The sequence below is a fragment of the Streptomyces sp. NPDC085944 genome, from assembly GCF_040686295.1.
In the GTDB taxonomy this organism is placed as follows: Bacteria; Actinomycetota; Actinomycetes; order Streptomycetales; family Streptomycetaceae; genus Streptomyces; species Streptomyces salinarius.
Genome location: NZ_JBFBJX010000013.1, coordinates 54,815 through 110,299 on the forward strand (window position 1 = coordinate 54,815; position 55,485 = coordinate 110,299).

The 55,485-nt window shown below is 72.3% G+C and carries 49 protein-coding genes and 8 pseudogenes (2 of these 57 only partly in view); 35 read left to right on the plus strand and 22 right to left on the minus strand.

The features are described 5' to 3' along the window. Nucleotides 1–256 carry the 5' portion of a DUF2809 domain-containing protein gene (locus tag AB0P07_RS24745; RefSeq protein WP_365554080.1) on the minus strand. It extends 143 nt beyond the left edge of the window, so only the first 256 of its 399 coding nucleotides appear in the window; its start codon is at nucleotides 254–256; its stop codon lies off the left edge, out of view. A 148-nt stretch (nucleotides 257–404) separates the two neighbouring features. Between AB0P07_RS24745 and AB0P07_RS24750 the strand changes: the two genes are divergently transcribed. Then, on the plus strand, nucleotides 405–1,460 hold the full coding sequence (locus tag AB0P07_RS24750) for a helix-turn-helix domain-containing protein (RefSeq protein ID WP_365554083.1): 1,056 nt from the start codon (nucleotides 405–407) through the stop codon (nucleotides 1,458–1,460). Here the strand turns inward: AB0P07_RS24750 and AB0P07_RS24755 are convergent. After that, nucleotides 1,397–2,722, minus strand: a complete 1,326-nt coding sequence (locus tag AB0P07_RS24755) for a hypothetical protein (protein WP_365554086.1) — start codon at nucleotides 2,720–2,722, stop codon at nucleotides 1,397–1,399. The genes AB0P07_RS24750 and AB0P07_RS24755 overlap by 64 nt on opposite strands. Next, entirely contained in the window at nucleotides 2,716–3,225 is a 510-nt protein-coding gene (locus AB0P07_RS24760) for a hypothetical protein (protein ID WP_365554089.1), read from the minus strand. The genes AB0P07_RS24755 and AB0P07_RS24760 overlap by 7 nt, the downstream gene beginning before the upstream one ends. A 301-nt stretch (nucleotides 3,226–3,526) precedes the next feature. Between AB0P07_RS24760 and AB0P07_RS24765 the strand changes: the two genes are divergently transcribed. From AB0P07_RS24765 to rhaS, 3 genes and pseudogenes are all read left to right on the plus strand, one after another. After that, entirely contained in the window at nucleotides 3,527–3,973 is a 447-nt protein-coding gene (locus AB0P07_RS24765; protein ID WP_365554092.1) for a MarR family transcriptional regulator, read from the plus strand. A 64-nt stretch (nucleotides 3,974–4,037) separates the two neighbouring features. Next, a pseudogene (locus AB0P07_RS24770) lies at nucleotides 4,038–4,241 on the plus strand (MFS transporter); the annotation flags it as partial. Nucleotides 4,242–4,389: 148 nt separating this feature from the next. Further along, nucleotides 4,390–5,478 (plus strand): rhamnose ABC transporter substrate-binding protein, encoded by a 1,089-nt coding sequence (rhaS, locus tag AB0P07_RS24775; RefSeq protein WP_365554096.1) that lies wholly within the window; start codon nucleotides 4,390–4,392, stop codon nucleotides 5,476–5,478. Between the two features lie 34 nt (nucleotides 5,479–5,512). Here the strand turns inward: rhaS and AB0P07_RS24780 are convergent, their stop codons facing one another. Together AB0P07_RS24780 and AB0P07_RS24785 are read right to left on the minus strand one after the other, a co-directional pair. After that, on the minus strand, nucleotides 5,513–6,502 hold the full coding sequence (locus AB0P07_RS24780; protein WP_365554100.1) for an MASE1 domain-containing protein: 990 nt from the start codon (nucleotides 6,500–6,502) through the stop codon (nucleotides 5,513–5,515). Nucleotides 6,503–6,541: 39 nt separating this feature from the next. Continuing rightward, nucleotides 6,542–7,372, minus strand: coding sequence for a PP2C family protein-serine/threonine phosphatase (locus AB0P07_RS24785; protein ID WP_365554103.1), 831 nt, complete (start codon nucleotides 7,370–7,372; stop codon nucleotides 6,542–6,544). A 425-nt stretch (nucleotides 7,373–7,797) separates the two neighbouring features. Here AB0P07_RS24785 and AB0P07_RS24790 point away from each other — a divergent pair, with 425 nt between their 5' ends. From AB0P07_RS24790 to AB0P07_RS24825, 8 genes are all read left to right on the plus strand, one after another. Then, nucleotides 7,798–8,697: an NAD-dependent protein deacetylase gene (locus tag AB0P07_RS24790; RefSeq protein WP_365554106.1), complete on the plus strand. Its 900-nt coding sequence runs from the start codon at nucleotides 7,798–7,800 to the stop codon at nucleotides 8,695–8,697. Nucleotides 8,698–8,839: 142 nt separating this feature from the next. Further along, a complete protein-coding gene (locus AB0P07_RS24795) occupies nucleotides 8,840–10,129 on the plus strand; it encodes an ABC transporter substrate-binding protein (RefSeq protein WP_365554572.1) in 1,290 nt (429 codons plus the stop codon). Between the two features lie 73 nt (nucleotides 10,130–10,202). Next, nucleotides 10,203–11,144: a sugar ABC transporter permease gene (locus tag AB0P07_RS24800; protein ID WP_365554109.1), complete on the plus strand. Its 942-nt coding sequence runs from the start codon at nucleotides 10,203–10,205 to the stop codon at nucleotides 11,142–11,144. Between the two features lie 14 nt (nucleotides 11,145–11,158). After that, entirely contained in the window at nucleotides 11,159–11,986 is an 828-nt protein-coding gene (locus tag AB0P07_RS24805; RefSeq protein ID WP_365554112.1) for a carbohydrate ABC transporter permease, read from the plus strand. After that, nucleotides 11,983–13,026: a LacI family DNA-binding transcriptional regulator gene (locus AB0P07_RS24810; RefSeq protein WP_365554115.1), complete on the plus strand. Its 1,044-nt coding sequence runs from the start codon at nucleotides 11,983–11,985 to the stop codon at nucleotides 13,024–13,026. Before AB0P07_RS24805 ends, AB0P07_RS24810 begins: the two co-directional genes overlap by 4 nt. A gap of 67 nt (nucleotides 13,027–13,093) precedes the next feature. Further along, complete coding sequence (locus AB0P07_RS24815) at nucleotides 13,094–15,028, plus strand: cellulase family glycosylhydrolase (RefSeq protein ID WP_365554118.1); 1,935 nt, start codon at nucleotides 13,094–13,096, stop codon at nucleotides 15,026–15,028. Then, nucleotides 15,025–17,298, plus strand: coding sequence for a glycoside hydrolase family 3 N-terminal domain-containing protein (locus tag AB0P07_RS24820; RefSeq protein WP_365554121.1), 2,274 nt, complete (start codon nucleotides 15,025–15,027; stop codon nucleotides 17,296–17,298). Before AB0P07_RS24815 ends, AB0P07_RS24820 begins: the two co-directional genes overlap by 4 nt. A 59-nt stretch (nucleotides 17,299–17,357) precedes the next feature. Further along, entirely contained in the window at nucleotides 17,358–18,176 is an 819-nt protein-coding gene (locus AB0P07_RS24825; RefSeq protein ID WP_365554124.1) for a siderophore-interacting protein, read from the plus strand. 15 nt (nucleotides 18,177–18,191) lie between these two features. Here the strand turns inward: AB0P07_RS24825 and AB0P07_RS24830 are convergent, their stop codons facing one another. Further along, a complete protein-coding gene (locus tag AB0P07_RS24830; protein ID WP_365554127.1) occupies nucleotides 18,192–19,124 on the minus strand; it encodes a 2-dehydropantoate 2-reductase in 933 nt (310 codons plus the stop codon). Between the two features lie 52 nt (nucleotides 19,125–19,176). Beyond that, nucleotides 19,177–20,007: an alpha/beta hydrolase gene (locus tag AB0P07_RS24835; RefSeq protein WP_365554130.1), complete on the minus strand. Its 831-nt coding sequence runs from the start codon at nucleotides 20,005–20,007 to the stop codon at nucleotides 19,177–19,179. A gap of 320 nt (nucleotides 20,008–20,327) precedes the next feature. Between AB0P07_RS24835 and AB0P07_RS24840 the strand changes: the two genes are divergently transcribed. Next, on the plus strand, nucleotides 20,328–20,720 hold the full coding sequence (locus AB0P07_RS24840) for a VOC family protein (RefSeq protein WP_365554132.1): 393 nt from the start codon (nucleotides 20,328–20,330) through the stop codon (nucleotides 20,718–20,720). A 66-nt stretch (nucleotides 20,721–20,786) separates the two neighbouring features. Here the strand turns inward: AB0P07_RS24840 and AB0P07_RS24845 are convergent, their stop codons facing one another. Beyond that, nucleotides 20,787–21,194: a MerR family transcriptional regulator gene (locus tag AB0P07_RS24845; RefSeq protein WP_186779130.1), complete on the minus strand. Its 408-nt coding sequence runs from the start codon at nucleotides 21,192–21,194 to the stop codon at nucleotides 20,787–20,789. Nucleotides 21,195–21,589: 395 nt separating this feature from the next. Here AB0P07_RS24845 and AB0P07_RS24850 point away from each other — a divergent pair, with 395 nt between their 5' ends. After that, a complete protein-coding gene (locus tag AB0P07_RS24850; RefSeq protein WP_365554137.1) occupies nucleotides 21,590–23,095 on the plus strand; it encodes a SulP family inorganic anion transporter in 1,506 nt (501 codons plus the stop codon). Between the two features lie 48 nt (nucleotides 23,096–23,143). On the opposite strand, the gene AB0P07_RS24855 is transcribed toward AB0P07_RS24850, so the two are convergent. Further along, on the minus strand, nucleotides 23,144–24,235 hold the full coding sequence (locus tag AB0P07_RS24855; protein ID WP_365554140.1) for a ferritin-like protein: 1,092 nt from the start codon (nucleotides 24,233–24,235) through the stop codon (nucleotides 23,144–23,146). 195 nt (nucleotides 24,236–24,430) lie between these two features. Then, nucleotides 24,431–24,805, minus strand: a pseudogene (locus AB0P07_RS24860) (inositol monophosphatase family protein); the annotation flags it as partial. 219 nt (nucleotides 24,806–25,024) lie between these two features. Here AB0P07_RS24860 and AB0P07_RS24865 point away from each other — a divergent pair. Then, nucleotides 25,025–25,543, plus strand: coding sequence for a lytic polysaccharide monooxygenase auxiliary activity family 9 protein (locus AB0P07_RS24865; protein WP_365554143.1), 519 nt, complete (start codon nucleotides 25,025–25,027; stop codon nucleotides 25,541–25,543). A gap of 116 nt (nucleotides 25,544–25,659) precedes the next feature. Here the strand turns inward: AB0P07_RS24865 and AB0P07_RS24870 are convergent. The 5 genes and pseudogenes from AB0P07_RS24870 to AB0P07_RS24890 all read right to left on the minus strand — a co-directional run. Continuing rightward, nucleotides 25,660–26,617 (minus strand): annotated as a pseudogene (locus tag AB0P07_RS24870) (FAD-dependent monooxygenase); the annotation flags it as partial. Nucleotides 26,618–26,636: 19 nt separating this feature from the next. Continuing rightward, the gene (locus AB0P07_RS24875; protein ID WP_365554146.1) at nucleotides 26,637–27,167 is read right to left on the minus strand and encodes an ATP-binding protein; all 531 of its coding nucleotides are present in this window, start codon (nucleotides 27,165–27,167) and stop codon (nucleotides 26,637–26,639) included. A 44-nt stretch (nucleotides 27,168–27,211) separates the two neighbouring features. Continuing rightward, the gene (locus AB0P07_RS24880) at nucleotides 27,212–28,207 is read right to left on the minus strand and encodes a hypothetical protein (protein ID WP_365554149.1); all 996 of its coding nucleotides are present in this window, start codon (nucleotides 28,205–28,207) and stop codon (nucleotides 27,212–27,214) included. Nucleotides 28,208–28,365: 158 nt separating this feature from the next. After that, nucleotides 28,366–29,568, minus strand: a complete 1,203-nt coding sequence (locus AB0P07_RS24885) for a S1 family peptidase (RefSeq protein WP_365554152.1) — start codon at nucleotides 29,566–29,568, stop codon at nucleotides 28,366–28,368. A 92-nt stretch (nucleotides 29,569–29,660) separates the two neighbouring features. Next, nucleotides 29,661–29,972, minus strand: coding sequence for a hypothetical protein (locus tag AB0P07_RS24890; protein WP_365554154.1), 312 nt, complete (start codon nucleotides 29,970–29,972; stop codon nucleotides 29,661–29,663). On the opposite strand from AB0P07_RS24890, the pseudogene AB0P07_RS24895 reads away from it, so the two are divergent. Continuing rightward, nucleotides 29,866–30,838: pseudogene (locus tag AB0P07_RS24895) on the plus strand (alpha/beta hydrolase-fold protein). The gene AB0P07_RS24890 and the pseudogene AB0P07_RS24895 sit on opposite strands and share 107 nt — an antisense overlap. Nucleotides 30,839–31,101: 263 nt before the next feature. On the opposite strand, the gene AB0P07_RS24900 reads toward AB0P07_RS24895, so the two are convergent. Continuing rightward, nucleotides 31,102–31,377 (minus strand): hypothetical protein, encoded by a 276-nt coding sequence (locus AB0P07_RS24900; protein ID WP_365554596.1) that lies wholly within the window; start codon nucleotides 31,375–31,377, stop codon nucleotides 31,102–31,104. A 37-nt stretch (nucleotides 31,378–31,414) separates the two neighbouring features. Between AB0P07_RS24900 and AB0P07_RS24905 the strand changes: the two are divergent. Beyond that, nucleotides 31,415–31,654, plus strand: a pseudogene (locus AB0P07_RS24905) (methionyl-tRNA formyltransferase); the annotation flags it as partial. A gap of 89 nt (nucleotides 31,655–31,743) precedes the next feature. Here AB0P07_RS24905 and AB0P07_RS24910 read toward each other — a convergent pair. Continuing rightward, on the minus strand, nucleotides 31,744–31,983 hold the full coding sequence (locus AB0P07_RS24910) for a DUF5302 domain-containing protein (protein ID WP_102930446.1): 240 nt from the start codon (nucleotides 31,981–31,983) through the stop codon (nucleotides 31,744–31,746). Nucleotides 31,984–32,021: 38 nt separating this feature from the next. Next, on the minus strand, nucleotides 32,022–33,887 hold the full coding sequence (locus AB0P07_RS24915) for a CocE/NonD family hydrolase (RefSeq protein WP_365554157.1): 1,866 nt from the start codon (nucleotides 33,885–33,887) through the stop codon (nucleotides 32,022–32,024). A 263-nt stretch (nucleotides 33,888–34,150) separates the two neighbouring features. On the opposite strand from AB0P07_RS24915, the gene AB0P07_RS24920 reads away from it, so the two are divergent. The 10 genes and pseudogenes from AB0P07_RS24920 to AB0P07_RS24965 all read left to right on the plus strand — a co-directional run bounded on the left by AB0P07_RS24920 (nucleotide 34,151) and on the right by AB0P07_RS24965 (nucleotide 45,404). Beyond that, the gene (locus AB0P07_RS24920; RefSeq protein ID WP_365554160.1) at nucleotides 34,151–34,585 is read left to right on the plus strand and encodes a PGPGW domain-containing protein; all 435 of its coding nucleotides are present in this window, start codon (nucleotides 34,151–34,153) and stop codon (nucleotides 34,583–34,585) included. 174 nt (nucleotides 34,586–34,759) lie between these two features. Then, complete coding sequence (locus AB0P07_RS24925; RefSeq protein ID WP_365554163.1) at nucleotides 34,760–36,079, plus strand: DEAD/DEAH box helicase; 1,320 nt, start codon at nucleotides 34,760–34,762, stop codon at nucleotides 36,077–36,079. A 143-nt stretch (nucleotides 36,080–36,222) separates the two neighbouring features. After that, on the plus strand, nucleotides 36,223–39,240 hold the full coding sequence (locus AB0P07_RS24930) for a family 16 glycoside hydrolase (RefSeq protein WP_365554166.1): 3,018 nt from the start codon (nucleotides 36,223–36,225) through the stop codon (nucleotides 39,238–39,240). Nucleotides 39,241–39,376: 136 nt separating this feature from the next. Next, complete coding sequence (gene nadE, locus AB0P07_RS24935) at nucleotides 39,377–40,207, plus strand: ammonia-dependent NAD(+) synthetase (protein ID WP_365554169.1); 831 nt, start codon at nucleotides 39,377–39,379, stop codon at nucleotides 40,205–40,207. A 143-nt stretch (nucleotides 40,208–40,350) separates the two neighbouring features. Beyond that, the gene (gene glpK / locus AB0P07_RS24940; RefSeq protein ID WP_365554171.1) at nucleotides 40,351–41,874 is read left to right on the plus strand and encodes a glycerol kinase GlpK; all 1,524 of its coding nucleotides are present in this window, start codon (nucleotides 40,351–40,353) and stop codon (nucleotides 41,872–41,874) included. Nucleotides 41,875–41,983: 109 nt separating this feature from the next. Then, nucleotides 41,984–42,637, plus strand: coding sequence for a maleylpyruvate isomerase N-terminal domain-containing protein (locus AB0P07_RS24945; protein WP_365554174.1), 654 nt, complete (start codon nucleotides 41,984–41,986; stop codon nucleotides 42,635–42,637). 75 nt (nucleotides 42,638–42,712) lie between these two features. Beyond that, nucleotides 42,713–43,012, plus strand: a pseudogene (locus AB0P07_RS24950) (hypothetical protein); the annotation flags it as partial. 30 nt (nucleotides 43,013–43,042) lie between these two features. Next, nucleotides 43,043–43,615, plus strand: a complete 573-nt coding sequence (locus AB0P07_RS24955; RefSeq protein ID WP_365554176.1) for a helix-turn-helix domain-containing protein — start codon at nucleotides 43,043–43,045, stop codon at nucleotides 43,613–43,615. Between the two features lie 95 nt (nucleotides 43,616–43,710). Then, entirely contained in the window at nucleotides 43,711–44,523 is an 813-nt protein-coding gene (locus AB0P07_RS24960) for an SAM-dependent methyltransferase (protein ID WP_365554179.1), read from the plus strand. Between the two features lie 47 nt (nucleotides 44,524–44,570). After that, a complete protein-coding gene (locus AB0P07_RS24965; RefSeq protein ID WP_365554181.1) occupies nucleotides 44,571–45,404 on the plus strand; it encodes an alpha/beta fold hydrolase in 834 nt (277 codons plus the stop codon). A gap of 97 nt (nucleotides 45,405–45,501) precedes the next feature. Here the strand turns inward: AB0P07_RS24965 and AB0P07_RS24970 are convergent, their stop codons facing one another. After that, nucleotides 45,502–45,705: a cold-shock protein gene (locus AB0P07_RS24970; protein ID WP_019330262.1), complete on the minus strand. Its 204-nt coding sequence runs from the start codon at nucleotides 45,703–45,705 to the stop codon at nucleotides 45,502–45,504. Between the two features lie 331 nt (nucleotides 45,706–46,036). Here AB0P07_RS24970 and AB0P07_RS24975 point away from each other — a divergent pair, with 331 nt between their 5' ends. Further along, on the plus strand, nucleotides 46,037–46,789 hold the full coding sequence (locus AB0P07_RS24975) for a hypothetical protein (protein ID WP_365554184.1): 753 nt from the start codon (nucleotides 46,037–46,039) through the stop codon (nucleotides 46,787–46,789). Between the two features lie 36 nt (nucleotides 46,790–46,825). Here the strand turns inward: AB0P07_RS24975 and AB0P07_RS24980 are convergent, their stop codons facing one another. Continuing rightward, nucleotides 46,826–48,247 carry a Gfo/Idh/MocA family oxidoreductase gene (locus AB0P07_RS24980; protein WP_365554187.1) on the minus strand — a complete coding sequence of 474 codons (1,422 nt, stop codon included), beginning with the start codon at nucleotides 48,245–48,247 and terminating at the stop codon, nucleotides 46,826–46,828. A gap of 200 nt (nucleotides 48,248–48,447) precedes the next feature. Beyond that, nucleotides 48,448–48,786: pseudogene (locus tag AB0P07_RS24985) on the minus strand (UTRA domain-containing protein); the annotation flags it as partial. Between the two features lie 26 nt (nucleotides 48,787–48,812). Between AB0P07_RS24985 and AB0P07_RS24990 the strand changes: the two are divergent. Next, nucleotides 48,813–49,441, plus strand: a pseudogene (locus AB0P07_RS24990) (glycoside hydrolase family 16 protein); the annotation flags it as partial. 34 nt (nucleotides 49,442–49,475) lie between these two features. Here AB0P07_RS24990 and AB0P07_RS24995 read toward each other — a convergent pair. Continuing rightward, nucleotides 49,476–49,697 (minus strand): hypothetical protein, encoded by a 222-nt coding sequence (locus tag AB0P07_RS24995; protein WP_365554190.1) that lies wholly within the window; start codon nucleotides 49,695–49,697, stop codon nucleotides 49,476–49,478. A 373-nt stretch (nucleotides 49,698–50,070) separates the two neighbouring features. Here AB0P07_RS24995 and AB0P07_RS25000 point away from each other — a divergent pair, with 373 nt between their 5' ends. The 6 genes in view from AB0P07_RS25000 to AB0P07_RS25025 are tightly spaced (at most 46 nt apart) and all read left to right on the plus strand, a layout consistent with a single transcriptional unit that may run on beyond the window. Continuing rightward, entirely contained in the window at nucleotides 50,071–50,898 is an 828-nt protein-coding gene (locus tag AB0P07_RS25000) for an endo alpha-1,4 polygalactosaminidase (protein WP_365554193.1), read from the plus strand. A 37-nt stretch (nucleotides 50,899–50,935) separates the two neighbouring features. Then, complete coding sequence (locus tag AB0P07_RS25005; RefSeq protein ID WP_365554196.1) at nucleotides 50,936–52,264, plus strand: extracellular solute-binding protein; 1,329 nt, start codon at nucleotides 50,936–50,938, stop codon at nucleotides 52,262–52,264. Nucleotides 52,265–52,278: 14 nt separating this feature from the next. Next, the gene (locus tag AB0P07_RS25010) at nucleotides 52,279–53,229 is read left to right on the plus strand and encodes a sugar ABC transporter permease (protein ID WP_365554200.1); all 951 of its coding nucleotides are present in this window, start codon (nucleotides 52,279–52,281) and stop codon (nucleotides 53,227–53,229) included. Next, on the plus strand, nucleotides 53,226–54,116 hold the full coding sequence (locus AB0P07_RS25015; protein WP_365554202.1) for a carbohydrate ABC transporter permease: 891 nt from the start codon (nucleotides 53,226–53,228) through the stop codon (nucleotides 54,114–54,116). The genes AB0P07_RS25010 and AB0P07_RS25015 overlap by 4 nt, the downstream gene beginning before the upstream one ends. Nucleotides 54,117–54,162: 46 nt before the next feature. After that, complete coding sequence (locus tag AB0P07_RS25020; protein WP_365554205.1) at nucleotides 54,163–55,119, plus strand: carbohydrate kinase family protein; 957 nt, start codon at nucleotides 54,163–54,165, stop codon at nucleotides 55,117–55,119. Then, on the plus strand, nucleotides 55,116–55,485 hold the 5' portion of the coding sequence (locus tag AB0P07_RS25025; protein WP_365554208.1) for an alpha-glucosidase/alpha-galactosidase. It continues 956 nt past the right edge of the window; the window shows 370 of its 1,326 coding nt (coding positions 1–370); it begins with the start codon at nucleotides 55,116–55,118; its stop codon lies off the right edge, out of view. Before AB0P07_RS25020 ends, AB0P07_RS25025 begins: the two co-directional genes overlap by 4 nt.

The window sequence follows — 55,485 nt, forward strand, 5'->3', positions numbered from 1 at the left end:
GGAACTCCACGCCCCAGCTCACCGCCAGGGCGAGTGCGGCGGCCCTGATCGGTGCCGTCCCCGGCGCCACGACGAGGACGAGGGCGAACAGCAGCAGGGTGTACAGCGCGTCGCCGCCGTACTTGGCCACCTCTCCCGTCGCCACGGCCCTGAGCGTCAGTCCGGCACCGACGATCACGGCTGCGGCCCCGGCCGCCGCGAGACGCGTCCGCTTCGGGTCGTCCCGCGCGGCGGCCCGGGTGGAGGAGGCAGTCATGTGCCCATTGTGCGGTCGGTTCCGTCACCGGCTCTCCGCGGGCTCTGGCGGACGCGCGTAGACCTCGGGCACCATCGTCTCGCACCGCACGACTGCGTGGTCAGCTTCTTCCGCGAGAACCCGCCGGGATGCGAGTGGAGTGGGGTCAGTGCTTCAAGTCGATTTCGACCGGGGTGCGTTGGCCCGGTTACGGGTGGCCCGCGGCACCGACGCCCTCTGGGAGACGGTGCTGAGCCTCCAACTGCTGCAGAACGGCCAGGAGTCCCTGACCTACGGCCCCTGGCGGCGCGAGGTGCGCCGGGCCCTCCGCCGGTCCCAACTGGCCGACGACGTCAGGGCGTTGATGCCCCTGTGTCCGGCCGTCGGTTACTTCCCCGACTTCCTGACGCCCGGTCACGGCGACCTCGGTCTCGAGGACGCCGTCGACCGGGTGCAGTCGACGCCTCGGCGCCGTCTCGTCGCAGAACTGACCCGGTTGGGTGCTCAGTCGCACCGCCCCGTGCCGCGCAGCGTACGGTGGGTCGCCACCGGGGAGTCGGCGGCACTGCGGTGGCTCGGCGGCACGCTGCGGCGATACCACGCGCTCGCCGTGGCGCCGTACCTGTCCGTGATCCACGCCCGGGCCGGCGAGGACCGTGCCCGCCGGGCCGAGGCGGCGCTCGCCGGCGGGGCGGAGGCGCTGCTGGGGAGCTACGCGGAACTGCCGGGCTGGCGGCGGCCGGACGGCACCCGGCTCACCGCCCCCTACCCCGAGTCCCGGGTGCTGCGGCTGGGCGGGCGCCCGCTGACGCTGGTGCCCGCCTTCTTCTGCGTACGCACCCCACTGGCCCTGGTGGACGAGTCACTGCCGCACGTGCTGGTGCATCCGCTGGACCCGGAGCCGGGCTGGCTCCCGCGGTCGCGGGCCGGGGCGGCCGGGCCGTCCGTCGCACAGCTGATCGGCACCTCCCGGGCCTGGATGCTGGAGTCCCTGGAGGCGCCGATGACGACGACGGCTCTGGCCGGTGCGCTGCGCCTGGCCCCCTCCACGGCGAGCCGGCACGCCGCCGTGCTGCGCGAGGCGGGACTGGTGAGCACCCGGCGCGAGGGCAACCGGGTGCTGCACCGCCGCACCGCGCTCGGGTCCGCCCTGCTGGAGGCTCAGCAGGTGGGCACGCCCGGGAGCCAGGCGTCGGCCACGTCGATGAAGATGTTGGAGACGTAACCGCCGTAGTCGGGCAGGTAGGACCAGGCGTCGTTGCTGTAGCCGTCGTAGTTCACGAGCTGGCCGTGGACCTGGCACCGCACTCGCACGGTCGTGGGCCCGGGCAGACTCGCCACGCGCGTGGACGCGGTCGTCGCCTGCTGCCGGATGCTCACGTCGGTGCCCCAGGTCGGGAACGACGTGGTGCCGCCGCCGCCCTCGGTCCACAGGTAGGTGACGGTCACCCAGCCGTTGTCGTTCAGGCCGACGTTGTAGAAGGTGCCGTCGGCGAGGTCGATGCCGGCCGGGTTGGCGACCTGTCGGCCGAACTCGTCGCGTCCGCCGTTGTAGCCGTCCTCGTACGCTGCCTGCGCCTCGGGCAGACCCTGCGGGAGGTCCTTCCACTGCTCGCGCACCGAGGAGGGGTTCCAGTGGTCGTCGTGGGTGTTCCACGGGCCGACGTCCCACACGGGCGCCGTCTCGCAACGGGCCGGCCCGCACACCTGCACCGAGTACTGGCCGCTGCCGTTGGGTGACAGGGCGCGGCGGGAGGGGAGCGCCACGAAGTGGTCGTTGGCCTGGATGACGTGCCCGTTGGCGGTGGTGTGCCCGACGAGGCCCTCGCGGGTGGCGTAGACGCGGGCGGAGAACGCGGAGGCCCTGGTCGTCGGCGCGGGCTCGGCGGGCTCGGTGCCCGTGTCGTGCGCCGTCAGGGTCACCGCCCGTACGGCCGCGGTGGGTTCGCCCTTCGCGTTCCACAGGGTGAGCCGGGCCTGGACGTCGACGACGTACCGGGGCAGCTCGGCCGGGGCGCCGGCCGCCGCCCGCCGCCACTCGGTCCAGGTGCCGCCGGCCGTGCGTCCGCGCACGTCGACGTCGACGCTCGCCGCGTCGGGCACCGTCGCGTCGAGGTCCACGGCGACCCGGTTCACGGGCCGGTCCACGTGGTGCGCCTCCAGTACGGCGGAGGCGTAGCCGCGGTCCCGGCCGAGGGAGGCGGGGCTGACGGAGCCGTCCCGCACCCGCAGGGCGCCCGCGTCGTACCGGACGTTGACGTCGTCGGCACCGGTCCGGGACAGGTCCGCGCGCCAGGACACCGGGGCGGGCGGGACCGCGGCGTCGGCGGCCGGGGCGGGGGCGGGGGCGGCGGCGGCCGGGGCGGGGGCGGCGGCGAGAGCCGTACCGGCGAGGGCGAGCAGGCACACGGTGCCGGTCAGGGCGCGGATGGTGCGGGGTCTGCGGCGCGGGGCGGATCCGCGGCGCCGGGAGGAAGGGGTCAGCATGTGGGCACTCCTGGGAGCCAGGCGTCGTCGACGTCGATGAAGATGTTGGAGACGTAACCGCCGCGGTCGAGCAGGTACGACCAGGCGTCGTTGCTGTAGCCGTCGTACTCGACGAGGCCGCCGTGGACCTGGCAGGCCACGCGGACGGTCGTCGGTCCGGGCAGACTCGCCACCCGTGCGGAGCCGGTCGTCGGCTGCTGACGGATGCTCACGTCGCTCCCCCAGGTGGGGAAGGGGGTGCCGGTGGCGCCGGCGTCGTCGCCCTGGACCAGGCTCAGGTAGTAGGCCCAGCCCCAGTCCGGGACGGCGACCAGTAGGTCCCGGGGGACGTCGTGGGCTTCGGCGGCGCGGGCGAACGCCGTGTTGGCGCAGGTGCCGGGCGGGGCCGACGGTGCGGCGGCGGCCGGGGTCGGAGGGCCGGTCAGGGGCAGGGCCAGGGCGGCCGCGACGGTCGTCGCACGCAGTGCGGTGCGCGCACGTCTGGCGGGGAGTCCGGAGGGCATGTGGGATGCTCCGCTCTCTCCGGTGCCCGTGGGGGGTGTGGCGTGGCGGCCGCACGGGCACCGGGAGGGCGCGGCCGACCGGGTGCGTGGGCCGAACCCGCCCGCGAGGTAGGGGAGTTGCCCGCACACCGGCCGTCGCATGATGGATCGCCCGACTTGTCGTGGGCAAGTCATTGCAGCGTGAGCGAATCACCTCGCGGTCGCGCGGACCCCGTGCGCAGTCGGCACCCGTCACCCACACTTTCGTCGACATGTACAGCCAAGGCTGTACAGTCTGCACTGTGGACATTAACTTGGAGCCATGAACGAGAACGCGAGCCCCTCACCGTCGGCCGTCCAGGCGTCGCGCGAGGTCCGTGCCGTCATCAGCCGGTTGCGCCGCCGCATCCTGAAGGCCTCCGAGGCCGAGGACCTCACCCTGAGTCAGTCCTCGGTCCTGGCCAGGCTGTCCGACACGGGAGGCGTCACGGCCAGCGAGCTCGCCGCCACCGAAGGCGTCCGCCACCAGTCGATGACGGCGACGGTGACGGCGCTCGCCTCCATGGGACTGGTCGAGCGGCACCCCGACCCGGACGACGGGCGCCGCCTGCTGCTCACGCTGACCGCCGAGGGCGTGCGCCGCGTCGAGGAAGGGCGGCAGGTCCGGACGGAATGGCTCGCCGACCGGCTGCAGGCCAGGTGCACGGAGGAGGAGCGGCGCGCGGTGATCGCGGCCATGGCCGTCCTGGAGCGACTGACCCGTGACTGACGCGAAGGCGGGCCCGGCGGTCGGAGCGGGAGATCCCGGCTTCGACCGGGGACTGCTGCCGCCGATGCTGCTCGCTTCGGTACCGAACCCGATCAACTCCACGATCGTCGCGGTCGCCCCGGTGCCGCTCGGCAGGGCGCTCGACGCGCCCGCCTCGCAGACCGCCTGGCCGGTCTCCGCCCTCTATCCGGCCACCTCGCCCGGGCAGCCGGTCGTCGGCCGGCTCATCGACGTCTTCGGGCCGCGCCGGCTCTTCCTCCTCGGCACCGGTCCCGGCCGCGGACCCAAGAACTGTTTCCCGCAAGCGCATTGACCGTGACGATCTTTCTGCCTAACGTCCGGTCAAGCTTCATTGAATCCTTTCAGTGCCCCTGCCCCTGCCCCCACGCCAGGGCGGCCCCACGCGAAAGAAGCGCATGCACAAGACCCCCTCACGCCGTGCCTCCGTACTCGTCGCCGCCGTTTCCTCCCTGAGTCTTCTCACCGCCGCGTGCGGGGACGGCGACGGCTCGGCGGGCGGCGACACGACGGCGAACGCCGAGAACGCCAAAAACGCCGAGGCCTCCCCCAACGCGCCCACCAGGACGGGCCTGACCGTCGGCTTCCTTCCCAAGCAGGTCAACACGCCGTACTTCTCGGTCGCCGACCGGGGCGGGGAGCGCGCCGTCAAGTCATTGGGCTCGACGTTCAAGGAAGTGGGCACGGACCAGGGCGCCGACGCCTCCGGGCAGGTGTCCCACATCGACGACCTCACCGAGCAGAAGGTCGACGCCATCGCGGTCTCGGCGCTGGACCCCGACGCGCTGTGCGACGCCCTGAAGCAGGCCATGGACGAGGGCATCAAGGTCGTCACCTACGACTCCGACACGAAGCCGGAGTGCCGCTACGCCTTCGTCTCTCCCGCGAGCGCCGAGGACATCGCCGTACGGCAGCTGGAACTGCTCGGTGAGCAGACCGGCTACAAGGGGGACATCGCGATCCTGTCCGCCGCCCGGACGGCGACGAACCAGAACGCCTGGATCGGCTCCATCAAGAAGGAGCTGGAGGATCCGCGGTACAAGGACATGCGGCTGGTGGACGTCGTCTACGGGGACGACCAGGCGGAGAAGTCGTACCAGAAGGCCGAGGAACTGCTCCGGGACCACGAGAACCTGAAGGGGATCGTCTCCCCCACCACCAACGGGATCAAGGCGGCCGCGAAGTACCTCTCCCAGTCGTCGCACAAGGGCGAGGTGAAGCTCACGGGGCTCGGCGCACCCAACGACATGCGCCCCTACATCGAGGACGGCACGGTGGAGGCCTTCCTGCTGTGGGACCCGGCCAAGCTCGGTGAGCTGGCCGGTCACGCCGCGGTGGCCCTCGCCTCGGGGCAGATCACCGGGCGGGAGGGGCAGATGTTCCTCGCCGGCGACATGGGCTGGTTCAAGCTCGGCGAGAACGGCGTCATCACCCTCGGCGACCCGACGGTCTTCGACGCCGGGAACATCGACGACTACGACTTCTGACCTCCCCGCGCCCGGCGGCGGGACGCCGCCGGGCTCACGGGACGTCCTTTTCGCGTGGCCCCGGACTGCCGGAGCCGCCGGCGTTCAGGTGCTGCAGCGCCTCGACCAGCTCTTGACAGGCCAGTTCCACCGACTGTCTGGTGTGGAGCTGTTCGCTGATCACCGCGGAGAGCAGGAGCGCGGTCAGTCCCAGCGTCCCGTTGAACGCCTGGAGCTTCATCATCGTCTCGATCTCGGTCAGTTTCCCGAAGGACCCGGCCTCCTGCCCGGCCACGACCGTGGCCATCACCGACACGAACAGGGCGCACGGGATACCGCCCGCCAGCTGGAAGCGCAGCACCGACCAGATCAGGATCGGGTAGGCCAGGAAGAGCACACTCACCGAGCTGTACATGATCAGCGGCACCAGGACGCACACGGCCGCGGTGAGCCCGAGGGCCTCGGCCCAGCGCACGGACAGCGGCGGCAGGCGGGCGCGGTACAACAGGAGCAGCAGCGGGGTGACCAGGACAACCCCCATAGCGTCGCCGACCCACCAGGCCAGCCAGACGATCCCTAGATGGTCGGTGGGCAGTTTGCCCGACAGCACGAGCATGCCGACGCCCGCCCACGAGCTGATCAGCATGGCGGTCAGCGCCCCCAGGAAGACGAGCGCCAGTCCGTCCCGCAGGCGGCTCAGGCTCACGCGGAAGCCCACCGCGCGCAGCATCAGCCAGGCGCAGACGGGGGCGGTGGTGTTGCCGGCCACGATGCCGACGCTTTCGATCCCCGGGGCTCCCAGGGAGACGATGACCAGCAGCGCGCCGAGGGCGATGCCCGGCACGCACCACGGCCCGAACAGGAGCAGGCAGGTGACCGCGAGGCCGGTGGGCGGCCAGATGGGCGTCACGACCGCCCCGTCGGCGGTCAGCTGCTGGGCCAGCCCGAGCCGCCCCGCCGCGTAGTAGCAGCCGGCGACCAGCAGCGTGGCACAGACGAGGACGACCGGTCGCGGCCATGCACGGATACCCACCACAGCAGCCATCAGACACCGGTGCCGCCGGGCGGGCGAGGCGGGAGCGTCCTACGGCGTAACGGAACGCCCGTCATGGCCGACGACGAGCACGGCCGCGTCGTCCTCGTGCCCGATCAGCGCGGCGTTCTTGAGTACGGCGGCCGCCAGCGCGTGGGCCTCCATCCCGACGGCGGCGGCGAGACTCGCCAGCCGGACCACCCTTTCCAGGCCCTCGTCGACGCTCAGGGACGGCCCCTCCACCACGCCGTCCGTGACCAGGACGAACACCCCGCCCGTACCCAGCCGGTACCGGGTCACGGGATAGTCGGTGCCCCCCATGACGCCCAGCGGCGGTCCGCCCTCGTCCCGGCAGACCTCCGCCCTGCCGTCCGCGGTGGCCCGGACACACGGGATGTGGCCGGCCCGGGCGCTCTCCAGCAGGCCGGTCGCCGGGTCGTACCGCATGAAGGTGCAGGTGGCGAACAGGTCCTTGTTGAGGGAGAGGAGCAGTTCGTTCGTACAGGCCAGCAGGTCGCCGGGCTCGCTGGTCATGGAGGCGAGCGCCCGCAGCCCGACCCTCACCTGGCCCATGAAGGCGGCGGCGTCGATGGCGTGGCCCTGGACGTCGCCGACGGAGAGGCCGATGCGGCCGTCGGGGAGGGTGAAGGCGTCGTACCAGTCGCCGCCCACGTTGAGTCCGGCGTAGGCGGGCGAGTAGCACGCGGCCAGGTGGATGCCGGGTACGGCGGGGAGGTCCGCGGGGAGCATGTCCCGCTGCAGGGCGATCGCCAGTTCGACCTGGGAGCGCCGCAGCTCGGCGAGCTCCTTCGCCTGTGTGGTCAGCGCGGCCAGCCGGGCGAGCAGCTCCTCGCCGTCAGGTGCGGGACGCTTGCGGAACATCGACCACTCCCCGCCAGGCCGCCTCTCCCGGCAGGGCCTCTCGGCCCCCTGGACAGTGCCAAGTCTGTCACCCGGGACGCGAAAGGTCATGCCGGAGCCGTCCGGGGCCGGGGCGGCGCAGGGGTGGGTGTCACGCCGGAAGCGCGGGGTGGGCGGTATGGGTCATGCCGGGAAGCACGGGCGGCAGCGGCCCGCGACCTCCGTCGTGCCGGGAACAGGACGGCGGGTGGGGCGCCTCGCCCACCGAGGAAGCGGCGCCGGGCGGGGGCCCTCGCCCACCGGGGGCACGGCGTCCGGCGCCGGACAGGCTCCGCGTGCCGGCGGCGCGCGGGGCCGGCGGGCGATGCCGGCCCGTGGCGCCGGGAACGGCGGGCAGTGCCGGCCCGTGGCGCCGGGAACGGCGGCGCGTTCCGTACCCTTGCCGCATGCGCATGCGCCCCACTCTGAGCTGGACCCCGGGAGCGGACCTGCCGCCGGGCACCACGGACCTGGCGCCCGTAGCCGACGCCCTGCGCGCCGGTGGCGTGCTGGTGCTCAGCGGGGCGGGCATCTCCACCGAGTCGGGCATCCCCGACTACCGGGGTGAGGGCGGCAGCCTGAGCCGGCACACGCCGATGACCTACCAGGACTTCACCGGCTCGCCCGACGCCCGCCGCCGGTACTGGGCGCGCAGTCACCTCGGCTGGCGCACCTTCGGCCGCGCCCGGCCCAACGCGGGGCACCGGTCGGTGGCGGCGTTCGGGCGGCACGGTCTGCTCTCCGGTGTGATCACCCAGAACGTCGACGGTCTGCACCAGGCCGCGGGCAGCGAGGGCGTCGTGGAGCTCCACGGCAGCCTGGACCGGGTCGTCTGCCTGTCCTGCGGCGCCTTCGGCCCGCGGCACGAACTCGCCCGCCGGCTGGAGGAGGTGAACGCCGGCTTCTCGCCCGTGGCCGCCGGCATCAACCCGGACGGCGACGCCGACCTCACGGACGAGCAGGTCGGGGACTTCCGGGTGGTGCCGTGCACGGTGTGCGGCGGCATCCTCAAACCGGACGTGGTGTTCTTCGGCGAGAACGTGCCGCCGCGCCGCGTCGAGCACTGTCGCGAGCTGGTGCGCGCGGCGTCCTCGCTGCTGGTCCTCGGCTCGTCGCTGACGGTCATGTCGGGACTCCGCTTCGTCCGCCAGGCGGCCGAGGCGGGCAAACCGGTTCTGATCGTCAACCGGGACGCCACGCGCGGGGACCGGCTGGCCGTCACCAGGATCGCACTCCCGCTGGGACCGGCCCTCACGACCGTGGCGGACCGGCTGGGCCTGACCGTCGCAGCCGCGGCGACGGCCTGACCAGGCAGCTCGCGCCGCTCGCCCGTACGCAATCTCCTCGCCTCACCCCCTTGACCGTGGTCCCCGCACTCCATATGGTCCTCGCACCTCACGAGGTACATCGATTAACCAATCGTTAACCGCTTGGTTGGAGACCACCCCTGTGCGCTCATCGCTGACACGGCGCGAACTGCTCGCCGCCGGTTCCGGTCTGGCCGCGGCCGCGGCCCTGCCCGCTCTGTCCGGCTGCTCGTCGCTGGCGTCGGCGGACTCCGACCCGGACACGCTCGTCGTCCACACCCAGCTCGGCACCACCGCCCCCGGCTCCCCCACGTACCTCGCGGCCGTGGACCGCTTCCGCGAGGAGCACCCGGGGGTGAAGGTCAAGAACCTGATCAACGGCGACGACCTCGCCCAGGTGTACGAGACCTCACGGCTGGCCCGCAAGGAGGCCGACGTCGTGATGGTCAACCTCTACGACAAGACGCTGGCCTGGACGGACGTGGGCGCGACCGTCGATGTCAAGCCCTACCTCGACGACTGGGGGTTGCGCGGGCGGATCCTGCCCACCGCGCTGGCCGACTGGACGGACGACGAGGGCCGGATCCGCGCCTTTCCCTACTTCGCCACGAACTGGCCCGTCGCCTACAACCGCGCCCTGCTGGACCGGGCCGGGGTCGGCGAGATCCCCACCACCGGGGACCAACTGATCGCCGCGGCCCGCAGGCTGCGCGCCAAGGGCATCGCCCCGGTGACCGTGGGCGGCAACGACTGGACCGGACAGAAGCTGCTGGCGCAGATCATCCAGACCTTCCTGTCCCAGGAGGAGGCCCGGCACGTCTACTCCACGGGTGACTTCTCCGGGCGCGGCGCCCGCCGGGGCATCGAGTACTTCACGCACCTGCGCGACGCCGGCGTCTTCGCGGACAAGGCCCAAGGCCTCACCTCCGACTCGATGACGACGCAGTTCAACACCGGGGAGGCGGCCGTCCAGTCGGCGATGTCCTCCGCGCTGGCCAAGGTGCCCGAGAAGGTGGCCCGGCACACGGAGGTCGGCGGCTGGCCGCTCGCGGACGGGGCGGCGCACGACGGTCCGACCGTCATCCGCGCCTACACCCTCATCGGCTTCTGGATCAGTCCCAACGGCGTCCGCAAGATCGAGCAGGTCGAGAAGTTCCTGCGGTTCATGTACCGCGAGGACGTCGTCGCGCGGTTCGTGACCGAGAGCGGCCGGGACATGGCCCTGCGCACGGACGCCGTCTCCGCCGACTTCCCGCTGGTCGGTGCGGCCCAGCGGCTCGGCTCCGAGGTGAGCCAGGTGCTGCTGCCCGACGTGTACGTGCCGCCCGCCGCGGCGCAACCGCTGATCACCGCGACCAGCACGTCGTTCACCCGCGGCACCAGTGCGGCCCGCGTGCGCGCCGCCCTCGAGTCCGCGTACCGGTCCGCATGAGCCGCCCGGACAGCCCCGGCCCCGTCGCCCGGGTCCTCCTCCCCCGTTCCACCCGTTCCCCGGGAGTCACCGCATGACGACGCTCACGACGACGCCGGACGGGAGCGCGGCCCGCAGGTCCGCCCCGCCGGCCTCCCCCGCCCCGGCCGCGCGCCGGCCCCGGCAGGGCGGCACCGTCCTCGCGGTGCCCGCGCTGGTGTGGTACCTGGTCTTCATGGTCGGGCCGCTGCTCGCCATCTTCGTGATCGCGGCCCTGCACTGGCCGGGCATGCTCCAGCCGGTGTCCTTCGCCGGGCTGGACAACGCCCGGGCGGTGCTGGACGACCCGGTGTTCTGGGACGCGGTGCGCAACACCGCCGTGCAACTGGCCGTCGCCGTCCCGGTGATGATCGTCTGCGCGTTCATGCTGGGGTACTACGTGGCCCAGCGCCCGCCCGGCCACCGGGTCCTGCGGTACCTGCTCTTCATCCCGGGGCTCATCTCGACGCCGGCGAAGGCGATGGTCTTCTACGCGGCCCTCTCCCCGGACGGCCTGCTCAACGGCGGGCTGGAGAGCGTCGGTCTCGGTTCCCTCGCCGACGCCTGGCTGGCCTCGCCCTCGACGGCGCTGGCGTGTCTGATCGCCCTGGACATCTGGGCCGGCATCGGCTTCACCGCCGTCCTGTTCGCCGCCCGGCTGGGCAGTGTGCCGGACGAGCTGGGCGAGGCCGCGCAGCTCGACGGGGCCGGGCACTGGCGGACGATGTGGTCGGTCCACTTCCCCGTCATCCGCGACTACGTGGGCGTGGTGACGATGCTCCAGTTCCTGTGGACGCTGTTCGGCTCCGCACAGCACGTGCTGCTGCTCACGCAGGGCGGTCCGGGCACGTCGTCCACCACCCTGTCGTTCCTCGTCTACCAGAAGGCGTTCATCGCCGCCGACCTCGGCTACAGCCAGACCGTCGGCGTCATCCTCTTCCTCGCCGGACTCGTCGGGCTGCTGACGATCCGCCGCGTCTTCCGCCAGAACTACTGATCGGAGCAGCACTGATGAAGCTCGGCAAGCGCTGGCTCCCGGCCCACATCCTGGTGTGGACGTACGCGGTGCTGCTCGTCGTCCCGCTGTACTACTTCCTCGCCTCGGCGTTCAAGTCGAACGACGAGATCTTCGCGCACCCCTTCGCCCCGCCCGCCTCGTTCGGGTTCGGCAACTTCCGTACCGCCTTCGAGAGTGCCGACCTCGGGCTCGCGGTCGTCAACTCGGCGCTGGTGACGGTGTTCTCGCTGGCACTCACGCTGCTGCTGGCGATCCCGGCCGCGTTCGCGCTGGCGCGGTCCACCGGTCGGCTGGCGGGCGTGGTCGAGAAGGTCTTCTCGCTGGGTTTCCTGATCCCGACGTTCGCGGCGCTCTTCCCCACCTTCCTCCTGGCGGCGGCCACCGGGCTGTTCCACACCCGGATCTTCATGGTGCTGTTCCTGCCGGCCACGGCGCTGCCGCTGTCGGTGGTGATCCTGGTGCAGTTCATGCGCACCGTCCCGCCGGAGATGGAGGAGGCCGCCCGGCTGGACGGGGCGTCCACCTTCGCGGTGCTGCGGCACGTGTACACGCCGATGTGCCTGCCGGGCATCGCGACCGTCCTGCTGCTGAACTTCCTGACCTTCTGGAACGAGTACCTGTACTCGCTGGTCATCATCGGCCCCGACCCGGCGCAGCGCACGGTCCAGGTGGCCCTGCCCACGCTGAAGTCGATCACCGGCACGGACTACGGCGTACTGACGGCGGGCACGGTGCTGACGCTGGTGCCGGTGTGGGTCGTCTACACCCTGCTCCAGAAGCGCATGCAGCAGGCCCTGGTCAGCGGGGCGGTGAAGATGTGAACGTGTCCACCGAGCGGGCCGGGCGCCGGCCCACGATCAAGGCGGTCGCGGCGGCGGCCGGGGTCTCGACCGCCGCCGTGTCCCAGGCCTTCAACAACAAGGGCCGGCTCTCCGAGGCGACCCGCCGCCGGATCCTGGACGCCGCGCTGGAGCTGGGCTGGTCGCCCAGTGCCTCCGCCGCGGCGCTGCGCAACGCGCGTACCCGCAGTCTCGCCCTGGTGGTGCGTCGCCCCACGGACGTACTGGGCTCCGACCCCCACTTCAGTGAACTGATCACCGGCATAGAGGGCGAGTTGGCGCCCCGCGGCTACGGTCTGCTGCTGCACCTGGTCAGCAGCCACCGTGAGGAGAACGCGCTGTACGAGCGGCTCGCGGCCGAGGGCCGGGTGGACGGCGCCGTGCTCACCGACGCCCGCGACGACGACGCCCGGCCCGCGCTGCTCGCCCGCCTCGGGCTGCCGGCGGTCCTGCTCGGTTCGCCCGACGACACGGCCGTCGTCCCGCGGGTGGGGTTGCGCGACCAGGGCGCGGGGATCGCCGAGGCCGTCGCCCACCTGCTGGGCCTCGGCCACCGGCGCGTCGCCTACGTCAGCGGGCCGCCCGAGCTCCAGCACACACGCGTACGCCGGGCGGCCTTCGAGGAGGCGCTGCGCGAGGCGGGCCTGCGCCCGTTCGCGGTCCTGCCCACCGACTTCAGCGAGCGGCGCGCCGTGGGCGCCACCGAGGCGCTCCTCGACTGTGCCGACCGGCCCACCGCGATCGTGTACGCCAACGACTCGATGGCGGTCTGCGGCGTCGGCACCACGCAGCGCGCCGGACTGACCGTGCCCCGTGACGTGTCCGTCGTCGGCTACGACAACCTGCCGCTCGGCAGCTGGCTCCATCCCCGGCTGACCACGGTCGACCAGCAGGTGCAGCGGGTCGGGGCGGCCGCCGCCCGCATGCTGCTGGCCCTGTGCGGCGAGGAGGTCGAGGACACCTCCCTCGCGGAACTACCGCGCCTGGTCGTCCGCGAGTCCACGGGGCCCGCCCCCACCTGACCACCACCGGCCGCGACAGCCCGCGACCGCCACGCACCATCCGCACCCCCACCACCCGAGAAGGACCATGCGACGCCACAGCGCCCAGCTCACCCACCAGACCGACGTCCTGCCCTGGCTCGGCGCCAACTTCTGGTCCCGCACCGGCGGCCCGCTGATGTGGCGGAACTACGACCCCAAGACCGTGCGCGAGGAACTGCGCGTGCTCGCCGACCACGGTCTCAACACGACCCGGTCCTTCTTCTACTGGCCCGACTTCCACCCGGAGCCGCATCGGATCGACGACGAACTGTGCGCCCGCTTCGAGGACTTCCTCGACGCCCACACGGAGGCGGGCATGGGGACCATACCGACGTTCATCGTCGGTCACATGTCCGGGGAGAACTGGGACCCGGCCTGGCGCGGCAACCGAGACCTGTACGAGGACGTGTGGATGGTCGGCCGGCAGGCGTGGTTCGTCTCCCGCATGGCACGTCGCTTCAAGGACCACCCCGCGGTCACGGGCTGGCTGATCACCAACGAGATGCCGGGATACGGGCGCATCCACCAGGTCGACCCGCCGTCCTCGGACGTGGTGACCGCGTGGGCGCAGGCCATGTGCAACGCGGTGCGGGCGACGGGCGCGACGCAACCGGTGTCGCTGGGCGACGGCGCGTGGGGCATCGAGGTCACCGGACGTGACAACGGGTTCTCGCTGCGGGAGACGGCCGAGTACGTCGACTTCGTGGGCCCGCACGTGTACCGCTCGGACACCGACCGGCCGCGGCAGCACTACCGGGCCGCGTTCGAGTGCGAGCTGGCCTCGGTGACCGGGCAACCCGTCGTACTGGAGGAGTTCGGGCTGTCGACCGACACCGTCTCGGCCGCCAACGCGGGCGTCTTCTACCGGCAGACCCTGCACAACTCGCTGCTGGGCGGCGCCACCGGCTGGCTCGCCTGGAACAACACCGACTACGACGCCCTGTGGGACCAGTCCCCCTACGATCACCACCCCTTCGAGATGCACTTCGGCATCACCGACTCCGCCGGGGCGCCCAAGGAGCCGCTGCGAGAACTGGCTGCCTTCGCCGAGGTGTTGAGGGCCGTGGACTTCCGGCGCTGCTCCCGAACGGACGCGGACGCCGCCCTCGTCGTCCCCGCCTTCCTCGAACGGGGCTATCCCTACAGCCGTCCCGCTGACCGGCCGCTCATCTTCACGTCCCTGCACCAGGGTTACGTCACCGCGCACGCCGCCGACCTGCCGGTGGCCCTCACCCGCGAGGCCGACGGACTGCCGGGCGAGGCATCGCTCTACCTGCTTCCCGCCACCCGGCAGCTCACCACCCGAACCCGCAGGGAGCTGGCCCGCCGGGCCGCCGAGGGCGCCACCGTGTACTTGTCCTTCTGCTCCGGCGAACACCCGGTCACCCGCGGCCCCTGGTTCGACGATCTCGACGGACTCTTCGGCGTGGAGCTGCAGCTGTCCTACGGCGTCGCCGAGCCGATCGAGGACGACGTGCTGGAGATGACATTCACGGAGGACTTCGGCGGCCTGCGCGCCGGCGAGGTGCTGCGCTTCCCGGTCGCCGGGAACGAGGACAGCCGCGCCTACCTGCCCGTCGCGGCGCGCGCGGGCCGGGTCGTGGCGGTGGACGCACACGGGCGGCCGGCCCTGATCGTCCACGAGACCGGGGTGGGCCGGACGGTGCTGGTCACCTATCCGCTGGAGCACATGGCGGCCCGCACCGCGCGCGTCAACCCCGATGCCACCCACCGTCTCTACGCCGCGCTTGCGCAGGTGGCGGGCGTGCGCCGACCCGTCACGGTCGCCGATCCGCACGTCTCGGCGGACGTCGTCGTCCACGCCGACGGACGCCGCTTCGTGTGGCTGGTCAGCCAGAGCCCGGAGCCGCTCGTGGTCCGTCCGGACGCCGAGGGGAAGCTGCACGAGCTGACCGACGGCCGCCCGGTCGAGGACGTGGCGCTCGACGCGTACGGCGTCGCCGTACTGGAGCTGCGATGACCCTCCCCCGCTACCGCGACCCCGCCGCGCCGGTGCCGGACCGCGTCCGTGACCTGCTGGGCCGCATGACCCTCGCGGAGAAGGTCGGGCAGGTCAACCAGCGCATGTACGGCTGGGACGCCTACGAGCGCGCCGGGCAGGGGCACCGGCTCACCGACGCCTTTCGCGCCGAGGTGGCCGCCTTCGACGGCATGGGCGCGCTGTACGGGCTGCAGCGGGCCGACACCTGGTCGGGCGTCGGCTTCGCGGACGGCCTCGACGCCGAGGACGGTGCGCGCACCGCGGCGGACGTGCAGCGGCACGTCATGGACCACACCCGGCTCGGCATACCCGTGCTGCTGGTCGAGGAAATGCCGCACGGCCACCAGGCGCTGGACGCCACGGTGCTCCCGGTGAACCTCGCGGTCGGTGCCACCTGGGACCCGGACCTGTACGCCGACGCGGTGGCCGGGGCGGCCGCCGAACTGCGGGCGCGCGGCGCGCACATCGCGCTGGTCTCCGCCCTCGACCTGGTGCGCGATCCGCGCTGGGGACGCAGCGAGGAGTGCTTCGCCGAGGACCCGTACCTCGCCGCGCGGATGACCGAGGCCCTGGTCGAGGGCGCGCGCCGGGCGGGGGTGGCCGTGGTCCTCAAGCACTTCGCCGGGCAGGGCGCCACCGTCGGCGGGCGCAACAGCGCGGCGACGGATTTGGGGCCGCGCGAACTGCACGAGGTGCACCTGGCGGCGGCGCGGGCCGGGGTGGCCGCCGGTGCGGCCGGGGTGATGGCCGCGTACAACGAGTTCGACGGTCTGCCCTGCGTCGCGAACCGGTACCTGCTGACCGACCTGCTCCGTACGGAGTGGGGCTTCGAGGGCGTCGTCATGGCGGACGGCACGGCGGTGGACCGGCTGGTGCGGCTCACCGGTGACCCGGTGGCGGCGGGAGCGCTGGCGCTGGACGCCGGGTGCGATCTGAGCCTGTGGGACGCCTCCTTCACCCGGCTGGGCGAGGCGGTGGAACGCGGTCTGGTCTCCGAGTCGGCCCTGAACGCCGCGGTGGCCCGGGTGCTCGCGCTCAAGTTCCGCCTGGGCCTGTTCGAGGCGCCACTGCCGTCGGCCGAAGAGGTCACCGAAGGCCTCCCCGATCCGGCCGAGGTGGGAGAGCGCGTCGCCCGCGCGTCGGTGACGCTGCTCTCCCACACGGGCGGGGTGCTCCCCCTGTCCCGAGCGGTGCGGCGGATAGCGGTCCTCGGACCGAACGCCCACTCCCTGGCGCAGCAGATCGGCGACTACACGGCACCGCAGCGGCCGGGCAGCGGCGTCACGGTGCTGGAGGGCATCCGCGCGGCGGTGGTGCCCGGCACCGAGGTGGTGCACGGCCGGGGATGCGGTCTGGTGGGTGACGACGTGTCGGACGTCCCGGCGGCCGTGGCACTGGCGGCCGGCTCCGACGTGGCCGTGCTGGTGCTGGGCGGTTCCAGCGCGCGTTCATCGGACACGGTGTTCGACGTGAACGGCGCGGCCGTCACCGGTTCGGGAACGCCGGCCGGCATGACCTGCGGCGAAGGTGTCGACCTCGCGGACCTGACGCTGCCGCCCGGGCAACGGGCCCTGCTGGCCGCGGTGTCGGCGACCGGAACCCCGGTCGTGGTGGTGCTGGTCCAGGGCCGCCCGCACGCCCTACCCGAGCTGGACGCGCCCGCGGCGGCGGTGCTGAGCGCCTGGTATCCGGGTCCGCGCGGGGGCCGTGCCGTGGCCGAGGTGCTGTTCGGGGACGCCGAGCCGCGCGGCCGGCTGCCGGTCTCCGTGCCCCGGTCGGCCGCCCAACTGCCCGTCTACTACAACAGGAAGGACCACCGCTTTCGCGGGTACGTCGACCAGAGTGCCGGGCCGCTGCATGCCTTCGGGCACGGTCTGTCGTACACGAGCGTCGCGTACGGGGCGCCGCGCCTTTCGCACGCGCGAGTCGGCGTGCGGGTCCCGCGGCTGACCTGCCGGGTCACGGTCCGCAACACCGGGGCGCGGACGGCCGAGGAGACGGTCCAGCTCTATGTGCGCCGTCTGTCCGGGAGCACGTCCTGGCCGCGCGTGCGCGAGCTGCGCGGCTTCGTCCGGCTGAGCATCGCGCCCGGCGAGGAGGCCGAGGCGGTCTTCGAGGTGGGTCCGGACACGCTGGCGTCGGTGGGGCGCGACCTCCGCCTCCTCGTGGAGCCGGGGGTGGTGGAACTGGAGACGGGCCCGGCGTCGGACCGGACCCGGGGCGCACGCCTGGAGATCACGGACTCGTAGTCCCGGGCGCGGAGATCACGCACTCGGAATCGAACATAATTTAGGCTAGCCTTACCTACATGGCGAAGGTTCGACGGCTCACGCCCCAGCACCCGCAGATGTTCCGCGCCCGTGTCGTGCGGACCGAGCGGATCTCCCCGTCCATGCAGCGCGTCACGGTCTCCGGGCCGGGACTGGACGGCTTCCCGTGGCGGGGGTACGACCACTGGTTCCGGCTGTTCTTCCCGCTCCCCCACCAACGCGACCTGCGTCTGCCGGAGTTCACGGGCTCGCAGTGGTGGCAGCCCTATCTCGCGATCCCGGAGGAGGAGCGGCCGCACTGCGCCAACTACTCCGTGGCCGACTACCGCGGGCGGACCGCCGAGTTGGACATCGACTTCGTCGTCCACCGCGGGCCCACCGGCGAGATCGAGGGCCGGGCCGCGATCTGGGCCTGCGACGCCCGCCCCGGGGACACACTCGCCCTGCTCGACCAGGGCATCCTCTTCGACTGCCCGCAGGACGCCTCGGAGATCGTCGTGGTGGCCGACGAGACCGGACTGCCCGCCACGGCGGGCATCATGCGCTCACTTCCCCGAGGCGCCGTGGGGCGGCTCATCCAGGAGATCCCCACCGACGGCGACCGCCGCGACCTGGACGCCCCGGCCGGCGTGACGGTCTCCTGGGTCGTACGGCGGGACGGCGCCTCGGTCCCCGGCGCCGCCGCGCTGCGTGAGCTGCGCCGGCTGACCCGTGCCGACACGACGGGATACGCCTTCGTCGTCGGCGAGTCGACCCTGGCCACCGAGGGACGCAGGCACCTGCACCGCCTCGGCCTGCCGAAGGAACGCATCACCTTCTCGGGGTTCTGGAAGCACGAGGCACTGGCGGCTGCCTGACTCCACCGCCCCCGGTCAGGAAACGGCGTCCGGGCGGCCGAGGACGTACGGCGCGAGGATGTCGGCCACCGTCCGGTTGCGCGGCGCGGGAACGCCCAGCCGGTCGGCGAGGTCCACCACGCCCCCGCTGAGCCAGGGCAGTTCGAGGCGGTTGCCCTTCTCCAGGTCGTTGTGCATGGAGGAGGTCATGGCGGCGGGGAGCGTGTCGCAGAAGCCGAGCCGGTCCTCGGCGAAGCCGCTGTCCAGCCGCACCCCCGACGCCTGCGCCACGGCCACCGTCTCGGCCATGACGTCGTACAGGAGTCGACGGCTCCGTTCGTTGGCGCGGATGACGCCGACGGGCTGACGGACGGTCGCCGTGGTCGCCGACAGGCCCACCAGGAAGACGAACTTCTCCCAGATCACCCGCTCGATGTCGTCGCTGGGTTCGGCGTCGACTCCCGCGTCCCGGAAGGCGGCGAGCACGGCCCGGCCGGTCTCCGCCGAGCCCGGCCCGTAGGGACCGAGCACGACCTTCTGCAGGGTGCCGTTGTGCCTGACGACTCCCCGTTCCTCGATGAAGGCGGAGATGAAGCAGACGCCGCCCAGGACCTGTTCGTCCGCCAGGCGGTCGCGCAGGACGGCGTCCTTGTGCACCCCGTTCTGCAGGGACAGCACCGTCGCGTCGCGCGCCGCGGAGGACTTGAGCTGCTCGGCGACGGACTCGGTGTCCCACAACTTGACGGCGACGAGGACCAGATCCGTGGGGCCGAGTTCGCAGACGCTCGCGACGACGGAGTCGGGCGAGATGCGCAAGTCGCCCAGCGGGCTGCGCACGACCAGGCCCGACCGGCGAATGGCCTCGAGGTGGCTGCCGCGGGCCACGAAGGTGACCTCGTGCCCCGCCGCGGCCAGCCGGGCTCCGAAGCAGCCTCCGACTCCGCCCGCCCCGATCACCGCTATGCGCATGTTCGTTCCCCCACTCCTTCGGCAACCGTCCGCCGGTTGCCATCATGCCCGGTTACGACTTCACGAAGGCCAGGAGGTCGGGGTTGAGGATCTCCGGGTGGGTCGAGAGCATGCCGTGCGGGAGCCCTTCGTACGACTTCAGGGTGCCGTTCGGCAGGAGTTCCACCGACCGGGGCGCCGCGTCCTCGTAGGGCACGACCTGGTCGTCCGTGCCGTGCGCGACGAGGACGGGGACGTCGATCCGTTGGAGGTCGTCGGTGAAGTCGGTCTCCGAGAAGGCCGCGATGCACTCGTAGTGTGCGTTGGCGGCGCCCGTCATGCCCTGCAGCCACCAGCGGTCGATCAGCCCCTGGGAGACCGTCGCGCCCTCCCGGTTGAAGCCGTAGAAGGGGCCGGACGGCACGTCGATGTAGAACTGCGCGCGATTGGCGGCCAGGGCCGCGCGGAACTCGTCGAAGACCTCGATCGGCAGCCCGCCGGGATTGGTCTCGGACTTCACCATCACCGGGGGGACGGCACTGACGAGTACGGCCTTCGCGACCCGGCCCGGCTTGGCGCGCGCCACATAGCGAGCGACCTCGCCGCCCCCGGTGGAATGCCCGATGTGCACGGCGTCCCGCAGGTCGAGGGCGTCGGTCAGGGCCGCGACGTCGGCGGCGTAGGTGTCCATGTCGTGGCCGCCGGAGGGCTGGCCCGAGCGTCCGTGACCGCGCCGGTCGTGGGCGATGACCCGGTAGCCGTGGGAGAGGAAGAACAACATCTGGTTGTCCCAGTCGTCGGCACTGAGCGGCCAGCCGTGGTGGAAGACGATCGGCAGGCCGTCGCGCGGCCCCCAGTCCTTGTAGAAGATGTCCGTGCCGTCGGAGGTGGTGACCGTACCCATTGCCATTCCTTCCGCGCGAAAGACGGTTCCGCGCCAGCCACCCTACGCCGGAAATCGACATTCGACATTTTTCACCCGTTCCGGTCAGGAGTACGGGTCAGTCGGAAGCCGGTGAACTCCGCCGTGAAGGCGCACGCGCTCGCCGTCCGGCGGCGCATCGACGTTGAATGGACCCCATGGACCAGCTGCTCCGGCGGCGCGGTCCTGGCGTTTTGCCGGGCACGCGGGCACTTGACAGGGAAGTGGTGTCCCGGAGGGTTTCGGCCCGCCCGAGCACCTCGTGACCCGACGGCCCGGAACCCACGACCGGAGAAGCTTCCATGAAGATCCAGCTCACCAGCGTTTTCGTCGACGACCAGGCCCATGCCCTGCGCTTCTACACCGAGACGCTGGGCTTTCTGAAGAAGCACGACGTGCCCGTGGGTTCCGGAAGGGACCGGTGGCTGACGGTGGTCTCGCCGGAGGTTCCCGACGGGACCGAGCTGCTGCTCGAGCCCTCCGGTCATCCCGCGGTGGGTCCGTACCGGACGGCGTTGGCCCAGGACGGCATTCCGGCCGCCTCCTTCACCGTGGCCGACGTGCGGGCGGAGTACGAGCGGCTGCGCGGACTCGGGGTGCGTTTCACCCAGGAACCGATGGAGATGGGGCCGGTCACCACGGCGGTCCTGGACGACACCTGCGGCAATCTCATCCAGATCATGCAGGGCCAGTAGCCGCGAGCGCGTCCGGCGGCGCGCCCCGGCCCCGCGGGAGCCGACGCGGCTGCGCGGCCGTCGCGCCTACGGAGCCGTCGCGCTCTCCAGGCGGTCGGCCAGCGTCGCGGCGAACTCCTCGGCCCGCGCCAGCTGGGTCCGCAGGTCGGCGACCCGCTGCCGGGCCGCCCGTTCGAAGTCGCGGACGCGTTCCAGGAGCTGCTCGCGCTCGTCGGCCGGCAGCGGGCCGTCGCCTCGGTCCAGACGGTCGGTGGCCTCCAGCAGATCCCGCATCTCGTCGAGGGTGAAGCCGAGCGGCTTCATGCGGCGCACGACCATCAGGCGGGCGACGTCGGCCTCCGTGTACAGACGGAAGCCGCCCTGTGAGCGGGCGGAGGGGACGACCAGGCCGGTCTCCTCGTAGTGCCGGATCGTGCGCAGCGACAACTCGGTCCTGGCCGCCACCTCGCCGATCTGCATGTGCCCGCCGCTCACGCTGCGCCTTCCTCGTCGTCCGTCCCGCCGCCACCGCGACGGCTTGGATCTCTACCGTAACGTTAGGGTAGAGTTGCCCGGGTGCCGGGCCGCTGTGCCGTTCGGCACTCTATGGTGCGGGAGACCCGACACGATGCGGGAGACCCGGTCCACCATGCCATTGCCGGGGCCGAGGAAGCCCCCGGCCAAGACCGACGTCGGCAGGAGAGTGCGAGCGCATGCCCATGATGCCCCGCACCGCCGTCTGCCCGCCGTGACGCTTCGCCCCTGAGCCGGCGGCCGTTCCCGACGGCGCGCCGTGCTCTTCTCCCTCGGTCCACCACCGCGCGGCCCTCGCGCTTCCCTGCACGCCCCCTCGCTGCCGGGCGTGCCCGACCACGACAGGTACCTCCCTCTTGTCTGCTCCCGCACTCTCCCCCGCCGCGCGCCTGCGCGGCCTCAAGCCCGACTGGATCTCCGACCCGAAGGTGTGGCGCACCGAGGTCCTCGCCGGACTCGTCGTCGCCCTGGCCCTGATCCCGGAGGCGATCTCGTTCTCGATCATCGCCGGGGTCGACCCGGAGATCGGCCTGTTCGCGGCCTTCACCATGGCGGTCACCATCTCGATCGTGGGCGGCCGCCGCGCGATGATCTCCGCGGCGACCGGTGCCGTCGCCCTGGTGATCGCCCCGTTGAACCGCGAGCACGGCTTGGGCTACCTCGTCGCGGCGGTCATCCTCGCCGGTGTCTTCCAAGTGGTGCTCGGCGCGCTCGGGGTGGCCAGGCTGATGCGGTTCGTGCCGCGCTCGGTGATGGTCGGCTTCGTCAACGCCCTGGCCATCCTCATCTTCATGGCGCAGGTGCCGGAGATGACCGACGTGCCCTGGCCCGTCTACCCGCTGATCGCGGGCGGCCTGGTGCTGATGGTGCTCTTCCCGAGGATCACCCGGGTGGTGCCCGCGCCGCTCGTCTCCATCGTCGTCCTGACCGTCGTCACCGTGGCGGCCGGCATCGCCGTACCGACCGTCGGTGACAAGGGGGAGCTGCCCCACGCGCTGCCGGTGCCGGGGCTGCCCGACGTGCCGTTCACCCTCGACACGCTGACGACCGTCGCCCCGTACGCGCTCGCCATGGCGCTGGTCGGGCTCATGGAGTCGCTGATGACGGCGAAGCTGGTGGACGACATCACGGACACCCACTCCAACAAGACCCGCGAGTCGATCGGGCAGGGCATCGCCAACATCGTCACCGGCTTCTTCGGCGGCATGGGCGGATGCGCCATGATCGGCCAGACGATGATCAACGTGAAGGTGTCCGGCGCGCGTACCCGCCTGTCCACGTTCCTGGCGGGCTCGTTCCTGATGGTGCTGTGCATCGTCTTCGGTCCGGTCGTGTCCGACATCCCGATGGCGGCCCTGGTCGCGGTGATGGTGATGGTGTCGTTCACGACGTTCGACTGGCACTCCGTCGCCCCGAGGACGCTCAAGCGGATGCCGGCCGGCGAGATCCTCGTCATGGTGGTCACCGTCGCGGTCGTGGTGGCCACCAGCAACCTGGCCATCGGCGTCGTGGTCGGCTCCGTCACCGCGATGGTCGTCTTCGCCAGGCGGGTGGCCCACCTGGCGGACGTCACCTCGGTCACCGACCCCGACGGCGGCCAGGTCGTCTACTCCGTCACCGGCGAGCTGTTCTTCGCCTCCAGCAACGACCTGGTCTCGCGCTTCGACTACGCCGGCGACCCCGACCGGGTGGTCATCGACCTGTCCGCCACCCACATCTGGGACGCCTCGTCCGTCGCCGCCCTGGACGCGATCGAGACCAAGTACGCGCAGCGCGGCAAGCAGGCCGAGATCGTCGGCCTCAACGAGCACAGCACCGTCATGCGCGAGAGGCTCGGCGGCACCCTCACCGGCAACCACTGACCCCCGGGGCCGTCGTCACGCGTGGGACAGGCGTCCCGCGCAGAGGCGTCAGGCGTGCGGCGGCCGGAACTGGGGGCCGTAGGTGCCAGGCGCTCCCGGGACGGGGATCTCCATGAGTTCGAGCGCGGGCGCCTCCAGCCCGCCCATGGTCCGGACGGCGGAGCGCAGGGTGCGTGCCTCGCCGTCGGCCCAGGCCGCTTCGAGTGTGCTCAGCACCTTGGCGTAGGCGGTGTCGAAGCGGTCGAGGAGGCCCTGGACACGCTCCGACGGGTCGGGCCACCCGCCGGCCGGGACCCGTGCCATGGGGCGCGCGTCGGGGAAGGGCACGGGGGCGCCGATGAACCGCCAGCCGTCGTGCTCCCGGCGCAGTTGCCGTCCGTGGTAGATCTCGCCGAAGGCGTAGTAGTGGGCAGGGTAGTCGTCCCCGAAGGCGTCCTCGGGGGAACTGGTGGTTCCCTCGCCCTGTTCCTTGATGATCTCGATGGCCCGCTCGACTCCGTCGAGGTCGGTCACGGGTTCCAGGACGTCGGAGCCGATGTGCTGGGAGAGCTGCCCCCGGGCCGACAGTTCGGGCGCCGCGGACCGGAAGGCGTTCATGAGGTCGTCGTAGAAGTGGCCGATGCTGGGCGAGCCGTTCAAGCCGCGGGCGAGGGGCGCCTCGGGGGCTTCGATCGCCATCATCACGTCATGCACGAAGGGCCTGTTGAGGCCGGAGAGGTAGACGTTCACCCCGTCGCGCACCCCGCCGGGCAGCGGGCCCGGGTAGGCGAGGGCCGCGTCGGTGATCCGCGGCCGGCCGCCCACGGCCACCAGCAGGTTGCAGACGACGCCCATGTGGTACATCTCGTCGCCGATGATGCGCCGAATGAGGCGCGCGACGTGACTGGTGCGGTCCCCCACCGACCACCATCCGCACAGGTAGGGCGGGATCGTGGCGAGTTCGAGGGCCACGGCGACCTGCAGGGCCTCGCGCAGCCAGTCGACACCGCGGCCGCCGTGGGGGACGGCGAGCAGCCGGGCCACGGACCGGCAGCCGGACACGGCGCCCTCGGGTCGCCCGGCCGCCCGAACGGGCGCGGCGGCCGAGGCGGGTGCGGCGGCCGTGACGGGTACGGCTGCCGTCAGGACGGCCGACGCCATGAAGGTCCTTCGCCCGAACGGGGCGCCCGTCCCCGACGCTTCCTCGCGCACACCAGTCACCCGTACTCCCTCTGCAAGCGATGCCCGCCTCTGACCGAGACGTCCGCGTTTGTCCGACGGCTGGCGAAACTAGCAGCGCCGAGACCGTTTCCCGGGCGAGCGGCACCGAACGGGGCATCCTCTACCCGGTCGGCCCTATCCGCGCCGCTCGGGGCCGGCGCCGAGTGGCTCACGTGTCAGCGACAGCAACAGCCCGTGGGGCTCCGCGTCGGCCGCCGCCACCAGGCCCCGACCCCTGGGGCCGACCGGGCCGCCGCCGACTCCGGTGACGACACAGCCGGCCGCCCGGCACAGCGCGATGCCCGCGGCGAAGTGCACGCTCTCGGTGAGGCCGGTGCCGTCGGTGACACAGGCGGCGCGCTTCCCGGCGGCGACCCGGGCCAGTGCCAGTGCCGTCGACACCGCCCGGGGCCGGAACTCCCGCCGGAACCCGGGGTGGGCGAGCAGGTCCACCGCGCGGAACGCGGGCGCACCCGGGAAGGGCGGGTCGAAGTTCACACTCTTGACACGGTCACGCCGACCGCTTGTATGGTCTAGTCCAACAGAACTCACCGCTCCGTTTGCGGAGTTGAGCCCTGCCGGGGTCCCCCCACCCCTGCGAGGACGGTGAGTGCGCGTCGCCTTCGCGCCTCCTGGCCCCACCCACGAGAGGCCGTACTCGGCATGCGCGCGGCCCCCCACACACGGCCGCGCGTGGCCCCGGGACGGCAGGAAGTGAAGGAGTTCCCCATGCACGCACGCCGGAAGACCGCTGCCCTCATCGGCGCGGCCCTCGCCCCCGTCGTGGCCGTGAGTCTGCCCGCCTCCTCGGCGAGCGCTCACGGCTACATCTCCGACCCGCCGAGCCGTCAGGCCCAGTGCGCGGCGGGCACGGTGTCCTGCGGCGACATCACGTACGAGCCCCAGAGCGTCGAGGGCCCCAAGGGCCTGACCAGCTGCAGCGGCGGCAACAGCCGGTTCGCGGAGCTGGACGACGACAGCAAGGGGTGGCAGGTCACCCCGGTGTCGAAGACCACGACCTTCTCGTGGCGGCTGACCGCACAGCACGCCACCAGCACCTGGGAGTACTACGTCGGCGGTCGGCGGATCGCGCTGTTCGACGACGGTGGCGCGAAGCCGGACGCGGTCGTGAACCACCAGGTCGACTTCGGCGGGCTCACCGGGCAGCAGAAGGTCCTCGCCGTCTGGAACGTCGCCGACACCTCCAACGCGTTCTACGCCTGCATCGACGTCAACGTCGCCGGCTGACGGGCCGGGCGGAGCAGTCCGGGAGCGGCCACGCCCCTCGCGGTGCGTGGTCGCTCCCCCTCCGCCGCCCCCTGCCTCCAGACACCCACGGCGGCCCGGAGCTGCCAGGCGTTGCCCTACCCGCCCGCCCCCTCGCGCCCACCGGCCCGCTCGGCCGCGAGGGGGTGGCGCGCGAGGTCCTCGGCGTCCGGCTCCTCCAGCAGGAACCCCGCCCCGCCCTCCAGCATCCCCGCGATCTCGGCCGAGCGCGGGAGCATCGTCTTCTCGTAGGTGCGCACGGGGTCGTCGACGGTGGCCGAGCGAGCGAGGGCGAGCGCGAGTTCCGCCGCGTCGAGCATGGCCAGGTTGACTCCGACGCCGAGCGGGGGCATCAGGTGAGCGGCGTCCCCCAGGAGGGTCACGCCCGGCGTGTGCCGCCAGGTGTGCGGCACCGGCAGGGCGAAGAGCGGGCGGTCGACGTAGGCGCCGTCGTTCTCGGTGAGCAGGCGGAGTATGTTCGGCGACCAGCCCGCGTACTCGGCGAGGAGCCGCGCCCGGATGCCCTCGGTGACCTCCGGGCGGAGGCCGCTCGCCGCCATCCAGTCCTGCGGGACTCGGCGCATGAGGTAGACGCGCAGGTGGCCGCCGCTGGTGCGCTGCGCGAAGAGCCCCCGTTGCTCCGTCGGCCACGTGGGCGCTGCCCCGGCCGACCAGTTCGGCCAGCTCCGGATGCGCGGATTCCACGGCGTCGAACCACGCCTCCAGGAATCCGACCCCGGTGTAGCGCGGAACGGCGTCGGACACCGCCGCGCGGACGCGGGAGAAGGCGCGGTCCGCTCCGACGACGAGGTCCGTCTCCACCGTGCTGCCGTCGGTGAACGTCAGGGTCCGCGGCCCGTCGGCCGGACCGCTCACCGACTTCAGTGCGCGCCCCCAGCGCACCGTCCCGGCGTCGAGCGACCGCAGCAGGAGGTCCCGCAGCTGGCCCCGGTCGATCTCCGGGCGGGCCGTCTCGCCCTCGTCCGGCAGCCGGTGGCCGAGGAGTCGCCCCCTGGTGTCGAGACGGCGCTCCTCCTGGCTCTCCAGCCTGGCAAGTGGGCCGGTGGATCCCGCGCTACGCCGTCCACGACCGGGTCGGTCGCTCCGGCCCCGGGAGCAGCGCTCCCAGCAGCCGTACCCCGGCCGGAGTGAGCGACCACCGCTCGTGCTCGGCGTCGTCGCGGGCGAGGGCGACCAGCGGCACCGCCCCCTCGTGCCGGACAGGGGCGTTCAGGTCCACGACCGCGAAGCAGCGCTTCCCGGTCTCCGTGCCCTCCGCGCCCCGCAGGACGCAGAGACCGTCGAGGACGGCGAGCCCGCGTCCCCCTTCGGCATCGGGGTCCGCACGGCGCCGCCGGGGCAGGGCCGGGTTCCTGTCGGACACCTCGACGACGAGGAGGTGCTCGTCCAGGACGACCTCCACGGCCAGCCGTCCCCCCGCGTGCAGCAGGCCGTTGGTCAGCAGTTCCGAGGCCACCAGTTCGAGACGTACGCGCTGGTCCTCGGAGAGCGGGACGCCCCACGACCGCACGGTGGCGGCGATCCTCCTGCGCGCGGCGCGGACGGTGGCGGGGGTGGCTTCCAGGGGGAAGCGGGATCGAAGCATCGGTGTCTCCCGGCGGGGACGCGGACCGTCGTCGACGGTAGGCGTCAGTCGGCTGAGGGCTGCAGTGGCCGCACGTGGGGCCCGGCGTCCTCCCGCCGGCCCCAGGCGATTCCGTAAATTCCGGCCTGGCATTTCGCGGGCAGTATGTGGACGCTGTGGGACGCGTCCAGGCCGAGCGGGCGGATCTCCACCCGCTCCGCTTCCGAGTTGTTGCGGTAGTACCCGTGCACGGCCGACGGAAGGTGCCGGGGATGGAAGAAGACGTGCAGGAGATACTGCCGGACCGGAACGGGCAGGGTGCGCTCGTGATGGTTCGAGGGTGTGCACCGCGGGCCGATGTCGAGGGTGTAGTCGATGATCGCGGTTTCGCCGCGCCGAAGGGCCCGTCCGAATCCGACGTCGAATACCGCGGAACTGACTTCCTGACGGAAGCACAGCGCCTCCAGGCGCCCGCAGTTGACGGTCACCTGCACGGAGGGCGTGCCGGGATCGTCCAGGTTGTGGTGGGCCGTCAGATGCCGCACGTCGTCACGGGTGGCGCGCACCACGTGGTTGACCGTGTAGCGCTCGATGCACCCGCGGTCGTCGAGGTGCACGGTCTCCGACACGGAGAGGGTGAGGAGGTTCTCGTTGAACCGGTAGGCGTCCACTCCCAGGGCCCGCTCGAGCGGCGCGCCGGGGCTCAGGACGCGCGAGAGGGCGTCCGGCACACGGTTCGTCGGGGCGAGCGCCCTCCCGCGCGGGCGCCGGTGGGCCAGCAGTGTCTGCAGCGTTCCCGGCGCCAGGTTCAGGATGACCTCGATCTCCGCCACCGCCCGCAGGGACTGCCGGCGCTCGGGCTGACTGCGGCCCCGCTGCCAGTGGCTCAAGGTCACCGGACTCACCGAGAGGCCGCGTTCGCCGAGGTGGTGGTGCAGACGCTGCAGGGACAGTCCGCGCACCTTCAGCGCCCGGTGGAGGGCCTCGCCGAAGGTGAGTTCGTCCGCGCGCCGCGCCTCCTCGGGCCGGTCTGTCTCCGGCCGATCGTCCCGCTGGTTCATCGACGGCTCCCGAACGGTTCTGCCAGGGGGCCGGCAGGGCTGCCGCCGCCGGTGAGCGGGGCTGCCCTGCCGTCGTGGACCACCACAGGGTACGGGCGGTCCACCGGCCCGGCGCGGCGCCTGGGGAGAGCGTCGCGCCGGGCGCGGACTGCGGTCGGTCAGGCGGTGTTCAGGCTCAGGCCGTAGTACCGCAGTGCGTCGTCCAGCGGCTGGAAGTACGAGGTGCCCTGCCCGTAGACGCCGTTGCACCGGTTGTCGGTCAGGCCGCCCGAGGTCAGGCCCTGGCCCTGGTTGCCGGAGATCCAGGGGCCGCCGCTGTCCCCGCCCAGGTCGCAGGCGTTGCTCAGCCCGAGGTTGGTCACGAGGGTGGCCGGCTGCCCGGGGTCGGTGTACGTCACCGAGTAGTCGTAGGCCTTGATGGAGCCGCAGGTCCAGCCGGAGGTGGCGCCGGACTTGCAGACGTCGGACCCGACCGGCGCCCGCCGGCTGCCCTCGACGGCGATGGCGCCGCCGTTGTTCCACGTGCCGACCCGGGGCGCGACGGTCGTGCCGGCGTCGACCGAGGCGAGGCCCATGTCGATGCTGCTGCGCCCGTGGTGGAACCGGGTGGTGGTGCCCTTGGCGAAGTGCGAGCCGTCGTAGTACAGGTCGGGCAGGTTCTCGACACAGTGTCCGGCGGTGACCAGGACCTGCCGGCCCGACGAGTCCCGGGCGCCGTAGCCGACCGAGCAGTAGTGGTTGCCGTAGTCCATCCGGCTGCCGGGGTAGATGGTGCCGGCCATCGAGACGGCCTTGCCGTCGCTGTCCTGTACGGCGACCGCGGACCCGTAGGACGCGGCCCTGTTCAGAAACTCCCGGTCGGCCGCCGTCGCCGTGCCGCGCACCTGGACGACCACCTTGTTCTGCACGGGGTCGACACCCCACCCCTGGACGCCGGTGGGCAGTTCCTGCTTCGCGGCCTTGTCGAGCGCCTCCTTGACGGCGTCCAGTTCGCGGGCGCTGTGCCGTGCTATGCGTGCTTCGAGCCCGGCGGCCTCCACCTCACGGGCCGTGCTGGCGTCGGTGACGTTCACCGTCAAGCGGCCGTCGCCGTCGAAGAAGGCCCCGCGCGGGTCGACGCCGGAGGAACGCAGGGCGGCGAGCACCGACTGCTGACGGGCCTGCGAGTCGAGTCGCCGGGCGGCGCTCGCGTCGCTGATCCCCAGCGAGTCGCCGAGAGCGCGCACCATCTGCGCCTGGTGACTTCCGCCGGACGCGGGCGAGTCCGCCCCGGTGGTGCCGTGTGCCGAGACCGCGCCCGAGGAGACGACCAGCGCCGCCGCGGCGGCACCCGACGCCATGATCGCGCGTAGACGAAGCATGATTTCTCCATTTCCGGACAGCCGCCTGCGACGGCTTGTGGGGGAAGTGCGGATCGAGAGCAGAGAAGGCCCTGTCCGCATGGAGAACTTTCCTAGTCGGGCGCGCCCATGACAAGATCGGTGAGCAGCGCAAAAATTAACAGAACCGCGGAATTCTGTTTCTGCGGGTAATTGCCCGACGCCCCGTCAGACGCATTGCACGGAAGCGGAAATGGCCGGGAATGGGCGGCGCGGGCGGTGCCGGTCAGGAATCGGCGGATTCGGCCAGGGAACGGGGGCGCAGGTCCGTCCAGTTTCCTGCGGCGCGGGTCCGAGGCGGCGGCCGTCGGCTTCGAGAACTGGTCGGAGCCGGTGCCGCTGCGCCGTTGGGGTGCCACGGACTGCTGGTACGCGCTGGTGCGCATGCCGACCCGCTGCGGGTGACGTACCGGTTCCTGGTGGGCGACGCCGCGTACGCCGACCCGTGCAACCCGGCCGGGGCGGGCGGTCCGTGGCCGCGACCCCGGACGCGCCGCCCCAGCCGCACTGGCCGGCGGTCGGCCCCGACGATGTCCTGCCCCTCCCCCGCACCCGGCTGCGCCGGACGAGCCAACTCGGTGGGCGGCGTACCGTGCGGGTCCACCCGGCGGGCGGGGGCGGACCGTCGGTGCTGCTGCTCGAAGGGGACGACTGGTTGTATCTGCACCCGGCCGCGACCGCGTTCGACTTGGCCGTCGCGAGCGGTGAGACGCCGTCGGTCACGCTGGTGTTCCTGCCCGCCAGGGACCGCGCGGCCCAGTTCGGTTGCCGCCCCGAGCTGTGGGAGGCGGTGCGGGACGAGTTGCCGCCCCTCGTCGCGGAGAGCGGTGTGCCCGCCGACGCGGACCGACTCGTGGTCGCGGGGCAGAGTCTGGGCGGGCTGAGCGCGCTCTACGCGGCCTTGGAGTTCCCCGGTCCGGTGTCGCGGGTGGCCTGCCAGTCGCCGTCGGTGTGGTGGACCCCGGAGGCCGTGGACCTGGCGGACCCGCTGGGCGGCCCGCTCGGCGGTACCCTCGCGGCCCGGCTGCGCGGGCGCCCCGATCTGTCCGGGCTGCGGGTGGCCTTCGCCGTGGTCGAGCACGAGGGGCGGATGCTCCCGCACTGCGCTCGGGTGGAGGACCTCACCGGGCGGGCCGGTGCGACCGTGCGGGTCTCCAGGTCGGCGTCGGGCCACGACAGGGCGGGCTGGCGGCAGGCGCTCCTGCGGGACGTGGCCTGGGTACTGGCGCCGGACGGCGCGGCCGGAACGTGAGGGTGGGCGGCACGGCTGCCGCCCACCCCCGACGCCGGGACGTCCTCAGCTCTGGGGACGCTTGCCGTGGTTGGCGCCGTTCTTGCGGCGGGCCTTCTTCTTGCGACGTCGTTTCGAGGACATCGATACCTCCTTGCGGTCGGGTTTCCACACGCTTTGCACCGGATTGTCACCTCCGGTGATCACAGAGCCCCTTTCCTGTCGGCGCCGGACCAAACATCCGGCGCCGGGGCACCCGGTCAACGGGCCGGCCGGTCATCCGGTCACTGCCAGGCGGTACTGCTCGTCGGTGGCCGGCAAGCCCCGGTGCGTGTCCTCGGCGGTGACGACGCCGTCGTCCAGGACGAGCACCCAGTCGGCGGTTCCATGATGAACTGCGCGAGGCCCACGGCCATGATCAGTTCACCGATGTTGATCCGTCCCTCGAAGGCGAGCCATCCCGCGGTGAGGGTCACGGCGGCGGCGAGCACCGCGTTGCGGCCGAGGTAGGTCAGGTTCCCGTCCTGGCGCCGTGCCACCAGGTCCCCGGTGCGGTACATGCGCTCGCCCGGGGCACCGAAGGGGCAGGCGACGAAGCACCAGGGCAGGCGGCTCGAAACCCTCGCCGCCGTCGTTTCCGAGGGCCGCTACGGCGGTACGCCCGGCCGCATCTTCTACCGCGAGGGCGAGGGGGTGGTGATCGTCGCCGGGGCCGACGCGCGCCGGGGCCGCGATCACGGCCTCGCCGTCACGCGGGTGCGCACGCAGGACGGACGGGAGTCGGCCGCGCCGGAGTACTTCACCTCCATGGGCGGCTATCTGACCGCCCGCCCCTGAACTCCCCGGCCGGTCCCCGGCTTTCGCCGCGCACAGGGCCCGGCCGTGCTGCCACGGCCGGGCCCTGTGTGCTGCGGTCGTGCGCGGCCTCAGCCGCTCTTGCGCCGGAACGAGCGCTGACTGGCGGCGGGGCCGTGGGCGCCCCGGATCTTCGCCACGTCGGAGGTGGCGGCGAGGGCCGCGGCCTCCGCCTGCTTGCCGCGCTTGCGCTCCAGTGCCTGCCGGAACTTGTCCTTCAGGTCGTACTGACCGTCGGCGCCCGGCGTCAGGGTGGCGCCCTCGCCCTCCGCCGGTTCCGAACCTGCCTGCGGTGAAGACTCTTCCGTCATGACGACCTCCTGGGCTCGGACAACAGGAGCACAGCTTGTCACGACCGGCCGCGCGGAACCACCGAGAATGTGCCCGGGCCGGCCGGCAGGTTCACCGTGTACTGGCGCAGGTACGTGTCCAGGTACGGCGACCGGTCGCCGGGGGTGGCGACGTCGTCGGCCGGGTCGTCCAGGGCGAGCCGCAGCTTCGCTCCCCTCACCTCGACGGTTTCGCCGGACGGCGTGTCGCGCCAGGAGCCGGTCTGGATGGAGCCGATCTCCACGGCCAGGACGTGCCCGGCGGCCAGGGTCCAGTCGGTCGCCTTCAGGTCGAGGCTCATCCGGCCGGACTTCACCAGGGAGACCTGCTCGTCGAACATGACGGCGGTGCCGTCCGGGGCGACGTCGTACAGCTTGAGCATGACGTTGCCCTCGCCGCGGGCCGTCAGGGACACCTGCGGGGTTCCGGTGACGCGGGTGTCCTTCCGCAGCGGCTTCGACCAGACGAAGAAGCTGGAGGCGACCTCACCGGCGCGCTGCCGCTTCGCCGCTTCCGCGGCCAGCCCGGGCGGGGTCCGCTGCTCGGTCGCGGGCGCGTTCTCCATGTCCCACTCGCCGGTCGGCTGCGGCGGTGCCTTCGGTGCCGGGCCTCCGGACGCGGTCAGGGCCGCGCGGGCGGACGCTCCGCCGTCGTCCACGTAGGAGCCGCCGCCGAGCGGTACGGTGACCGACCGCTCGCCGACGGGCCACCTGCGCTGGGCCCGCCAGGCGCCGGTGGAGTCCTCGACGGCGTAGGCCGGGTATCGCACGGTCGGCCTGACGCCCTTCAGATACTGGTCGTAGAAGGACAAAGTCTCCTCGTACCAGCCCTCACGGCCCATGGCCAGACGTCCGTCCTCGACGCGGTCGCCGCCGCGCACGTGGTCCCACTGGCCCAGCCACCCGCGCTCGGGGCCGCGGTGGTTGTCGAGGTACTCCTCCATCTCCTCGGGCTTGGTGTTGTTCTCGATGAAGCCCTGCGTGACGAAGAGCGGGGTGTCGCTGCCCCTGGCCATCCTCGCCAGGTCGCGGGAGGTCCAGTGCTCGTCCGACTGGTCGGCTATCCGGTAGCCGGCCGAGTTCTCGGTCAGGCACTCCGGGTGGCTCTCCTCGTAGCGCGCGGCGGCGCGGTACCGGGAATCGTCGTCCGCCATCGGGGGCATCGAAGCGATGGAGTTGTACGCGCCGGCGGTCCCGGTCACGTTCGGGCGGGGCACCCCGTTGGAGTAGATGTACTGGTACATGTCCCACAGGGGCTCCTGGGCCACGACGGCCTTGAGCGCGCGCTGGTCCAGGTTGTTGCCGATGAGGCCGGTGACGGCGTCGTACGACTTGCCGTACATGCCGACCGCGCCGGTGGACCACGGCTGCTTCGCCGCCCAGTCGATCGCGGCCTTCACGTCGGCCTGTTCGCCGGGCCCGCCCCAGTCCAGGCAGCCGGTGGAGCCGCCGAAGCCGCGCAGGTCCACCATGACGAAGGCGTAGCCCCGGTCGAACAGGTCGGTGCCCTCGATGAAGTCCTGGAAGCGGGCGGAGGGCCCGGTGTGGGTCCAGCCCTCGGGGCCGGTCTGGCCCGCGTGGGCGAAGTACGGGCCGATCGACAGGATGACCGGCACCTTCTCCTTCCGCTTCAGCCCCTCGGGCAGCAGGACGTCGGCGTGGAGGCGGGTGCCGGAGCGGTCGGAGGACGGGAAGTAGTGCTGGGTCCAGACCGAGCCCTGCGGAACGCGGTCGTTCTGCTCGTGCGTGACGGGGCCGGTCCCGGTGGCGGCCGGCCCGGCCTCCGCCTCGTGCGCCGCGACGGCGGGGCCGCCGAGTACGGCGGTCAGGGCGAGGGCGGCGACGAGTGCCGATGCGGTTCGCACGGCCGCGCGACGTGGTCTCACTTGCTCCTCCTTGTAAGGCGGGTGCAGGTGGTACGGGTGGTGCAGGTCTAGCAGCGAAGTCCCCGCACGTCGATGGGGCGTGCCCACAACTGCCCCTTGCGCAGGGGGCATTGACGGACAGGCCGGGCGGAACGGCCCAGGGACACCTCGCGGGGCCCCGGCTGCGGGTCCGCGCCGGAATCGCCCCCGGTCCGATTGCTGCCTAAGGTTGGGCACGCCGACGGAAGCGGAGTCCTTTCCCGACCGCAGGAGAGTGGGGCGCCATGGCGCGGGGTGTCGAGTCGATCCGGCGGACCGCCCTCGGCGTCCTCGGGGCCGTCCTGCTGCTGATCGGCGTCGCCCTGCTGGTGCTGCCCGGGCCGGGCCTGCTGCTCGTGTTCGCCGGGGTGGTGCTGCTGGCGCGCGCCGTTCCGGCCCTGAACCGGTTCGTGGCCCCGGTCCGCGTCCGGGCGATGCGCGCGGCGGAGGAGAGCGTCGCCTCCGGGTGGCGCATCGCGGGCTCGGTGCTGGTGGGACTGTTCCTCCTGGCCGCCGGGGTGGTGTGGGGCCTCGTTTCCGAGCTGCCGTACTCCGGGTGGGCGACCGGGGCGAGCCTGGTCATCTCCGGCTTCGTACTGTTCGCCCTGCTCGTGTGGAGCCACCGCCGCGTTCAGGCGGCGCGACGCGGCTCAACCCCGGAGTCGGAAGGAGCGCGCTGAGCCGTCGGGACGGTGCTCGGCGCAGCCGGCGCGGCCCCGGGGCCGGGCCCCCGCCGGTGAAACCGGCCCCGGGGCCCGCGCTGGTAAAATGGCGCCACGCTTTGAGGCGCCCGGGTCCGTACCGAGGGGTACGGACCCGGGCGCGTTCCGGGCGGCTGATCAGAAAGGTCCCCCATGAACGCGAAGCCGACCGCATCCTTCGACGCCCTCGGGCTGCCACCGGCGCTGGTGAAGACGATGACCGGCCTCGGGGTGACGGAGCCGTTCCCGATCCAGGCGGCGACCCTGCCCGACGCGCTGGCCGGGCGGGACGTCCTGGGCCGGGCGCGGACCGGGTCCGGCAAGACGCTGGCCTTCGGGCTGGCCCTGCTCACCAGGACCGCCGGCCGGCGCGCGGAGTCGAAGCGGCCTCTTGCCCTCGTCCTGGTGTCGACCCGGGAACTGGCCCAGCAGGTGAGCGAGGCGCTGACGCCGTACGCGCGGGCCCTGGACGTGCGTCTGACCACGGTCGTCGGCGGTCTGTCGATCAACCGGCAGGTGGAGGCGCTGCGCGCCGGCGTCGAAGTGGTCGTCGCGACGCCCGGACGGCTGGCCGATCTGGTGACCCGCCGGGACTGCCACCTGAACCGCGTGCGGATCACGGTGCTGGACGAGGCGGACCAGATGTGCGACATGGGTTTCCTGCCCCAGGTCTCCGGCATCCTCGACCAGGTGCCCTCCGACGGCCAGCGGCTGCTGTTCTCGGCCACCCTCGACCACGACGTCGACCAGTTGGTGCGCGACCACCTCCACGGCCCGGTCCTCGTCTCGGTCGACCCGGCGTCGGCATCGGTGACGACGATGGAGCACCACGTACTGCTCGTCCACCCCGCCGACAAGTACGCGACCGCGACCGAGATCGCCGCCCGCGACGGCCGGGTGCTGATGTTCCTCGACACCAAGGCCGGCGTCGACCGCTTCACCCGGCACCTGCGCGCCGCCGGGGTGTCCGCGGCCGCCCTGCACAGCGGGAAGTCGCAGCCGCAGCGCACCCACACCCTCGCCCGGTTCGCGGAGGGCGGGGTCACCGTGCTGGTGGCCACCAACGTCGCGGCGCGGGGCATCCACGTCGACGATCTCGACCTGGTCGTCAACGTCGATCCGCCGGCCGAGGCCAAGGACTACACGCATCGCGGCGGACGCACGGCGCGCGCCGGCCGGGCGGGGAGCGTGGTCACGCTCGTCACTCCCGACCAGCGGCGCGAGGTGAACCGGATGATGTCCGAGGCCGGGATCCGGCCGACGGTCACGCCCGTGCGCTCCGGCGAGCAGAAGCTCACGGACCTCACCGGCGCCAAGCGCCCGCCGGCCGGCCGGGACAAGGAGGCCGCAAACGCGCCCTTCCGCGGGATGGGCACCCGCCCGGGCCGTGCCGCCAAGGGATCGCGCAAGGCGTCCGAGGCACGCAAGGCGGCGGAGGCCCGCGCGGCGGCCCGGGTGCGCAGGGGCCGCTGACCGTCCGGAACTTTGAACACACCGATGACAAAGTATGGACATGTCAAGCGGAAGTCTCCTACCTTGACGGCGGAACACCCGTCCCACCGCACAAGACCGGAGCGATTTCCGGCACGGTCCGGTCCCCACCTTCCGGAGGACCAATGCGCCAACGGCTGTTATCGCGTGTCCGAAGACACCTCATCCTCCTGCTGACGTCGGCCGTCTCGATCGGCGGTGTCTGGGCGGCTCCGGCGGCCTCGGCCTCCCCGGCGGCCCCCGCCGACATCCCGCCGCAGGAACCCGGCGTCACGCTGCGCGTGTTCGACGTCCAGACGCCCCTCGACGAACTGTGCACCCTCAAGGCGGGCCAGACCCCCAACCACGACAAGCTGATGCCGACGGTCGACTGGTCCACCACGGCCGACTTCGGCGGCGTCGCCGACAACTTCGTCTCCGAGGCGTCCGGTTACCTGACCGCCCCTCGCGACGGCACCTATGTGTTCCGGCTGGTCAGCGACGACGGCTCCCGGCTGACCCTGGACGGCGCCACGGTGATCGACCACGACGGACTGCACGGCGCGGAGCCCAAGGACGGCACGGTCGAACTCACCGCGGGCGCGCACCCGCTGCGCATCGAGCACTTCGACCGCGGCGGCGGCCAGCAGCTCCAGCTGTCCTGGATACCGCCGGGCGAGAGCGCGTTCACCGTCGTACCCACCGAGGCGCTGAGCACCGACGCCGGGGTCGTGCGGGTGACGGCGCCGGGCCGCAAGGAGTGCGAGGCCGGGCGCGACACCCCCGGCGACGGTCTGCCGCTCACCTCCGTGCGCCCCGACCTCGACCTCACCGACCTGCGCCCCGAGGGCTTCGAACCGCAGGTGACCGGCATGGACTGGCTGCCCGACGGCCGCCTGGCGATCAGCACCTGGGGCGGCACCGGCAACGTTGCCGGAGAGGTGTACCTCCTGGACAACGTCACCGGTGACACCGGTCGCGACCAGGTGACCGTGGAGAAGGTGGCGAGCGGGCTGCGCGAGCCCATGGGAATCAAGTACGTCGACGGTTCGCTCTACGTCTCGCAGAAGCACGAGCTGACCCGGCTCGTCGACCGCGACGGCGACGACGTGACCGACGAGTACCGCACGGTCGCCACCTGGCCCTACGGCGGCAACTTCCACGAGTTCGCGTTCGGCCTGCTCTACCGCGACGGCTACTTCTACGTGAACCTCTCCGTCGCCATCGACCTCGGCGGCGCGACCACCACCCCGCAGCCCGCGCCGAACCGCGGGACGACGTACAAGGTCAGCAAGAAGACGGGGAAGATCACGCCGATCGCGGGCGGGCTGCGCACCCCGAACGGCATCGGCTGGGGTCCTGGTGGCGGCCTCTTCGCCACCGACAACCAGGGCGGCTGGCTGCCCGCCTCGAAGCTCGTCCAGATCAAGCAGGACCGCTTCTTCAACCACTACACCGAGCCCGCCGGGCCCTTCGAGGACTCCCCCGTCACCGAGCCGGTGCTGTGGCTGCCGCAGAACGAGATCGGCAACTCGCCCTCCACCCCGCTGTACCTCACCAAGGGCAGGTTCGCGGGCCAGATGCTGATCGGCGACGTCACCTACGGCGGGCTGCAGCGCGCCTACCTGGAGAAGGTGAAGGGCCAGTACCAGGGCGCCGTCTTCCGCTACACGCAGGGCCTGGAGGCGGGCGTCAACCGGGTCTCCCTGGGCCCCGACGGTGCGATCTACACCGGTGGTCTCGGCGCCGACGGGAACTGGGGCCAGGCGGGCAAGCTGAAGTTCGGTCTGCAGAAGCTGACGCCGAACGGCGGCGACACCTTCGACGTCCAGAAGATGCGGGCCGTGCCGGGCGGTTTCGACCTGACGTACACCCAGCCGGTGTCCGAGGAGACGGCCGCCGGCCTGGCGGCCGGCTACGAGGCCGAGCAGTGGCGCTACACGCCGACCTCCGACTACGGCGGCCCGAAGATCGCCGAGGAGGAGCTGACCGTACGGTCCGCGACGCTCTCGGACGACGGCCGCACGGTCCGGCTGCGGCTGGACGGCCTGAAGCCGGACCGCGTCGTGCACGTGCGCTCCCCGCGCCCCTTCGACTCGGCCTCCGGCGAGACGCTGTGGAGCACCGAGGCCTGGTACACGCTCAACGAGATGCCCGGCAAGCAGCCGCCCGCGCCCACCCTGTACGAGGCCGAGGAGGCCCGGCTGACGGGGAAGGCGGGCGTCAACACCGACCACGTCGGCTACTCCGGCAGCGGGTTCGTCGACCGCTACGCCACCGAGGGCGACGTCACCACGACGTTCGACGTGACCGTCCCGAGGCCCGGCACCTACGACGTGAACCTGCGCTACTCCAACGGCCCGAACCCCTTTGAAGGCACCAAGTCGCTCTCCCTCTACGCCAACGGAAAGAAGGTGCGCCAGAGCGTGCTGCCCTCGACCGGGGACTGGGACACCTGGTCCACGCGGACCGAGAGCGTGCGGCTGCGCGCCGGCCGCAACACGGTGTCCTACCGCTACGACCCCGGCGACACCGGCCACGTCAACCTCGACCTGATCACCGTGCACCGCCAAGGCGCCCGGGTCGCCCTGTTCGACGGCACCGCCGCCTCGCAGGAGCAGTGGCAGCACACGGACGGACGGAAGGTGGCCTGGCCGCCGGCCGAGGAGCGGTCGATGGAGGTGTGCTGCGGCGACATCCGCACCAAGGACGCCTACCAGGACTTCAGGCTGCACGTGGAGTTCCGGGTGCCGCTGCTGCCGGACGACGTGACCGGCCAGGACCGCGGCAACAGTGGCATCTACCTCCAGGACCGCTACGAGCTGCAGATCCTCGACTCCTACGGAGACACCACCCCGGACACCGACGAGGCCGGGGCGATCTATCTGAAGAAGGCACCCGACACGAACGCGGCGACGGCCCCGGAGACCTGGCAGACCTACGACATCGTCTTCCGTGCCGCCCGCTTCGACGAGAACGGCGCCAAGACCGCCGACGCGCGGGTGACGGTGGTGTGGAACGGCCGGACCGTCCACGACGACGTCGCGCTCGACGGGCCCACCGCGGCGGGCCGGGCCGAGAGTCCGGCCGCCGGAGCGATCCGGCTCCAGGACCACGGCAACAAGGTCCGGTTCCGCGACATCCGGATCGAACCGCTGCACTGACCCACGCCGTGCGGGGCGGTCTCTCAAGGCCGCCCCGCACCGCCCGTTCCAAGGATCCGGTGGGCGGGCCGTTGCCGCGGGCGCCTCTGGGTAGGCTGAAACCGGAAACACCCTGCCCGTCGAACAAGGAGCGGAATTGAGCGAGCCGGCGTCCATCGCCCTGCAGAAGGAGATCGCCCGGGAGCTGGAGGTCGCGGAGACCTTCGACGCCGAGGGGGAGATCGAGCGCCGAGTGGCCTTCCTCGCCGAGCGGCTGACCTCCACCGGTCTGCGCGCCCTCGTGCTCGGCATCAGCGGCGGGGTCGACTCGACCACCGCGGGCCGGCTGTGCCAGCTCGCCGTGGAGCGGGCCCGCGCCGCCGGGCACGAAGCCCGTTTCTACGCGATGCGGCTGCCGCACGGGGTCCAGGCGGACGAGCACGACGCCCAGCTGGCGCTCTCGTTCATCCAGGCGGACCACGTGCTGACCGTGGACATCAAGCCCGCCAGCGACGCGGCACTCGACGCCCTGCTCGACGCCGACGTGGCCTTCCGCGACGCCCGCCACCAGGACTTCGTGCAGGGCAACATCAAGGCCCGGCAGCGCATGATCGCGCAGTACGCCGTGGCCGGTGCACACGGCGGCCTGGTCGTCGGCACCGACCACGCGGCCGAGGCGGTCTCCGGCTTCTTCACCAAGTTCGGCGACGGCGCCGCCGACGTCGTACCGCTGACGGGTCTCACCAAGCGCCGCGTGCGCGCCGTCGCAGAGGCGCTGGGCGCTCCGGCCGAGCTGGTGCGGAAGGTTCCGACGGCCGATCTCGAGACCCTCGACCCCGGCAAGGCCGACGAGGACGCCCTGGGAGTGACGTACGACGAGATCGACGACTTCCTGGAGGGCAAGCCGGTGAAGGAGGAGACCTTCCAGACGATCGTCACCCGTTACCGGCAGACCGACCACAAGCGCCGGCTGCCGATCGCGCCCTGACCCACGGCCGGTGGCGGCGCCGCCGTCACCGGCGGCCACGGCGCCCCTCGCGCCCTTTATGTGCGGTTTGCCGTAACCCGTCTTATTCTGTCCGATGAGGTGCCCGAACCAGGACCGACACCGGCCGGAGAGACGGAGCGAACATGGCGGACTTCATCGGCGCGGTGGACCAGGGAACCACCAGCACCCGGTTCATGATCTTCGACCACGGGGGCAACGAGGTCGCGAAGCACCAGCTGGAGCACGAGCAGATCCTCCCCCGCTCCGGGTGGGTGGAGCACGACCCGGTGGAGATCTGGGAGCGCACCAACTCGGTGATGCAGAACGCCCTGCGCAACGGCGGTCTGTCGGGGGCCGACCTGGCGGCCGTCGGCATCACCAACCAGCGGGAGACCACGGTGGTCTGGGACCCGCGCACCGGCCGTCCCTACTACAACGCCATCGTCTGGCAGGACACCCGCACCGACGCCATCGCGGCGAACCTGGAGCGGTCGGGCCGCGGCGACGTCATCCGCCGCAAGGCCGGGCTCCCGCCTGCGACGTACTTCTCCGCCGGGAAGATCCAGTGGATCCTGGAGAACGTCGACGGCGTCCGCGAAGCGGCGGAACAGGGACACGCGGTGTTCGGCAACACGGACTCCTGGGTCCTGTGGAACCTGACCGGCGGCCCGGACGGCGGCATCCACGCCACCGACGTGACCAACGCGAGCCGGACCATGCTGATGGACCTGGAGACGCTCGACTGGGACGACGAACTGCTCGGCTTCTTCGGCATCCCGCGCAGCATGCTGCCCACCATCAACCCCTCCTCGCACCCGGAGGCGTACGGTACGACCCGGACCTCCCGGCCGCTGCGCGCCGCCGTCCCCATCACCGGGGTCCTGGGCGACCAGCACGCGGCGACCGTCGGCCAGGTCTGCTTCTCCCCGGGCGAGGCCAAGAACACCTACGGCACCGGCAACTTCCTGGTCCTCAACACCGGCACCGAACTGGTCCGCTCCCAGCACGGCCTCCTCACCACCGTGGCCTACCAGTTCGGCGACAACCCGCCGGTCTACGCGCTGGAGGGCTCCATCGCGGTGACCGGGTCCGCCGTGCAGTGGCTGCGCGACCAGATGAAGATCATCAAAACCGCGGCCGAGAGCGAGGAACTCGCGCGTACCGTCGAGGACAACGGCGGCATGTACTTCGTCCCGGCGTTCTCCGGCCTCTTCGCCCCGTACTGGCGCTCCGACGCCCGGGGCGCGATCGTCGGCCTCGCCCGGTACAACGACAACGCTCATCTGGCCCGTGCGACGCTGGAGTCCATCTGCTACCAGAGCCGCGACGTCGTCGAGGCCATGGAGCAGGACTCCTCGGTCCACCTGGACGTGCTGCGGGTCGACGGCGGTGTGACGGCCAACGACCTCTGCATGCAGATCCAGGCGGACGTCCTCGGCGTCCCCGTCAGCCGTCCCGTCGTCGCGGAGACCACCGCCCTGGGCGCCGCCTACGCGGCGGGACTGGCCACGGGCTTCTGGCGGGACACCGACGAACTGCGCACCCACTGGAGCGAGTCCAGGCGCTGGGAGCCCCAGTGGTCCGAGGAGCAGCGCGCAAAGGGGTACGCGGGCTGGAAGATGGCGGTGGAGCGCACGCTCGACTGGGTCAAGGTCCCCGAGAGCTGACCTCGCCGTTCCGGAGCGCCGGCCACGGCCGGCGCCGTCCTCGCGGCGGCGTCCGGTGGCACCGCGAATCCGGTCGCGCGGGGGCGGGCGTTGGTGTTGGCTGTCGGGCGTGGATGCCTTCTCCCGTTCCTGGTCGGCGTTGCTCGCCGCCGTCGCCGACCTCTCCGACGCGGACTTCGCCCGGCCGTCCGGCTGCACCGGCTGGCTCGTCCGTGACCTGGTGTGCCACCTGGTCATCGACGCCCAGGACGTCCTGATCACCCTGGCCACCCCTTCCACCGGGGAGCCGACCCGGAACGCGGTGACCTACTGGCGGGTCGTCGAGCCGCCGACGGGCAACGACCCGCTCGACGCGCTGACCGTCCGGCTGGCCGCCGCCTACGAGCAGCCGGGGCTGCTCGGGTTCCACCTGGACGACGTCGGTTCCGCCGCCGGGCGGGCCGCAGCGCTCGCGGATCCCGCCGGCCGGGTCGGCACCCAGGACCAGGTGCTCACGGCGGGCGACCACCTCTCGGCGTACGTCCTGGAGTGGACGCTGCACCATCTGGACCTGATCGCGCACGTCCCGGACGCGGTGGGACCGCCGGCGGAAGGGCTCAGGCGCTCGCGGGAGCTGCTGGAAGGGGGCGTCGCGGCGACGTTTCCCGCGTCGTTCACCGACCGGGACGCGCTGCTGATCGGCACCGGACGGCGTACGCCGACCACGGCGGAGACGGCCGCTCTGGGCGCGTCGGCGGCGCGGCCCCCGTTCCCGGTCGGCTGACCGGTGCGTCCGCGCGGGCGGGCGGCGGGTCGACGGACCAGTGGACGGTGCGGCGGTTCGGCGGACCGGTTGGCGCTCTACGTGGTGGGCACCGGCCCCATCGTCCCGTCCGAGGACGACGGCCCGTCCCTGACCGTTCGCAGGCCCGACGGCGACGAACGGGTCATCCCCCTGGACGCGCACGAAACCGTGGCCCTGTCGGCCGACGGCCGCACCGCCTATGCCTCGGGCGGCGTCACCCGCGACGGCTGCGGGAACGGCCTGAGCGTCGTCGACGTCGGCGGGGTGACCCGGCTCCGGGTGGGCGAGCGGCCGCTGGCCGTCGCGGGCCTCGGCGACGGGGAGACGGGGGCCGTCGCGGCCACCGGGTCATGACAGTGGCTGCCCTCGCGTAGACTCCGCGGCATGGGTCGATGGGAGCCGAACGCGCGCGGCCGCCTGGAGCAGGCGGCGCTGGAGCTGTACGTGGAGCGCGGCTACGAACAGACCCCGGTGGCCGAGATCACCAGGCGTGCGGGGCTGACGGAGCGGACGTTCTTCAGGCACTTCGCCGACAAGCGGGAGGTCCTCTTCGCCGGCTCCGGCAGGCTCGAGGAGCTCTGCGTGGGCGCCGTCGCGGCGGCGCCCCCCGCCGCGACGCCGATGGAGGCGGCGGTGGCCGCCCTCGACGCCGCGGCGGACGTCTTCGAGGAGCGCGGGGACCTGGTCCGCCTGCGGCAGAGCGTCATCGACGCCAACGCGGAACTGCGGGAACGGGAGCTGATCAAGCTCGCGTCCCTCTCCGGTGCGCTCACCGGCGCGCTGCGCGACCGCGGCGTGGCGGACCTGACGGCGCGGCTGACCGCCGAGGCGGCGATCGCCGTGCTCAAGGTGGCCTTCGGTCGCTGGATCCACGGGCCCGGGGAGCCGACGCTGCGACAGTTCATCGCCGAGTGCGTCGACACACTCGGCGCCGCGGTCACAGGTGGGGCGGCCTGACCGGTCCGGTCGGTTAACCGGTGTACAGGAAGAGGCCGTTGCGACGTAGGTTGTGGTCAAGCACCCACGCCTCGGCTGAAAGACGGACCGCACCCATGAGCGACCCCTCGACCCCCGCCCACGCCGCACAGCAGAAGATCGACACGTCTGTGCCGCACTCGGCCCGGATCTGGAACTACTGGCTGGGCGGCAAGGACAACTACCCGGTCGACGAGCAGGCCGGCGACGCCTACACCGCCGTCTTCCCCGGCATCGTCACCGTCGCCCGCAGCAGCCGCGCCTTTCTGCGCCGCAACATCACCCACCTGGTCGCCGAGGCGGGCATCCGGCAGTTCCTCGACATCGGGACCGGACTGCCGACCGCCGACAACACCCATGAGGTCGCCCAGCGCATCGCGCCGGAGGCGCGGATCGTCTACGTCGACAACGACCCGATGGTCCTCGCCCACGCCCGCGCGCTGCTCTACTCGACCCCCGAGGGCGCGACCTCGTACATCGACTGCGACGTACTCGACCCCGACACCGTCCTCGCGGCGGCCGCCGAGACGCTGGACTTCGACAAGCCCATCGCGTTGATCCTCAGCAACATCCTGGGCCACATCCCCGACTACGACCGGGCGCGGTCCGTCGCCGCCCGGCTCGTCGACGCCCTGCCGTCCGGCAGCTATCTCTCGGTCAACGACGGCTCGCGCGGCATCGACCCGGAGTTCGACCGGGCCCAGGACGCCTACAACGAGAGTGGCGCCGCACCGTACGTCCTGCGCACCGTCGACCAGATCACGGCGTTCTTCGACGGTCTGGAGCTGGTGGAGCCCGGCGTGGTCCCGGTGACCCAGTGGCGTCCGGAGGCGGGCGCCGACCAGCCGGAACTCATCGGCGAGCACGGCGGACTCGCCCGCAAGCCGTGACCCCCCGGCCCGCGCCGTACCGAGTCGCACCGAAAGGAAGCCGCACCATGTCCGCATGGCCGTTGCCCGAGACGTTCCCCAGCGCTTCGGGCACCGTCCGCTGGAACCGGCTGGGCGCTCCGGACGGGCGCCCGCTGGTGCTGCTGCACGGCACGCCCTTCTCCTCGTACGTCTGGCGCGCGGTGGCCCGCTCGCTGGCCCGCGACCACCAGGTGTTCGTCTGGGACATGCCCGGCTACGGGCTGTCGGAGAAGTCCGACGGGCAGGACGTGTCCCTGGCGGCGCAGGGCCGGGTCTTCGCGGAGCTGCTGGATCACTGGGGGCTTCGGCGTCCACTCGTGGCCGCCCACGACTTCGGCGGCGCCGTCGCGCTGCGGGCGCATCTGCTGCACGGCGCCGACTACGGAGCGCTCGCCCTGGTCGACCCGGTCGCGCTGGCGCCCTGGGGGTCGCCGTTCTTCCGGCTGGTCCGCGAGAACGCCGAGGTCTTCGGGCAGCTGCCCGAGGCGCTGCACCGCGCGCTGGTGCGCGAGTACGTGGGTTCCACCGGCGGTCCGGGGCTGCACCCGGCGGTCCTGGACCGGTTGGTCGAGCCCTGGCTCGGCGAAACGGGTCAGCCGGCCTTCTATCGGCAGATCGCCCAGGCGGACCAGCGGTACACGGACGAGGTACAGGACCGGTACGCCGGTCTCGAGGTCCCGACGCTGGTCTGCTGGGGTGAGGACGACGCGTGGATTCCGGTGGCCAAGGGACGCGAGCTCGCCGGTCTCGTCCCCGGTGCCCGGTGGGAGCCGATCGCCCACGCGGGCCATCTGGTCCAGGAGGATGCCCCCGCCGAGCTGACGGCGGCCCTGCTGGACTTCTTCCGTCTCGTTCCCTGACGGCCGTGCGCGTACCGCGGGCGGCGGTGTGCCACAGGGCGGGCCCCCGGGAAACCAGCGCTTCCCGGGGGCCCGCCCCGCTGGACGATCTCCCCGGTCAGGCGGGGGTGATGTTCTCCGCCTGCGGGCCCTTCTGGCCCTGGGTGATGTCGAAGGTGACGGCCTGGCCTTCCTGCAGCTCGCGGTAGCCCGTGGCGTTGATGTTGGAGTAGTGCGCGAAGACGTCGGGGCCGCCGCCGTCCTGCGCGATGAAGCCGAAGCCCTTTTCAGAGTTGAACCACTTGACGGTTCCGCTGGCCATGCCTTTTGCCTTTCAGCCGTTATCGGATCCGCACCGCGCGAACCCGGAGGTGGTCGTCCTGGTCCTCCGGCATTGCACAGCAAACCGCCCGCACTCCGGCGCGGGCGGTCTGGGCGAACCACGACATCTGCTGCTGACGCTACACGGCATGTCCGAGCCCCACCAGTGAGTAAGGGGGGTGAGCGCCAACCATGTTGCCGAGCTCGCCCCCTCGGACACCGTAGTGCGGGTCTGCGCTGCGCCATCCGAGGGAGACGGCGAGGCGGCCGCACAACCCGGTTCCGGAAGTGGTCTAGCTATGGAGAGTCCACCCACGGAGTCGGAGATCGATATGACCGTCAGGAAAGCGCTGGCCCTGGTGATCGGCGCCGTCATGTGCACCGGTGCGCTGGCGACCGGCTGCACCCGGGAGCCCTCGGGCGCCTCCTCGCAGGACGCGCCCGCACCCGCGAGTTCCGCGGCCCCGCGCCCCGCTCCCCCGCGTTCCTTCCCCCGTCCACTGCCCGGCGTCGGGCCGGCCGTGCGGGAGCGTCTCCCGGCCGGCACCCGGCAGGCCGTGGTGGTCACGGGCGGGACCGAGGACTCGTCGCAGGCCCGGGTGGTGCTCTACGAGCGCTATCCGGGCGAGGGCTGGCGGGCGGTCGCCGGTCCGTGGCCCGCCCACAACGGCCTGCGCGGCTGGACCGACGACCACGAGGCGGGCGACCTGCACACGCCCATCGGCGTCTTCGGCCTCAGCGACGCGGGAGGCAGGCTGCCCGACCCGGGCACCCTGCTCCCCTACGACGAGGATCCGGCGTTCTCCGTGTCGGGCACCGGACATCTGGGCGAGCCCCTGGAGGGGTCGTTCGACTACGTGATCGCCATCGACTACAACCGGGTGCCCGGCACCACCCCGCTGGACAGGACGCGCCCCCTGGGCGAGGACAAGGGCGGCGGCGTCTGGCTCCACGTGGACCACGACGGGCCGACCAACGCCTGCGTGTCCCTCAGCGAGGAGCACATGCGCACGTTGCTGACCACCCTGGACCCGGACAAGGAGCCGGTCGTCGTCATGGGCCCGCAGGAGGTCCTGGCGCAGTAGGGCGTTCCGGCCCGCGCGGCGGCCGGTGTGCCGCGCTCAGCCGACGGGCGGCATGTCGGTGGGCTCCGAGTCGAGGCCGGGCCTGCGCTCCCGCCACGCGCCCCGGGTGAAGTCCGGTATCTCGACGGGGCGGCCGCCCCTGGCCAGTGACGTGACGCTGAGGGGCACGGGCGAGCACCAGGCGGCCGAGTCGTAGACGTCGATGTCGGGCACCAGTCCCGCGCGCATCAGCTGGACGGTGCGCCACTGCAGGACGTAGTCCATGCCGCCGTGGCCGCCGTTGTTCGCGGCGTCGTCGCCGACCTTCCGCCACAGCCAGTGGTCGTACTCCTTGCGGTAGGCCTCGAAGTCGCGCCAGGTGTGGCCGCTGTGGTCCGGTTCGACGTAGATGCGGGCGCCGGTCGGGGCGGGTCCCGCATAGTCCTCGACGATGCCGCGGCTGCCGGCGAGGGTGTTGATCCGGCTGTAGGGCCGGGGCGAACTCACGTCGTGCTCCGCCCGGACGGTCCTGCCCTTCGCCGTTTCGATCATGCAGGTGACCAGGTCACCGTTGATGTAGGTCTCCTTCCAGGAGGGGTGATCGCGCGGGACGAAGCGGGCCCGGTAGTCGGCGAGTCCCTTCGGGGCCGTCGCGGTGGCACGCAGGGTGGTCATGCGGTCGCCGCGGTTGACGTCCATGGCCGCCGCGATCGGGGCGAGACCGTGCATCGGGTAGAAGGAGGCGGTGCTGCGGGTGTGCCACAGGCGGCGCCAGGAGTCCGTGTAGTAGGTGTCGGAGAAGAGCAGTTCGCGCAGGTCGTGCAGGTAGCCGCCGTGGCCGTTGGTGATGTCGCCGAACAGCCCGTCGTGTGCCGCCTTCAGCATGGCCAGCTCGTTGCGGCCGTAGTTGCAGTTCTCGGCCAGGAGCAGGTGCCTGCGGGTGCGTTCCGAGGTGTCGACGAGATCCCACAGCTGGCGCAGTTCCGTCGCGATGGGGAGTTCCACGACGGCGTGCCTGCCGCTGAGCAGCGCGGCCCGGCCGTGCTCGTAGTGGAACTCCCAGGGCGTGGCGATGTACACGAGGTCGATGTCGTCGCGGCGGAGCATCCGCGCGTAGGACTCGGCGGAGCCGCCGTACGCGGCGGGGCGCGGCTTGCCCTTGCTCTCCAGGCGGTCGGCGGCGCGCTCGGCCCGGTCGGCGCGGATGTCGCAGACGGCGGTCACGGTGCAGCCGGGCACGGCCGCCCAGCCGGTGATCATGCTCCCGCCCCGGTTGCCGAGACCGATGATGCCGACGCGGACGGTTGTGCGGGCGGCGAAGGGCACACCGATCATCGACTTCTGGCCGGGCCTGCGGCGGGGCGCCTGTTCGGACGCCGCGGCGGAGGGGGCGGCGGCCCCGAACCCGGCCGCGAGGGCGCCGGTGACGGCCGCGGAGCCCAGGAGCAGGCGGCGGGAGACAGCGGGCGTTCGGGACATGACGGCAACACTCCTCGTGGCGTTCGCATCACGGTCGGGGCGCGGTCGGGCGTTGTCGGGCAACGTCGAACTGTCGAGCTGTCGAACACTTTCGGGGCATGACTCTGCGGGCTCCGCCGTGACATGTCAATACGTGCTCGATGCGCAGCCGTTCCGAGCACTTCCGCGCACCGGGAGGGCCGCGGGCGGTGCCGCTGCATCCCGTCCTGCACCACTCCGCGCGTGGAAAGCGTGACGGGGTCGTTGGTGGTGAAGTCCCCCGGCGGGATGCCCGGGTGGTGTCCGTCGCCGGGTGGTGGCGCCTGGTCGCGCGGGCCCAGGGTGAGCCGGGAGACGATGCGGTAGCGGTCGCCCCGGTAGAGGGGGTGCACGTACTCGACGGGCCGCCCCCGGATGTCGGTGGTCAGGCGCTCGAAGAGGAGCGCCTGGGAGAGCTCGGGCACGTCCAGCAGGTCGGCCTCGGCACGGGTGACCACGGTGGGCCCGATGGACTGCACGGCCTCGCCGACCCGGACGTCGTGCCGCTTGCCCAGATGCTCGCGGCGCAGGCGGGCCACGTAGTGGGACCTCCACGGCCGGCACCGGCGCCTCCACCACGCAGACCGAGTCTCGACCAAGTCGATGAAGTTCAGGAACGGCACGTACGCCGCGCGGGTCAGGTTCGCCGACACGCCCGAGTCCGGCCACGACGGGGACCGGCTCGTGCAGACGTTCTTCACCGTCAACGACCTCACGGCGCCGATGGCCGACGACTACGCCGCGTACGACTTCGGGTACCTGCCGAACGGCGGATGGGGGGCCAAACGGCCGACATCCCCTGCACGACCTCCTGGGAGACGTACAACCCGGCCCCTGGCAGGCCTCAACCAGCACTCCGAGCAGCACACCAGCTACGCCGGCTGGCACGAGCTGGTGGTGACCATCGACGACAGTGCCATCACGTACTACGTCGACGGACAGGTGTTCGGCACCCACGACGCCCGGTTCCTGCCCGAGCGGCCGATGTCGATCAGCTTCAACCAGTGGCTGATCGACCTGAACGGCCAGACGTCGACGGCGCCGCGCGCCTACGACCAGCAGGTCGACTACGTCCTGCACGTCAAGGACCAGGTGCTCACCCCGGCCGAGGTAGCCGCGAAGGTCGCCGGGTACCGCACCGCCGGCACCGGGTTCGTGGACGAGGTGCCCGCCTCCTGTCCCTGGCGGGGAGGCACCCGTGCGGGGACGGTCAGAACAGCGGTTCCTGGGCCGCCGAAGGCCGTCCCCGGCTCTTGCGGCGCCGGGTGCCGGCGTCGGGTGCCGTCTCGCCGAACAGGGGGGCGGTGCCGTACTCGTCCGGCTCCGCCGGGACGGTGGCGGGCCCGGTGCTCACGTTGAGGACCAGGGGGGCGTCACGGTCGAAGTCGCCCGGCGTCATCGCCACCCACTCACGGTCCTGCCGCTGTCCCACGCACCGACACCTCTCTCGCGCCGCCCGCCGCGACCACGCGACGCTACCAGCCCCACGGGAGCCGTGCGATCACGGCTCCCGCCTGGCACGCATCCATCGTTCCCGGACAGCCGGGGACCGACGCATCATGATTGAAACTGCATGGAAAAACCTCTTTCCGATCATCTTCACGCACACGCTCTCTCGTTTCGGACCCTTGACAGGCTCTGGATCCGGTCGCTTTACTCCCGATCAACGCCGATGTCGTGTGATCGGCGGCAGAGGTACGCCCAGCCGGTAGCTGGCTTCGCGCCAGAAGCCCGGACTGAGTCGCCAGGACGGCCACGCGCCTCCGAGGCGGGGACGTGCCCACCACCCCTCCGGAGCTCGAACCATGAGCCGTACGCAGGTGCACACCCGTAGGAAGCCGGTGCTGGCCGGCCTCGGCGCCACCGCCGTTCTCGTCACCGCCGCAGCCCTCGTCCCGGGCAGCTCCCGGGCCGAAGCGGCCGCCTACTCCCCGCCCCCCGCGCACGCGGGCTTCGACTACCAGATCGGCGGCGCCTACACCGCGCCGGCCGGCGTGGACGTGGTCAGCCGCGACCACACGGCCTCCCCCGCGCCGGGCCTGTACAACATCTGTTACGTCAACGCCTTCCAGGCCCAGCCCGGCGCCGAGGGCGACTGGGACGACGACCTGTTGCTGCGCGATGAGAACGGCGACGTCGTCTACGACACCGACTGGGGCGAGGCCTTCCTCGACATCCGCACCGCCGACAAGCGCGAGCGCATCGCCGCGAAGGTCGGCACGTGGATCGACGGCTGCGCGGACAAGGGCTTCCAGGCCGTCGAGCCGGACAACTACGACAGCTACACCCGCGCGGGCGACCTGCTGGACGCCGCGGACGCCCAGGGCCTGATCAAGCTGCTCGCGGAGCGCGCGCACTCCGACGGGCTGGCCATCGGGCAGAAGAACACCGTCGAACTGGCCCCGAACCGCGAGCGGAACGGGCTGGACTTCGCGGTCGCCGAGGAGTGCGGCGAGTGGGACGAGTGCGGCGACTACACGGCCGCGTTCGGCGACCGGGTGATCGTCATCGAGTACACCGCCAAGGGCCTGTCGAAGGCGTGCGCGGGCTTCGGCGACGAGCTGAGCATCGTCCGGCGCGACCTGGACGTGTCGCCGAAGGGCAGCAGCGGCTACGTCCGTGAGACCTGCTGACACCCCCCGACGGCCAGTGAAGTCCTTGGAGGTACAGATGGATGCGGTCCGACGTGCCGCGCGCCCCTCGCGCAGGGGCGTGCTGCGGGCCGGCGGGGGCGCCGCGCTCGCGGCGCTCGCGGGCACCGCGGTCACCGGCTGCGGGACCGGTCCGGACGACGGCGTCGCGGCCGACGGCACGGTCACCGTCGAGATCTGGCACGGCCAGGCGGACACGGCGAAGAAGGCCCTGGAAGGGCTCGTCGCCGACTTCGAGCGGGCCCACCCGAAGATCAGGGTGAAGCTGGGCGGCGGTGTGCTCGCCGACGTGATGCTGCAGAAGGTGACGGCCGCCCTCGCCGCCGGCTCCTACCCGGACATCGCGTACATCTTCGGGTCGGACCTGGCCCGGGTGGCCCGCAGCCCACAGGTCGTGGACCTCACCGACACGGTCGGGTCGGGACCCGTGCCGTGGAAGAGCTACTGGGCTGCCTCCAGGGACGCCGTCACGCTCAACGGCAGGGTCCGGGCCGCACCCGCGGTGCTCGACTCGCTCGCCGTGGTCTGCAACAGGAAACTGTTCCGCGAGGCCGGTCTGCCGCTGCCGGAGGCCGGCTGGACGTGGCAGGACTTCGTCGCCTCGGCCCGCACGCTCACCGAGTCGGGCCGGGGCCGGTTCGGCACCGGCTGGCCGGGCACGGGCGACGAGGACACCGTGTGGCGGCTGTGGCCGCTGATCTGGGACCTGGGCGGCGACGTCGTCGACGGCGGCGGCAAGGGCATCGGCTTCGCCGGCACCGGCGCCCGGGCGCTTCGGGTGGTGGCCGAACTGGCCCGGGACAAGAGCGTGTACGTCGATCCCAAGCCCGGCAGCGAGCAGATGTACCAGGTGTTCCAGTCCGGCCGCATGGGCATGGTGGTCACGGGGCCGTGGCAACTGCCCGACATCGAGACCGCCGGGATCGACTACCACGTCGTCCCCCTTCCCTCCTTCAGCGGGCGCCCGGTCACCATCTCGGGGCCCGACACCTGGACGGTGTTCGACAACGGCGAGGCCCGGTCGAAGGCCGCCCGGACCTTCCTGAACTGGCTGGCCCGGCCCGAGCAGGACGTGCGCTGGGACATCGAGGCCGGCAGCCTCCCGCTCAGCCGCCGCACCGAGGCCCTGCCCGCCTGGCAGGACAAGGTCGCCCGCACCGAGGGCCTGAACGTGTTCACCACGGCGTTGGAGACGGCACGGGTACGCCCCGTGCACCCGGCGTACCCGGAGGTCTCGCAGGCACTGGGGCAGGCGATCGTCGCCGTGCTCCTGGGGCGCAGCACCCCCGAGAAGGCGCTGCGTGCCTGCGCCGACGAAGCCAACGCCGCCCTGCTCATACCGCGTTGAGGAGCCACACCGCCATGCCGCGCCTCCCCCGCCCCCTCACCGTCGTGGGCCCGCCGCCGGACCCACGGCCGCTGCGCCGCAAGCGCCGCCGCGAAACCGGCACCGCCTGGGCGTTCGTCTCACCGGCGGTCCTGATCGTCCTCGGCCTGAGCATCGTGCCGGTCGTCTGGTCGCTGCTGCTGTCCTTCCAGGCCAGTGACCTGGTGACGCCCAGCCGCTGGGTGGGCCTGGACAACTACCGCGCCCTCGCCCAGGACCCGAACTTCAGCCAGGCGGTCCGCAACACCCTGCTCTACACGGTGCTGTACGTGCCGCTGAGCCTGCTGTTCGGCCTGGCCCTCGCCCTGGTGCTGAACCGGCGCATCCGCCTCGTCGGTCTCTACCGCACGCTGATCTTCGTGCCGTTCGTGCTCTCGGCGACCGCGCAGGGCGTGCTGTTCTCCTTCATCCTGGACCCGGAGTTCGGCGCGGCCAACTCGGTGCTGCACCGCCTCGGCGTCTCCTCGCAGGGCTTCCTGTCCGATCCCTCCCAGGCGCTGCTCGTGCTGGTGGCGATCACGTTGTGGAGCGGCACCGGGTTCTGCGTCGTGGTCTACCTCGCCGCCCTCCAGGACGTGCCGCAGTCGCTGATGGAGGCGGCCCGTCTCGACGGGGCCGGACGCCGGCACCTGCTGCGCCACGTCACGCTGCCCACGCTCACCCCGGTCACCGTCTTCCTGGTGCTGTGGCAGGCCATCCAGTCCCTCCAGGTCTTCGACCTCGTGTACGTCACCACCAAGGGCGGCCCGCTCGGCTCGACGACGGTGGTCGTCTACTTCATCTGGGAGCAGGCCTTCAAGAACGCCACCGCCGGGTACGGGGCCTCGGCCGCGTACGTCCTGGCCGTCGCCCTCGGCCTGGTCGCGGGGGCAGTCCGTCTCGTCCGGCGTCGGGGACGCCACCGTCTCGAAGGGGCCCGCTCATGACGGCGACCTCCGCCCGGCCGGGCACCACGAACGCATTGGCGACCCAGTCCGCCGTCGCCGAACGGCGCCGTCCCCGGCTCCCGTTCAGCCCCTGGCACCTGCTGCTCGCCCCGCTCGCGCTGGTCTTCGCGGTGCCGCTGGTGTGGCTGGTGCTCAGCTCCGTGATGAGCAACGCGGAGATCAACCGGTTCCCGCCGGCCCTGTGGCCGTCCGGTATCGATCTCGGCGGTTACCGATACGTGCTGGGCAACGCGATGTTCCCCCGCTGGTTCGTCAACTCGCTGATCGTCTCCGCCGTCACGGTCGCCGCCAACCTCGTCCTCGGCTCGCTGGCCGGGTACGCCTTCGCCCGGATGCGGTTCGCGGGCTCCCGGGTGCTCATGGGGCTGATGCTGGCCACCATGGCGGTGCCGTTCCAGCTGACGATGATCCCGACGTTCCTGGTGATGAAGAAGCTCGGCCTCATCGACACCCTGGGCGCGCTGATCGTGCCGTCCCTGGTCACGCCGTTCGCGGTGTTCCTGCTGCGGCAGTTCTTCCTCTCGCTGCCCAGGGAGCTGGAGGAGGCCGCCTGGATCGACGGCTGTTCCCGGCTGCGGGTGCTGTGGCGGATCGTGCTGCCGCTGTCGCGTCCGGCGCTGGCCACGGTGGCCGTCCTGACCTTCCTGACCACGTGGAACGACCTGACCTGGCCCCTGATCGCCATCAACCACGACACGCAGTACACGCTGCAACTGGGGCTGACCACGTTCCAGGGGCAGCACCACACCCAGTGGGCGGCCGTGATGGCGGGCAACGTCATCACCGTGCTGCCGGTCCTGCTCGCCTTCCTCGGCGCGCAGAAGACCTTCATCCAGTCGATCACCTCCAGCGGACTCAAGGGCTGACCGACCGCCCGTCGTCCGCCGTCCACCCTCACTCCAGGGAAGACCCATGCCGCACAGCCTCGACCTGCTCGTCGTCGGCGACGCCAATCCCGACGTCGTCGTGGGGCCCCTAGACGCCCCCCTCGCCTTCGGACAGCGCGAACAACTCGTCCCCGACGGCGCCCTCACGCTCGGCGGCTCCGCCGCGATCATGGCGTGTGGCGCGGCCCGCCTCGGCCTGCGGGTGGCGTTCGCCGGCCGCGTGGGCGACGACGACGCCGGGCGCTACGTCCGCGACACCCTCGACGCACACGGCGTAGACACCGGCGCCCTGCTCGTCGATCCGCGGCTGCCGACGCCGCTCACCGTCGTCCTCACCCGGGGCGACGACCGTGCCATCGTCACCGCCCCGGGCACGCTGCCGGCCACGACGGCCGCGGACGTCCCGGCCCCGCTGCTCGCCGCCGCCCGGCACGTGCACGCCGCGTCGTACTTCCTGCTGCCCGCGCTCGCCACCGGTCTGCCCGACCTGCTGCGCACGGCACGCTCGCACGGTGCGACGACGTCGCTGGACACCAACGACGATCCCGCCGGCCGCTGGGACGGGGCCGGCCTGGACGCCGTACTCCCGCACACCGACTACCTGCTGCCCAACGCGGCCGAGGCACGGCGGCTGGCCGGGCTCGACGGCCCGGACCTCGGGAAGGCCGCCGCCGCGCTCGCCGGCCGGGGGCCGACGGTCGTCGTCAAGAACGGCGCCGAGGGCGCCCTGTGCCACGACGGGCACACCCTGTTCGGCACGCCCGGCATCCCCGCTCGCCCCGTCGACACGGTGGGCGCCGGCGACAGCTTCGACGCCGGTTTCGTCGCCGCGCTGCTCGCCGGGCTCGCCCTGCCCGAGGCCCTCGAACTCGCCGCCGTCTGCGGCGCGCTGTCCACCCGCGCGCACGGCGGCACCACCGCCCAGCCCACCTGGGACGAAGCGTTCGCCCAGGTCACCCGCAACGGAGAGAACCCCGCATGAGCACCGCCCACCCGACCGCACCCAAGATCACCTTCGTCGGAGCCGGCAGCGTCGTCTTCACCCAGGGTCTGCTCGCCGACCTCTTCGCGTTCGACGAGCTGAAGTCCGCGCACATCGCGCTGCACGACATCGACGCCGAGCGCCTGGCCACCGCCCGGGCGGCCGCCGAGTACATCGCCGCCGAGCGCGGCGCCCGGCCCCATGTCACCGCGCACGCGGACCGCCGCGAGGCCCTGGTCGGCGCCGACTTCGTCATCAACATCGTGCAGGTCGGCATGGGCGAGGCGACCCGCACCGACTTCGAGGTGCCGGCCCGCTACGGACTGCGCCAGACCATCGGCGACACGCTCGGCGTCGGCGGCATCT

Excerpts from the sequence above, each read along its gene's own strand:
- AB0P07_RS24820 (WP_365554121.1), top strand. The coding sequence starts at position 15,025 with ATGACCCTCCCCCGCTACCGCGACCCCGCCGCGCCGGTGCCGGACCGC.
- AB0P07_RS24865 (WP_365554143.1), top strand. The coding sequence starts at position 25,025 with ATGCACGCACGCCGGAAGACCGCTGCCCTCATCGGCGCGGCCCTCGCC.
- AB0P07_RS24875 (WP_365554146.1), bottom strand. The coding sequence starts at position 27,167 with ATGCTTCGATCCCGCTTCCCCCTGGAAGCCACCCCCGCCACCGTCCGC.
- AB0P07_RS24885 (WP_365554152.1), bottom strand. The coding sequence starts at position 29,568 with ATGCTTCGTCTACGCGCGATCATGGCGTCGGGTGCCGCCGCGGCGGCG.
- AB0P07_RS25000 (WP_365554193.1), top strand. The coding sequence starts at position 50,071 with ATGAGCCGTACGCAGGTGCACACCCGTAGGAAGCCGGTGCTGGCCGGC.
- AB0P07_RS24800 (WP_365554109.1), top strand. The coding sequence starts at position 10,203 with ATGACGACGCTCACGACGACGCCGGACGGGAGCGCGGCCCGCAGGTCC.
- AB0P07_RS25020 (WP_365554205.1), top strand. The coding sequence starts at position 54,163 with ATGCCGCACAGCCTCGACCTGCTCGTCGTCGGCGACGCCAATCCCGAC.
- AB0P07_RS24900 (WP_365554596.1), bottom strand. The coding sequence starts at position 31,377 with ATGTACCGCACCGGGGACCTGGTGGCACGGCGCCAGGACGGGAACCTG.
- AB0P07_RS24920 (WP_365554160.1), top strand. The coding sequence starts at position 34,151 with ATGGCGCGGGGTGTCGAGTCGATCCGGCGGACCGCCCTCGGCGTCCTC.
- AB0P07_RS24815 (WP_365554118.1), top strand. The coding sequence starts at position 13,094 with ATGCGACGCCACAGCGCCCAGCTCACCCACCAGACCGACGTCCTGCCC.
- AB0P07_RS24930 (WP_365554166.1), top strand. The coding sequence starts at position 36,223 with ATGCGCCAACGGCTGTTATCGCGTGTCCGAAGACACCTCATCCTCCTG.
- AB0P07_RS24825 (WP_365554124.1), top strand. The coding sequence starts at position 17,358 with ATGGCGAAGGTTCGACGGCTCACGCCCCAGCACCCGCAGATGTTCCGC.
- AB0P07_RS24830 (WP_365554127.1), bottom strand. The coding sequence starts at position 19,124 with ATGCGCATAGCGGTGATCGGGGCGGGCGGAGTCGGAGGCTGCTTCGGA.
- AB0P07_RS24855 (WP_365554140.1), bottom strand. The coding sequence starts at position 24,235 with ATGGCGTCGGCCGTCCTGACGGCAGCCGTACCCGTCACGGCCGCCGCA.
- AB0P07_RS24965 (WP_365554181.1), top strand. The coding sequence starts at position 44,571 with ATGTCCGCATGGCCGTTGCCCGAGACGTTCCCCAGCGCTTCGGGCACC.
- AB0P07_RS24955 (WP_365554176.1), top strand. The coding sequence starts at position 43,043 with ATGGGTCGATGGGAGCCGAACGCGCGCGGCCGCCTGGAGCAGGCGGCG.
- AB0P07_RS24970 (WP_019330262.1), bottom strand. The coding sequence starts at position 45,705 with ATGGCCAGCGGAACCGTCAAGTGGTTCAACTCTGAAAAGGGCTTCGGC.
- AB0P07_RS24805 (WP_365554112.1), top strand. The coding sequence starts at position 11,159 with ATGAAGCTCGGCAAGCGCTGGCTCCCGGCCCACATCCTGGTGTGGACG.
- AB0P07_RS24975 (WP_365554184.1), top strand. The coding sequence starts at position 46,037 with ATGACCGTCAGGAAAGCGCTGGCCCTGGTGATCGGCGCCGTCATGTGC.
- AB0P07_RS24790 (WP_365554106.1), top strand. The coding sequence starts at position 7,798 with ATGCGCATGCGCCCCACTCTGAGCTGGACCCCGGGAGCGGACCTGCCG.
- AB0P07_RS24960 (WP_365554179.1), top strand. The coding sequence starts at position 43,711 with ATGAGCGACCCCTCGACCCCCGCCCACGCCGCACAGCAGAAGATCGAC.
- AB0P07_RS24910 (WP_102930446.1), bottom strand. The coding sequence starts at position 31,983 with ATGACGGAAGAGTCTTCACCGCAGGCAGGTTCGGAACCGGCGGAGGGC.
- AB0P07_RS24925 (WP_365554163.1), top strand. The coding sequence starts at position 34,760 with ATGAACGCGAAGCCGACCGCATCCTTCGACGCCCTCGGGCTGCCACCG.
- AB0P07_RS24835 (WP_365554130.1), bottom strand. The coding sequence starts at position 20,007 with ATGGGTACGGTCACCACCTCCGACGGCACGGACATCTTCTACAAGGAC.
- rhaS (WP_365554096.1), top strand. The coding sequence starts at position 4,390 with ATGCACAAGACCCCCTCACGCCGTGCCTCCGTACTCGTCGCCGCCGTT.
- AB0P07_RS24840 (WP_365554132.1), top strand. The coding sequence starts at position 20,328 with ATGAAGATCCAGCTCACCAGCGTTTTCGTCGACGACCAGGCCCATGCC.
- AB0P07_RS24880 (WP_365554149.1), bottom strand. The coding sequence starts at position 28,207 with ATGAACCAGCGGGACGATCGGCCGGAGACAGACCGGCCCGAGGAGGCG.
- AB0P07_RS25015 (WP_365554202.1), top strand. The coding sequence starts at position 53,226 with ATGACGGCGACCTCCGCCCGGCCGGGCACCACGAACGCATTGGCGACC.
- AB0P07_RS24980 (WP_365554187.1), bottom strand. The coding sequence starts at position 48,247 with ATGTCCCGAACGCCCGCTGTCTCCCGCCGCCTGCTCCTGGGCTCCGCG.
- AB0P07_RS24765 (WP_365554092.1), top strand. The coding sequence starts at position 3,527 with ATGAACGAGAACGCGAGCCCCTCACCGTCGGCCGTCCAGGCGTCGCGC.
- AB0P07_RS24760 (WP_365554089.1), bottom strand. The coding sequence starts at position 3,225 with ATGCCCTCCGGACTCCCCGCCAGACGTGCGCGCACCGCACTGCGTGCG.
- AB0P07_RS25010 (WP_365554200.1), top strand. The coding sequence starts at position 52,279 with ATGCCGCGCCTCCCCCGCCCCCTCACCGTCGTGGGCCCGCCGCCGGAC.
- AB0P07_RS24780 (WP_365554100.1), bottom strand. The coding sequence starts at position 6,502 with ATGGCTGCTGTGGTGGGTATCCGTGCATGGCCGCGACCGGTCGTCCTC.
- AB0P07_RS25005 (WP_365554196.1), top strand. The coding sequence starts at position 50,936 with ATGGATGCGGTCCGACGTGCCGCGCGCCCCTCGCGCAGGGGCGTGCTG.
- AB0P07_RS24755 (WP_365554086.1), bottom strand. The coding sequence starts at position 2,722 with ATGCTGACCCCTTCCTCCCGGCGCCGCGGATCCGCCCCGCGCCGCAGA.
- AB0P07_RS24890 (WP_365554154.1), bottom strand. The coding sequence starts at position 29,972 with ATGCGCACCAGCGCGTACCAGCAGTCCGTGGCACCCCAACGGCGCAGC.
- AB0P07_RS24785 (WP_365554103.1), bottom strand. The coding sequence starts at position 7,372 with ATGTTCCGCAAGCGTCCCGCACCTGACGGCGAGGAGCTGCTCGCCCGG.
- glpK (WP_365554171.1), top strand. The coding sequence starts at position 40,351 with ATGGCGGACTTCATCGGCGCGGTGGACCAGGGAACCACCAGCACCCGG.